Source organism: Mycolicibacterium hodleri, assembly GCF_025822245.1.
GTDB classification, from domain to species: Bacteria; Actinomycetota; Actinomycetes; order Mycobacteriales; family Mycobacteriaceae; genus Mycobacterium; species Mycobacterium hodleri.
On record NZ_JACKTL010000053.1, the window covers coordinates 228852 to 285224 of the forward strand.

Sequence of the window (56373 nt, forward strand, 5' to 3'; positions counted from 1 at the left end):
CGAGACGTGCCGGCCGCAGTACCGGGAGTTGTTGCAGGAGTTCCTCTTCGGTCTCGACCTCGACGAGGACACGCGCCGCCGCGCCGAGATCAACCCGCTGCGGGTACTCGACGACAAGCGTGCGCACGTGCGCGAGATGACCGCCGCGGCGCCGCTGATGCTCGACCACCTCTCCGACGTCGCCAAGCAGCACTTCGACTCGGTGCTGAGCCACCTGGACGCGCTGGGCGTGCCGTATGTGATCAACCCGCGAATGGTGCGCGGGTTGGACTACTACACCAAGACGACCTTCGAGTTCGTTCACGACGGGCTCGGCGCGCAGTCGGGCATCGGCGGCGGTGGCCGCTACGACGGTTTGATGAAACAGCTTGGTGGGCAAGATCTCTCGGGTATCGGCTTCGGGCTTGGCGTCGACCGCACGGTGTTGGCTCTGGCGGCCGAGGGCAAGACGGTGGGGGAGACCGCGCGCGTCGAGGTGTTCTGCGTGCCGCTCGGCGACGCCGCGAAGCTGGTGCTTGCCAAGCTGGCGGGCCAACTGCGCGCGGCAGGCATCCGCGTCGACCTCGCCTACGGGGACCGTGGGCTCAAGGGCGCGATGCGGGCGGCCGACAGGTCCGGTGCGCGGGTCGCGCTGGTGGCGGGTGACCGCGACGTCGACGCAGGCACCGTGGGCGTCAAGGAACTTGGCACGGGGGAGCAGGTCGACGTCGGCGTCGACGCCGTCGTGGCCGAGGTGCTCTCCCGGCTGACCTGACACCGGGGATCGAGCATGCGAGTTCTGGTGCAGCGGGTGACGTCGGCCCGGGTGGTGGTGGACGGTGCCGTGGTCGGTGAGATTCGGCCCGACGGGCAAGGGTTGCTGGCGTTGGTGGGTGTCACTCACGACGACGACGCGGACGTGGCCACCCGGATGGCCGAGAAGTTGTGGCGGCTGCGCATCCTCGACGACGAACGCTCGGCCGCCGACGTCGGGGCGCCCATCCTGGTGGTGAGTCAGTTCACGCTCTACGCCAACACCGTCAAGGGTCGGCGGCCGTCGTGGAACGCGGCCGCACCCCGAGCCGTCGCCGAACCGCTGGTGGCGGCCTTCGGCGAGGCGTTGCGCGGCCTGGGAGCCCATGTCGACACCGGCGTGTTCGGGGCCGACATGGCCGTCGAACTCGTCAACGACGGTCCCGTGACCGTGCTGCTGGAGCTCTGAGGTCGGACCCCGCGGCGTGTAACGCTCCGGTACCGTTCGGCGATGTGAGGATCATGCGAACAGCGACAAGCAAGATCGGGGCAGCCCTGGGAGTGGCGGCTTTGGTGGCCGCCGCAGGACTGGCCTCGCCGGCCACGTCGAACGCCGAACCCGCAGGTCACCAGGTTCGATACACGCTGGTGTCGGCGGGTGACGCGGACTTCGACCTCTTCTACCTGGTGAATCAGCCGGCGGACAAGGCGGCGTACAACGCCGACTCCTACGCCTACCTGAAGAAGGAAGAGGTCACCCTCGCCGCGGGGGTGCCGTGGGTGTTCGAGACGACACTGGCCGATCCGCAGTGGGCCATCCTGACGGTCAGCAGCACCACCCATGGCGGTCGCGCCGCCCCGAACCCACACTGCGACATCGCCGTGGACGGTCAGGTGTCCGTGCAGCAGGATGCACCGTACAACTTGCAGTGCCAGCTCGGTCAGTGGTGACCGGCGCGTAGCTTTTACTTGATTCCGTTGACGGAGTAGGGCTTTCACGTTCCCGGCCGGCGGGGGCGGCCCTTCTCCGGGCATCGGACGGCCCCACGGAACGTGGCCCAGAACGAACTATGGGCTGGCAAGGTTTGCACCTTGCCAGCCCATAGAAGGAAGTTCTTAGATCGCGGTAACTCCGGTGGCCTGGGGGCCCTTCGCACCTTGTCCGACATCGAACTGAACCCGCTGAGCCTCTTCCAGCGAACGGTAGCCGCCGCCTTGGATCTCAGAGTAGTGGACGAAGACATCCGGGGAGCCGTCGTCGGGGGCGATAAAGCCGAAGCCCTTTTCGCTGTTGAACCATTTCACAGTTCCCTGTGCCATACTCTTTTACTTCTTTCATCAGGAGCGGATGTGTCTTACACCCACTGGAAAGTCTACTGCACAAACGCTCTCTCATCTCACTAAAGAACGCGGAATTCGCAGATTGACTTTGCGTCGAACGCATGTTCGAATCGGAGGATGCGGTGGGACGGGCAGGGCGTCGACGTCGACGACGGGTCGTTGCCCGGTCTGCAGCGCATCGGATTCGTCCGGTCGGTGCGAACACCGCAGTTCGAGGGCATGACCTTCCACGAAGTGCTGTGCAAGTCGGCGTTGAACAAGGTGCCCAATAGCAGCGCACTGCCGTTCAGGTTCACGGTCAACGGCTATCGCGGGTGCAGTCATGCCTGTCGGTACTGCTTCGCCAGGCCCACCCACGAATATCTCGACTTCGACAGCGGCGACGACTTCGACACGCAGGTCGTGGTGAAGACCAACGTGGTCGAGGTGCTGCGCCGGGAGTTGGCGCGCACGTCGTGGATGCGCGAGACGGTGGCGCTCGGCACCAACACCGATCCCTACCAGCGGGCCGAGGGCCGGTACGCGTTGATGCCGGGAATCATTGGGGCGCTGGCCGATTCGGGCACGCCGTTCTCGATCCTCACCAAGGGCACGCTGTTGCGGCGAGACCTCCCGTTGATCGTCGACGCCGCCAGGGCCGTCGACGTCAGCGTTGCGGTTTCCTTGGCCGTGGGTGATCCGGACCTGCACGCCGACGTGGAACCCGGCACGCCGTCACCGCGCGCCCGGCTGGACTTGATCCGGGCAATCAGCGAAGCAGGCCTGAACTGTCACGTGATGATTGCGCCCGTACTGCCGATGCTCACCGATTCGGTCGAGCACCTCGACGGATTGCTGGCGCAGGTCGCCGAGGCGGGTGCCGCCAGCGCGACGGTGTTCGGGCTGCATCTGCGCGGGTCGACGCGCGGCTGGTTCATGGGCTGGCTGGCTCGGTCGCGGCCCGAGCTGGTCGGGCGCTACCAAGAGTTGTACGGCAAGGGCGCGTACCTGCCGGCGAGTTATCGCGACGAGTTGCGCGAGCGTGCCGCACCGCTGCTCGCCACACACGGCCTGGCGGGCGACCACCGGTCGTTCCGACTGGCGTCCACGCCGCCGCCAACGCCGCTGCCCGCCGCGGCGGACCTGCAGCCAACGCTGTTCTGACCGCGGCGGTCTCTCGCCAATCTCCACGTAATGTTCAAGCAATAGTGCTGTCGGACGGGCACATTGGTGACATGCCTCCTGCCGACCCCCGCCCCGGCGTTCGCTCGCGAATCGTCTCGGCCGCGCCCACCATCGGCACCGCGGTCGAAATCGTGGGCATCGCAACGTCACCCGTGATCGCGTCATACCTGGCCAACGACTTCGGGCTCGTCGCGGTCGGCGGGTACTTCGTTCTGGCGGGCCTCGTGAGTTTCGTGATCTCGCTGATCACGTGATCCGCTGCGGCCGGGGCCGACCCACCTAGGCGACTCGTCGTGGGTCGCACCCCTCCGAATCGTCGGCCTTGCTGAGGGCGCGGCGCAGCGCATGCCTGCTTCGGTGCATTCTGGTGAGTACCGTGTTGGTCGACACCCCGAGTAGTTCGGCGGCGTCTCTGCACCGCATGTCGCCGACGACGACGTGAAACACGGTGGCGCGCATCTCCTCCGACAGTCCGGTCAGTGCCGCCACCAGTTCCGGATCGATCTGGTCGCGCAGCACTTCCTGTTCGGCGGACGAGGTCGCGTACGGGTCGGCGACCGTCGGACGGTGGTCGACGTCGGTCATGTCGGCCACGAGCGTCTCGGGTCGGCGTTTCGCCGCGCGGCAGCTGCTGAACCACGTGTTCCTCATGATCGTGAACAACCACGCCTTGACGAACGTCTCGGGGCGAAGTTTGTCGTAGCCCTTGAATGCCCTCAGCATCGTGTCTTGGACGAGATCCTCGGCGTCCGGGGAGTTTCGGGTCAGGCCCACGGCGTATCGGTGCAATTCCGCGCGCAACGGCGCCACGTCGTCGTCGAACGATCCGGTGAGGCGGTCGGGCCGGGTGGCTGTCATGGGTTCCATGGTGGCCACCGGGGCACGCCCCCACGTGAAGATTTCGTGGAGATTTCCTAAAGCTCGGCGGGCTGGGCGTACAGCCGTCTGACAGCATCATGCGCCCCGGGTTGGGCTCCCATGCAACGAAATTGGGGAGCGGACCGAAGTGTCGTGCCCCGGTTACTCCCCGATGCTCGCGGTCAACGATCCCAGCAGACTCAGGGCGTCGGCACTTGGCGAGCCGGGTTCGGCGTTATAGACGACGAGCTCCTGGCCCGGAGCGGACCGAATGTCGAAGGCCTGCATCGTCAGCGTGATCCGGCCGATGTCTGCGTGCTGGAAGCGCTTCTGGCGCAGACTCTTTCCCCGCACGTCCTGGCCGCGCCACAGATCGGCGAACTCGGCGGACTCGGCCGACATCTGCGCCAACACCTCGCGCACCCGTGGATCGGTCGGGTGTCTGCCGTGGTTGAACCGGAAACCGGCCACGGCGTCGGCGGCGACGTCCGCCCAGTCCACGTAGAACGACCGAGCGCGCGGGTCGCCGAACACCACCTCGAGCAGATTGTGCGAGTGCGGCCACCCGCCGAAGAGCGCGTCGGCCATCGGGTTCGTCGCCAGCACGTCGTAGGCGAGGTCGTAGATCAGTGCCGGGTTGTGCGGCCACGCCGCCATCAGGGTGACGAGGGCGGGGTCGACCGCGTTGGAGGCAGGGGTCGCCGCCGTGACCGCAGCACCGGCGAGCCGGAACAGGTGGTCGCGGGCGTCGTCGGTCAACTGCAACGCCGTGGCGAGGCAGGAGACGACCTCGGCGGAGGGGTGGCGTTCGCGGCCCTGCTCCAGCCGGGTGTAGTAGTCCGGGCTGACGCCGGCGAGCAAGGCGACTTCCTCGCGTCGTAACCCCGGTACCCGGCGGCGCCGCCGCGAGTGGGGACCCAGGCCGACGTCGTCGGGGGTGACCTGCGCGCGGCGCGCACGCAGGAAGGCGCCGAGATCGGCTCCCTGGCGAGAATCCGGCATGGGTTCACGGTACGGAAGGTGCGACCGCTCAGCCTGGGTGCGTCGCACCCAGGCAACGCGCGGCCTTCCGCACGTGCCCCGTCGTCGGCAAGGTGGTGGCCATTCAGAGAAACGACGAGGAGGAACCACCCATGGCCACCACCCACCAGAAGATCGCCTTCGTCACCGGTGCCAGCAGCGGTATCGGGCGTGCGATCACCGAACGTCTCGCCGCCGACGGCCACCACGTGATCGCCGCCGCCCGACGCACCGACCTCCTCGACGAACTCGCCGCGGGGACCGACGGCATCGAGGCGTGTGCGCTCGACGTCACCGACGTCGAGGCGGTGCGCGCCGCCGTGAACGCCACCGTGGCGCGGCACGGCAGACTCGACGTGTTCGTCGCCAACGCGGGCGTGATGCCGCTCTCGCGCCTGGACGCCGGATTGGTGGACCAGTGGAATCACATGATCGACGTGAACGTCCGCGGGCTGCTGCACGGGATTGCCGCGGTGTCGGGCCCGTTCGACGAGCAGGGGAGCGGCCACTTCATCACGATCGCGTCCATCGGAGCCCACGAGGTGAGTCCGACGGCGGCGGTTTACTGCGGCACCAAGTACGCGGCGTGGGCGATCACCGAGGGTCTTCGGCTGGAGTCGCCCCCGGGCATTCGCGTCACCACGGTGTCGCCGGGCGTCGTCGAATCGGAACTCGCACACACCATCACCGATCCCACTGCGCAGCAGGCCATGTCGGAGTACCGGCGACATGCCATCCCGGCGACGGCGATCGCCGATGCCGTCGCCTTCGCGGTGTCGCAGCCGCCCGAGGTCGACGTCAACGAGATCGTGGTGCGTCCGGCGAACCAGCGTTGAGCGTTGGGAGGCGGGACTAGTCTTCGGACATGGTGATGCAACGATGACGGTGGTGTTGGTCCACGGCGTGCCCGAGACCGCTGCGGTGTGGGATCTGTTGGTCGACGAGCTGACCGCGCTGGGTGAGTCGGACGTTCGCAGGTTGTCGCCGCCGGGATTCGGGGCGCCGGTTCCCGACGGGTTCGCGGCCACGATGGATGGCTACCGCGACTGGCTCGTCGCGGAGCTCGAGTCCGTCGACGGGCCGGTCGACCTCCTCGGACACGACTGGGGTGGCGGGCACGCCCTGAACGTCGTCATGGCCAGGCCGGAGTTGGTGCGCACCTGGGTGTCCGACGTGCCCGGGGTACTCGACGCCGAGTACGTCTGGCACGACCTGGCGGAGGCGTGGCAGACGCCCGAGGTGGGTGAGGCGGCGGTGTCCGACTTCACGGCGATGGCCGACGCCGACCGGGTCGAGTTCCTCGTCGGCTCGGGCATGTCGGCCGACATCGCGAGCCGGGTCTCGCCTGGCATCGACGAGGCGATGGGCCGGTCGATTCTGACGCTGTACCGCTCGGCGGCCCAACCGGCCGCGGCGACGGCGGGGCGGAACCTCGAGGCCGCCGCCGCCCGCCCCGGGCTCGCGTTGCTGCCGTCCGAGGACCACTTCGTCGGCACCGATGAGCAGCGGCGACGCGCCGCGGCCCGTGCGGGCGCCCGGGTCGAGGTTCTCCAGGGGCTGGGCCACTGGTGGATGACGCAGGACCCCGCCGTCGCCGCGCGGCTGCTCGTCGACTTCTGGTCGACCCACCGCTAGATCTTCAGATACCCCTTGTCGGCCGGGATTTGGGCGGCCGTCACCAGTGACGACGCGTCGCTGGCGAGCCACACGACGACGTCGGAGATCAGGTTGGGTGCGGCCAACGAGTCGGTGGGCAGGGCCCCTGGCGAATAGCTGTGAATGAAGTTGGGATGGGCGGCAAACATCTCGTACATCGAGACGTCGTTGCCCATCGGCGTGTCGGTGCCGTAGGGGTGCACGGAGTTGACCCGGATTCCGAACTCGCCCAGCTCGACGGCAAGGGAATTGGTGAGACCGACGACGCCGAACTTCGACGCGCAATAGTGCCCGCAACCGGGGACGGCCTTGATGCCGGCGGCCGAGCTGACGGTGACGATGGACCCGCCGTTGCCTGCCGCGATCATCGCGGGCACGGTGGCCCTGATGGTGTTCCACACCCCGGTGAGGTTGGTGTCGATGGTCTCCTGCCACTGCTGTGGCGAAATCTCCCACAGCCGGCCCCAATTCAGTACGCCGGCGTTGGCCACCACGACGTCGAGCCGGCCGAATCGTTCGACTCCCTCGGCGACGACGCGTTGCTGGCCCTCGGCGTCGCGGACGTCGACCTCCGTGGCCAGGATCTTGCGGCCCTCGCCCTCGACCAGGCTGACGGTCTCCGCAAGGTCCTGCGGCGTCGACGGTTCGTAGCCGTTGCTCGCGGCGACGGGACCACAGGCGTCGATCGCGATGACGTCGGCTCCGGCGCGCGCCAACCGCACGCAGTGTGAACGTCCCTGCCCGCGGGCGGCGCCGGTGACGTAGGCGACCTTGCCGGCCAGCGGTTGATCGCTGCTCGTCATGCCAGTTGCTCCTTCGGTCGAACGATCGCGGGGGACGCTACGCGGCTGCTCGTGTCGTAGTCGGTCAGCGGCGAGCGCCGCGCGAATCGCCGTGAGCCGGTGATGGTCTGGGGACGGTGGTAGACCGTGTCGCGTTGGGAGTTGACGAAGTACGTGTTGAGGGTGGGGTTGCAGTCGGTGAAGTACAGCCGCGCGGTCTTGCCGCGGCGTTCCATCAGGACGTTCCACCGGTTGAACGCATCCTGGCTGACCGCGGCGACCTGCTCGCCCCGCCGGCGCGTCTCGTCGATGATCCGCACGGCGTGCAGGGCCGTCGTCTCGACGAAGTCGGGCCACGCGAATCCGACGAAGCCGAGCGGTCCGACGATCTCCCACCGGTTGGGCAACCGGGGGTGCACCGTGCCGGCGTAGGCCCGCAGGCCGTGGCTCCGGTAGTACTCGGCGAGGTCGAATCCGTTGGCACCCAGTACCGTTCCCGTCCGATACGTCTCGGGATCGGTCCACAGCTCGTAGCCGGTGGCCGCGACGATCAGGTCGACGGGATGGTCGACGCCGTCGGTCGTGCGGATGCCGTCGGCCGTGATGCGGTCGATGGGCGTGGTGATCAGATGCGTCGACGGATCGTTGAGCGCGGTGAGGAATGCACTGGAGATGACGGGCCGCTTGGCCATGATGCCGTAGCGCGGCACCAGGGCTCGCCGAGTCCGGGGGTCCTTCACGACCGCGCGCAGCAGCAACCGGTACAGGGCCCGGCAGTACGCGTCGTAGAACGGCACGAGGCGGACCAGCAGGCGGTCGGGGAGGCGGGCGAACACGTGCACGATGGGTGCGATCATGGCGAGGTCCATCAGGGCGCGGCCGGCGGCGTTGACGGCCGGGACGACGCCGGGTACGCGCAGTGCGCGCCGCATCAGCGGCGGGATGTCGAAGTCGACCTTCGGCAGCACCCACGCCGGAGTGCGTTGGTAGACGTCGAGATTCGCCACCTGGGCGGAGAGTGCGGCGGCGATCTGCACACCGCTGGAGCCGGTGCCGATGACGGCGACGCGCTTGCCGCGGGTGTCGTAGGAGTCGTCCCAGGAGTTGGGCCGCAAGACGGTCCCGGTGAAGTCCTCGATCCCGTCGACGTCGACGGCCTGCTTCGCGTTGACGTAGCCGCCCACCGAACTGACGAGGAAGCGGGCGGTGAGCTCCGGTTGGTCACGGATGGTCAGTCGCCACAGGCCCGCGGTGTCGTCCCACTGCTGGCGCAGCACCTCGGCGCCGGTGCGCAGTCGCGGGTAGAGGTTCAGCCGGGTCGCGGTGTCGCGCAGGTAGGCCTGGATCTCGGGGCCGGGTGCGAAGAAGCGCGTCCAGTCCGGGTTCGGGGCGAAGGAGAGCTGATACCACAGCGTGGGGATGTCCACGGCGAGGCCGGGGTAGTGGTTGTCCCGCCAGGTGCCGCCGACGTCGTCACCGCGTTCGAGGATGACGAAGTCGTCGATTCCCTTGAGCTGCAATTGATGCGCGACGGCGATGCCGCCCGGTCCCGCGCCGATGACGGCGACCTCGACGTCGGGTCGAATCATGGGGTGCCTCCGGTGAGGCCGGCCACGGCGTGGTCTACCACGAAACGTCGGACGGCTCTTGGGTTGTCGAGGTTGACGCCCATTGGCGGCAGCAGTTCGAAGCTGAACAGGATGCGCACGATCCACTCACCGGCCCGCGCGGGATCGGTCGACTGGGCCACCTCGTGGTTGCCCTTCGCGGCCTTCACCAGGGGTTTCCACAGGTCGACGGCCCGGCGCATCAGGTCGTCGCCGGTGTTGCGAAGTAGCAGCAGCAGGATGCTCTCGTTGACCCCGCGGGGCGTGACGGAGTCCGAGCTCTGACGGTGGGCGCAGATCAGCACGGCGGCGGCCGCGACCTGCTCGGCGAGGGTGTCGTAACGGTCCACTTCGGCGGCCATGGCGTCGACGAAGGTCGACGAGAGGTGGTCGAGCGCGATTCTGATGGCGTCGTCACGGCTGCCGAAGGCGTTGTGCACCGTGCCGCGGGACACTCCGGCTGCCTCGGCGACCGCGGTGAGGCTGAATTGCCGTGGGCCCAAGCGGCGTAACGTGTCGCTGTTGGCCGTCGCCAACGCCGAGGACACCATTCGAGGAGATGCCGCTCCGTCGCCCATTTGAACACATTAGCGATATGTGTTCAACGCGGTCAATGGCGTCAGGAACGCGGGGTGACGTCCCAGGTGTGGTGGACGACGTCGTGCAGGTGGTAGAGCGCGAGGGTGGCGACGGTGAATTCGCTTCCGTTGCTGCGCAGTCCGCGCCGGGACCAGGCGTCGTCCGGTACGGCGTCATAGGCGTCGGCGACCTCGGCCGCCGCCTGCGCCAACTCGCCGGCCACGACCGCGGGCTGCTGCGAGGCGTAGTCGTCGGCCAGCGCGGTCTCGTCCTGGTCCCAATTCGGAAAGCGGGGGTCGTCCTCGGTGAGCATCAGGTGGACCCGTCGGCCGAAGATCCGGTGCACGTCGCGAATGTGGCAGCCGTACTCGAGCACCGACCAGACCGTGGGTTCCGGACGCTCCGTCACCGACGCACCGGCCAGCCTCGCCACCCAGCCCTCGGCGTCGCGTCGAACGTGGTCGCCGACCTCATCCGGTCGCATCGCCGACGCGTCGTACCCGCAGTCCGGACACGGCTCGGTGAGAACCCAGGTCCAGTCCTTGGTGTCGGGCGTGATCGGCTCGCCGGACGGGGTCACTCGTGCAGGTCCGTGGCCGAGAACGTGTCGCACTGCTTCGGGTCGCCGGTGCGGTAGCCCTCGGTGAACCAGTACTGCCGCGCCGCCGAGGACCCGTGCGTCCACGACTCCGGATTGACCTGCCCCGTGGAGGACTGCTGGATGCGGTCGTCGCCCACCGACGAGGCGGCCGACAGGGCGTCCTGAATGTCCTTGTCCGTCAACGGTTGCAGAAAGGTGACGTCGGTGCCCTCCTGCTTGGTGATCGCCGCGTAGTGCGCCCACACCCCGCCGTAGCAGTCGGCCTGCAGTTCGGTGCGCACCGAGTTGCCCTCGGCTCCACCAGGCCCCTGCTGCGCGCGTCCCAGCGTGCCCTGCAGGTCCTGGACGTGGTGGCCGAACTCGTGGGCGACGACGTACTCCTGCGCCAGCGGTCCACTGCTGGAACCGAACCGGTCGACCAGCTCCTTGAAGAAGGCGGTGTCGAAGTAGGCGGTCTGGTCACCCGGGCAGTAGAACGGTCCGACGTCGGTGGTGGCCGGTCCGCACGCCGTGCTGACGTTATCGCTGAACAGCCGGATCTTGGGCCGGGTATAGCCGGGCATCAACTGCGCCCACACGCCGTCGACCGAGTTGCCCGTCGCGATGATGCGGCACCCGAGGATGTCGTTGGCGTCCTTGCCCGTCTTGCACTGGCTGGTGTCGAAGCCGGGCGACTCCGCACCCTGGGAGCCGTACTGCCCAGCCCCCTCCTGTGGCAGCACCGTCCCCGGGTCGACGCCGAGGAACAACGCGATGACCACGATGACCAGACCGCCGATGCCGCCGCCGACCGCCAGGCCGCGACCGCCCCCGCCCCCGCCGCCGCTGGAGGACGTGGTGCTCGTGTCGATCCGCATGCCCTCGTTGAAGGTCAACGCCCACCCCTCTCGCCGGCACCGCCGATGCCTCCGTCTCAGCCGGGTTCAGCTTCCCACACTACGATTCGTGCGGTGGCCGCCCAGCGCGAAACCGTGGAAGATCCGACCGTCGCGTACACCGTCCACGGGACGGTGCGCGGCACCACCGAGGGCGGCGTCAACGTCTGGCGGGGCGTGGACTACGCCGAGCAGCCCGTCGGGGAGCGCCGCTTCCTGGCGCCGACGCCCCCGCTGCCGTGGAGCGGGGTCCGCGAGGCCGTCGACCACGGGCCGCTGCCGCCGCAGGGGCGAAGCTTCGTCGGCGGTGGGCGCGACGATCCGAAGGTTCGCGACGAGGCATGTCTGACGGTCACGGTGTGGTCGCCCGACCCTGGGGCGAGCTTGCCGGTGATGGTGTGGATACCCGGCGGCGCCTTCGTCTACGGGGCCGGGCAACTGCAGCTGTACAACGGAAGTCGGTTGGCCGCCAACGGAAACGTCGTCGTGGTGAACGTGACATATCGTCTCGGTGTCTTCGGGGGCTTCGAACTCGAAGACCTCGGCCCCGGCTTCGACGACAACCTCGCCCTGCGCGACCAGGTGGCCGCCCTGCGGTGGGTCCGCGACAACATCGCCTCGTTCGGCGGCGATCCCGACGACGTCACCGTGTTCGGCGAGTCCGCGGGGGCGACGTCGGTGTTGGCGTTGTTGGCAAGTCCCCTCGCCGACGGGCTGTTCTCCCGGGCGATCGCGCAGAGTCCGGCACTGCCGCTGATCGCCGATCGGGAGACGCGCGCCCGCCAGGCCCGGACGTTCCTCGAGCGGCTCGGCGTTCCCGTCGACGAGGTGAAGTCGCTGCCCCAGCGCCGGCTCCGGCGCGCGGCGGGGCAGCTGCAGGGCGAAAGCGCCGCACACACCCCGACGCTCGCCTACGGGCTGACCCACGGCATCGACTCGTTGCCAAGGCATCCGATCGACGCCGCGCGCCTGGGACGGGTGTCGCCCGTCCCGTTGATCGTCGGCACCAACAGCCACGAGGCGTCGATGTTCGCCTGGGGCAAGCCGCCGATGCTGCCGACCACCCAATCGATGGTCGAGGCGTACTTCGCCAGGACGGCGCCGGACGCCAGGGATCGGTTGCTAGCCGCGTATCCGGACTATCCGCGCCGCCGCGCCCTGATCGCCTTCGGCTCCGACACCATGTTCGGCGCTCCCACATGGGCGTTCGCCGACGCCTATTCGGCCCACGCGCCGACCTACGTCTACCGCTTCGACCATGCGGCGTGGAGTCTGCGCCTGCTGGGTCTCGGCGCCACCCACGGCAGCGAGATCGTGCACGTCCAGCACAGCTACGGCTCGTACCTCGGCCGCAAGATGCACCCGTTGGGCAGGCGCGTGCAACCGTCGGTGGGGCGCCGCATGCAGAGGACGTGGCTCGACTTCGCGACGGCCGAACTCGACGAGGACTGGCCGCGCTACGACGCAACCTCTCGCCGCACGCGAGTGATCCGGTCGAACCGAGACGACACCGTCGCCGACCCCGACGCCGTCAGGCGTGCGGCGTGGGAGGGCTTGTACTGAACCGCTTTTGGGCGTAGCGAACGAGGTTGTGCAGGAACCGTTGGAACAGCCACGACATCACCGGCCTGCCGATCTCCATGCCGAGTCGTGCCGCGATGCCGTTGGGCTTCATCGCCATCACCCAGGTGAGGTGGCACCCCCGTGGGGTGCGCACCACCCGATAATCCTCGGCAAACGCCGAGATCGCTCCGGAGGTGCTTTCGTTGAACCGAAAGGCCATGTGGGAGTTGGGTTCCCAGGCAAGAAACTCCTCGGCGCCGGTGATGCCGCCGCGCATGGCGACCGTCCGCGTCGTACCGACGCCCCGCGGCTCGGGGCTGGTCCACGTGACCTTGGTGATGACGGTCGCCCAGTGCGGCCACGACTCGGCGTCGCCGAACACCTCGAAGACCTGTTCCGGTGTGATCGCGAGGTCGACGGTGCTGACGAACCGGAACGGAGCCGTGTCGAGGAATGTCGCGTCGACGCGTTCACACGGGTAGGTCTTGGCCATGGGTGGACACTCTATGGGCAGGTGTCTACCCGGCCGGTCAGCCGGGTCCGTCGCTCGCCGCCGCGAGCAGCGGCACCACCAGGTCGCTGATGGGCGTGGCGACGCCGTGTGCCGCGCCCTTGCGTGCGACGACGCCGTTGCGGACGTCCCACTCCAGCGGCCGGCCCAGCTCGCGGTCGGTGAGGATCGAGGTCGTCAGATCCTCGGGCACGTCGGTGAACAGCCTGGTGGTGTCGTCGATCACGTCGTCACCGAGGTTGGCACCCTCCGCCCGCGCGACGGCGAGGCATTCGGCGAGATAGGCGCGACCCAGCCCGGCGACGTCGTCGCGGCGGAACATGCCCGCCCGTCGACCCGTCAGGACCATGAGGCCGGCCACGGCGTTGGTCAGCAGCTTGCGCCACGCGTCGTCGAGGAAGGTGGCGCTGCATTCGACGGTCAGCGACGGCCCGCTCAACACCTCGGCGAGCGTGCGTGCCGCCGCGTCGTCGGGAAGCACCAACCGCACCGCGGTGCGAAGCCGAACCCACCCCTCGGGCTGCGATTGCGCCGAGAACCAGACCGCGCTGGGGACGACGGTGCCCGCCGGGCAGTAGCGGCCGACGCGTTCGACCTGCTCGACGCCGTTCTGCAGCACGCAGACGATCGTGTCCGCGCCGCACAGCCGCTCGAGCCAGGCGGCGGCGGCCTCGTTCTGGGTGTCCTTGACCGCGAGGATCACCACGTCGACCGGCCCGTCGACCGACCCGGGGTCGGTGCACACCGGTCCGGGGACGACGACGGGTTCGCCGTCGAGGATGCCGGGGTCGGGTCGAACCTCGACGGACTCCCGCGGGGTACGGCCGCAGACGAGCACGGGATGCCCGGCGGCGTGCAGCAACGCCGCGATCGTCGAACCGATGGCACCGGGGCCGATGACCGCTGTCGAAGGGCTCACCGACGCCAAGCTACCGCCCACGACCCCACCACTACACTGTGGCAGTCCTCTCGTCAGGCACTTCCCAGGGAGTTTTCGTGTTGCGCAGTCATGCCGCCGGTTCGTTGCGGTCCTCCGATACCGGCCAGACGGTCACCTTGGCCGGATGGGTCGACCGTCGGCGTGATCACGGCGGAGTCATCTTCATCGACCTGCGCGACGCGTCCGGGATCGCCCAGGTGGTCTTCCGCGACGCCGAGGTCCTCGAGCAGGCTCACCGGTTGCGCGCCGAGTTCTGCGTGCTGGTGCAGGGCGTCGTCGAGACCAGGCCCGAGGGCAACGCCAACGCCGACATCGCCACCGGCGACGTCGAGGTCAACGCCACGTCGCTGACCGTGCTGAGCGAGAGCGCGCCGCTTCCGTTCCAGCTCGACGAGACTCCGGGTGAGGAAGCTCGGCTCAAGTACCGCTACCTCGACCTGCGCCGCGCGGGACCCGGTCACGCAATCCGCTTGCGCTCCAAGGTGAACGCCGCCGCCCGTGCGGTGCTCGCCGGCCACGACTTCGTCGAGATCGAGACGCCGACGTTGACCCGGTCGACGCCGGAGGGGGCGCGCGACTTCCTGGTGCCGGCGCGCCTGCAGCCCGGCTCGTTCTACGCGTTGCCGCAGAGCCCGCAGCTGTTCAAGCAGCTGCTGATGGTGGCGGGGATGGAGCGCTATTACCAAATCGCCCGTTGCTACCGCGACGAGGACTTCCGCGCCGACCGCCAGCCCGAGTTCACCCAGCTGGACATGGAGATGAGCTTCGTCGACCCCGACGACGTGATGGCCGTGTCCGAAGAGGTGCTCAAGGCGCTGTGGGCCCTCGTCGGATACGACCTGCCGACGCCCATTCCGCGCATCACCTACGCCGACGCGATGCGCCGGTTCGGCTCCGACAAGCCGGACCTCAGGTTCGGCCTCGAGCTCGTCGACTGCACGGAGTACTTCTCCGACACCACCTTTCGGGTCTTCCAGGCGCCGCACGTCGGCGCCGTCGTCATGCCGGGCGGCGCGTCGCAGCCGCGTCGCACCCTCGACGGGTGGCAGGAGTTCGCGAAGCAGCGCGGTCACAAGGGTCTTGCCTACGTGCTGCTCGCCGAGGACGGCACGCTCGGCGGTCCTGTCGCCAAGAACCTGACCGACGCCGAGCGCGACGGCCTGGCCGCCCACGTCAGCGCCAAGCCGGGGGACTGCATCTTCTTCGCCGCGGGCCCGGTGAAGGCGGCCCGGGCGCTGCTGGGTGCGACGCGCATCGAGATCGCGAAGCGGCTGGACATGATCGACCCCGACGCGTGGGCGTTCACCTGGGTCGTCGACTGGCCGCTGTTCGAGGCCGCCGACGACGCGACCGCGTCCGGTGACGTGGCGGTCGGTTCGGGTGCGTGGACGGCGGTGCACCACGCGTTCACCTCGCCCAAGCCCGAGTCCGAGGCCACCTTCGACACCGACCCGGGCAACGCGCTGGCCAACGCCTACGACATCGTCTGCAACGGCAACGAGATCGGCGGCGGCTCCATCCGCATCCACCGCCGCGACGTCCAGGAACGCGTCTTCGCGATGATGGGCATCGACCACGACGAAGCGCAGGACAAGTTCGGATTCCTGTTGGACGCCTTCACCTTTGGTGCGCCACCGCACGGCGGCATCGCCTTCGGTTGGGACCGCATCACCGCGTTGCTCGCGGGCACCGACTCGATCCGCGAGGTCATCGCGTTCCCCAAGTCCGGCGGCGGCGTCGACCCGTTGACCGATGCTCCCGCACCGATCACCCCGCAGCAGCGCAAGGAATCGGGAATAGACGCCACGCCAAAGGCGCCGAACTCGGATCAGTAGCACGTGACACCGACATTTTCGAGTGCGGTTCCTGGGCTGTGCACAGTCGGTAGTTCATCCACAGCCCCGAGGTGCGCGGCCTAGTTTTCATCGGCTTCGTCCGTCGCCACGAGTAACTTCGTACGTATGTTCGATTCGTTGGCGGCCACCGCGTCCTACACCTCGGGTGCCGGTGCGGTGGAGGCGTGGTCGCGGGCGGAGTCCGCCGCCTGTGCACGCAGGGTCGCGGCGATGGCCGCCATGTTCGACGAGGCTTCCGCCGCCGACGGGGCTGCGGAGCGGGACCTGTGGTGCACCGACACCTGGGACTTCGTGGCCGCCCACATCGGTGCGGTCCTGCGGATCACCCCCGGGGCCGCGTCCAACCAGCTGTTGGTCGCGGTGGCATTGCATGAACGCTTCCCTCAGGTTGCCGCGGTGTTCGCCGAGGGGCTGATCACCTATCAGCTGGTGCGGACGGTGGTGCAGCGCGGTGCGCTGGTCGTCGACCCCGACGCCCTCCACGCGCTGGATGCGTTGTTGGCCGAGGCGTTGAGCTCCCGGGAACCGATGTCGGTGGCGACGCTGGAGAAGACGATCGACGGGTTCGTCGCCCAGGTCGACCCGCAGGCAGTCATCCGGACCGAGACTAGGGCCCGGGGCCGGTCGGTCGAGGTGGGTGAGGAGGACGGCAGCGGGATGGCGACGGTCTTTGCAACCCTGTTCGCTCACGACGCCAAGGCCTTCGACGCCCGGATCGACGCGTTGGCCCGCACGGTCTGCCCGGCTGATCCTCGCACCCTGGATCAGCGCCGCTCCGATGCGATGGGGGCGATGTCGCACGGCGCGGACCGCCTGGCGTGCCTGTGCGAGTCCGAGGATTGCCCCGCCGGTGAGAATCCTCCCTCGACGGGGGTGGTGGTCTACGTGATCGCCAGCCAGGAAACGCTCACCCTCGACGAGCGGCCGGCGCCAGCGCCACCGGCACCGCCGCCGCCGCCGCCCGATGTTCCAGCGCCGGACCACACCGACGCCACCGAAGCTGCCGCGCAGGACGAGTCGGCCGACACCCCGGCCACCCCGGCCCTCGCCGACGAGCGGACCGCCCTCGACGGCGAACCACCGGCGATGTTCGCCAAGCCGCTGCGTGAGCTGACCCTGACCGAAGCCCTCACCCCCACCCCAGGACGGCTGGCGAGCCTGCGGCCGGCGGCGGTGATGGGTGGGCAGTTCGTGCCCGGTGCCATCGCGTGCCGGGCCGCAGTCGGGGCGACGATCACCCCGGTCGTGCACCCCGGGCAAGCCCCACCGGAACCGCGCTACCGACCGTCGAAGAAGTTGGCCGACTTCGTCCGCTGCCGCGACCTGACGTGCCGCTTCCCGGGCTGCCGCGTGCCGGCGACGAATTGTGACGTCGACCATACGATTCCGTGGCCCTGCGGGCCGACGGCGGCGTCCAACCTGAAATGCCTGTGCCGTCGACATCACTTGCTGAAGACGTTCTGGGGCGGTGAGAGCGGTTGGCGCGACGAACAACTCGATGACGGCACCATTGTGTGGACAGCACCCGACGGCCGCACCCACACCACCACCCCGGGCAGCCGGCTACTGTTCCCCGAACTGTCCGAACCCACCAGAACCGTTGAGGCGATCGGCGTTCCAACACGGCATGCGTCGGGTCTGACCATGCCGCGGCGCAGGACCACCCGCGCCCAAGACCGCGCGAGACGCATCGACCGGGAACGCAATCTGAACGAGAAGTCGAACTCGGCCACGATCAGCGCTTGCGCGGACTCGGCGTCCCCGCGATGACGAATGTCGCCGCGCAGTCGGCGAATTCGTCGACGAGGGCGTTGGGCTCGTCGGCGCGACGAGCCAGCGCCACCTCGCTGGGTTCGACCCCGAGCAACGGGACGGTCGTCAGCTCCGGATTCAGATCGGGGATCCGGCTGTCGGCGGGCACGATCAGCACCGCGTCGTTCTCGGCGATGAAGTCGAACATCTCCGCGGCGTCGTCGAGCACCGGGCCGTCGGGTGCGTCCCAGCCGTCGGGCCGGGGGCCGGTGCGCCAGTAGCTGTCCCACACGGGATCGCTCACGCGCGGCATGATCTCGCCCTCGATGTCCTCGAGCTCGACGGCGTCCTTGGCGGCGAGCCGATGCCGTCGTGGCACCAGCAGTGCCCTGGGTTCGCGATACAGCAGCGTGGTCTCTACGCCGTCGAGGGGGATGGGCAGGCGCGTCACCGCGACATCGACGAGGTGGTCCGTCAGCGCCGGGTGGGCGCCATTCCACGGCAGGTGGCGGACGGTGACCACCACGTCGGGGTGGCGTCGGCGCAGGTCGCGCACGGCCGTGGCGACGACGAGGTTGGTGGTGTACCCGACGGTGATGCGACGCGGGCTGGCGGCGGCGCGAGCGTGCGCTGAGGCGCGCACCGCCGCGGCGAGCATCGGCGCGGCGTGGGTCAGGAACGCCCGGCCCGCGTCGGTGAGCGTGCTCCCCTGTGGGGTGCGCAGCAGGAGGGTGGCACCGACCTGCTTCTCGAGTCCGCGGATCTGCCGACTCAACGACGGCTGGGTGATGTGCAGCGCCGCCGCGGCGCGGCCGAAGTGCCCGTGGTCGGCGACGGCGACGAAGTAGCGCACCACGCGAAGGTCGAGGTCGACCGGTGGTGCAGCACCGTCGGCGTCGGTGTCGGACACCGGTTCAGCCTAGACCTCGACGTGCACTCATGCCCGGGAGGCATTGGACGTTGCGACATGGGCGTTGGACGCGCGGTCCGGTCGGCGGCACCGTGGGTGCCATGACCACAGGAGTGTTGCTCACCCCCGACCGTTCCGCTGAGCACGTCGTCGACGACGCCGTCGAGCAGGCGTCGCTGGCCCGTGACATCGGTGTCCGGCACGTCTGGCTGGGGCAGCAACTCGACCTCGACGCGGTGGCCGTCGCCGGCATGATCGGAGCCATGGTTCCCGGGTTGGCGGTCGGGACGTCGGTGGTGCCCATCAACCCTCGTCATCCGCTGATCCTGGCGGCCGCCGCGCAGACCGCGCAGTCGGCCAGCCGCGGACACTTCAGCCTCGGCGTCGGGCTGGGCGTCGCGATGCTCGAGGAGTGGGCGTTCGCGATCCCGACCGACCACGCCGCCGCACGACTCCGGGAGTACCTGACCGTGTTGCCGGCGGTGCGCGACACCGGAACCGTGGAGTTCCGCGGGCGTCACGTCACCGCCGTAGATCCTCGGGTGATGCCGGTGGCGTTGCCGTCGGCCGCGCCGTACCCGATCTACGTCGCCGCCATGGGGCCACGAACGCTGCAGGTCACCGGTGAATTCGCCGACGGCACTCTGCCGTACGCCGGTCCCCGCGCGCTCGAGGAGTTCATCGTGCCCACCATCGGCAAGGCCGCCGCCGACGCCGGTCGACCGGCGCCCCGGGTGTTCGGTCTGGTCAGCGTGGCGGTCACCGGCTCGAGCGCCCGCGACGTCGAGCGGGCGCGAGCCGTGGCGACCGAGACGATGGCCATGTACGACCAGGTGCCGTCGTACCAACGCATCAACGCCCGTGAGGGGGTGGACAGCGTGGTCGACCTCGCGTTGATCGGATCCGAGGAGCACGTCGCGCGTGGACTGGCGCGCTACGTCGACGCGGGGGCGACCGACCTGCTGCTGATGCCGGTGCAGACGGGGCGCGACGAGCTACGGCGCGTGTGCGAGCTCGCCGCCGGAATACCGTCGGCTGGGGCAGACTTATGACCACCATGGCAGAAATCGACAAGGACAAGCTGGTATCCGACACGGCTGCACTCGACGACTTCAACCGCGGCGTCGTCGAGGAGTTCCGCGCCAACGGCGGCAAGGTGGGTGGCCCGTTCGAGGGAGGCAACCTCCTGCTGTTGCACACCACCGGCGCGAAGTCGGGTCAGCCTCGACTGTCCCCGCTGGCGTACCTGACCGTGGACGGCCGGATGCTCATCGTGGGGTCATACGCAGGCGCTCAGAAGGATCCGGCGTGGGTGCACAACCTGCGGGCCCATCCGCGGGCCCACGTCGAGGTGGGCACGGAGGCCTACGACGTCGACGTGCGCGAACTCCCGGCCGACGAGCGCGATGCGACCTACCCGAAGGTCACCGAGATCGCACCAGTCTTCGCGGAGTACCAGGCCAAGACGCCGCGGGCGATCCCGCTGTTCGAGTTGACCCGCGCCTAAGGCGACGGCGCCAGACCCGTTGCGGGCGTGACTAATTGCGCCCCGGGCTGCCTGGGTTTCCCTGCGGGCCGGCGTTGTCTCCTGGCATCGAGTTGCCGGTCGGCGGCGAGGGGGTGCGGACGGTGGTCTGCGTCGCCGAGTTGCCGCCGCTGACCGTCTGGCTTGGACCCCCGCTCTCGGCGCCCGTCGTAGGTGCCACACTGGCCGGCGCCCCGCCGGCCCCGGTGCCGCCGGCACCGCCGGTGGTCGTCGTCGGTGCCGGTGAGGCAGGTGCACTCGAATCCAACGACGGGGGAGAGGTGCTGGCCGGCGTGCTGCTGGCGGGAGTGGTGGCCGGGACGCTGGTCTCGTTGGCCTTGTCGTCGCTGCCGCAGCCCGACAGCAGGGCGATCGAGGCGGCGGAGAAGAGAAGCAGGCCGACGCGGCCCACGCGTTGAGAGTTGTTCACAGCGGCGGGATTTCCCGACGACCGACGACCCGAAACGCCGTTCGGCGCCACGTCACCAATGCGTTACCGCTTCCAGGTAACGGCAGTACCTCCCGGAGTCGCTCGGTCGCGCCTACCGTGGCGACATGGCCGCCTTGGACGTTCCCAGCGAGATCCGCGAGTTCCTCAGCTCGCGGCGTGCCCGCCTCAGCCCCGAACAGGCGGGGCTGCCCGCCTACGGCGGCAATCGTCGCGTCAAGGGGTTGCGCCGCGAGGAAGTGGCCATGCTGGCGGGCGTCTCGGTGGACTACTACGTCCGCATGGAGCGAGGCAGCCTCTCGGGAGCATCGGAAACCGTGCTCGACGCGCTCGCCTCGGCACTGCAACTCGACGAGGCCGAGCGAGAGCACCTGTTCAGCCTCGCGCGGGAGTCCGGCGCGCCGTCGAGTCGGCGCAAACGACGGGTACCCGGGACCCTCCGGCCGGCACTGCGGCAAATCCTCGACGCCATCACCGACGCACCGGCCTGGATTCGCAACGGCCGTCACGACGTGCTGGCGATGAATCAGCTTGCCCGGGCGTTGTACGCACCCGTCCTGGCCGATCCGCGTCGACCGGCGAACACCACCCGCTTCGTCTACCTGCATCCCGAGGACGCCGAGCGGTTCTTCGTCGACTACGACCAGGTCACCCGCGACGCCGCCGCGATGCTCCGGCTGGAGGCGGGCCACAATCCACGCGACGAGCAGCTGATCGCCTTGGTCGGCGAGTTGTCAACGTGCAGCGACCTCTTCCGGCAGCGGTGGGCCTCCCAGGACGTGCGGTTTCACCGCTCCGGGCGTAAACGTCTCAACCACCCGGTGGTCGGCCTGCTGGATCTCGACTTCGAGGCGATGCCCCTTCCGTCGGAGCCCGGCCTTCAGCTCAACGTCTACACCGCCGCCGCGAACACCCCCACCGCCGACGCGCTCACGTTGCTCGCTTCGTGGGCCGCCAGCCAGGAGAACCTGCCCACCGAGGGCCTTAGCTCAGCCGCTCGATGATCGTGGCGTTGGCCATACCGCCGCCCTCGCACATGGTCTGCAGTGCGTACCGTCCGCCACGCTGTTCGAGCGCGTTGACCATGGTGGTCATGATGCGGGCACCACTGGCGCCGAGCGGGTGGCCGATGGCGATCGCGCCGCCGTTGACGTTGGTCTTGGCGAGGTCCGCTCCAGTGTCCTTGGCCCAGGCCAGCACGACCGGGGCGAAGGCCTCGTTGACTTCGAAGAGGTCGATGTCGGCCAACGTCAACCCGGCGCGGGCCAGCACCTTCTCGGTCGCGGGGATGACGCCGGTCAGCATGTACAGCGGGTCGGAGCCGACCACCGTCGTCGTGTGAATGCGCGCGAGCGGTCGCAACCCGAGTGCACGGGCCGCGGCACCGCTGGTGATCATCACCGCGGCGCTGCCGTCGGACAGTGGCGAGGAGTTGCCCGGGGTGATCTCCCAGTTGATTTGCGGGAAGCGTTGGGAGTAGCCCTCGTTGAAGAAGGCGGGTCGCAGTCCGGCCAGGGTGTCGACCGTGGTGCCGGGTCGGATGATCTCGTCGGTGGACAGACCGGCGATCGGCGCGAGCTCGTTGTCGAACAGCCCGTCCTTGGTGGCGCGGGCGGCCTTTTCGTGGCTGCTCGCGGAGAATTCGTCGAGCTCGGTGCGCGACAGTCCCCACTTGGCGGCAATCAGTTCGGCGCTGATGCCCTGGGGCACCAGGCCGTCGGGGTACCGCTCGGCCATGCCGTGGCCGAAGGGGTCACTGCCCGGCAGCACCGAGCTGCCCATGACCACCCGCGACATCGATTCCACGCCCGAGGCGATCACGAGGTCGTAGGCCCCGGCCAGGACGCCCTGCGCGGCGAAACTGATTGCCTGCTGGCTACTTCCGCACTGCCGGTCGACCGTGGTTCCCGGCACGCTCTCGGGGAAGCCGGCCCCGAGCAGCGCGTTGCGGGCGATGTTCATCGACTGGTCCCCGACCTGGGTGACCGCGCCCGCGATGACGTCGTCGACCTTGGCGGGGTCGACCCCGGTGCGGGCGACGAGCTCGCGCAGGCTGTGGGCAAGCAGGTCGACGGGCAGCACGTCGTGCAGGGCGCCGTTGGCCTTGCCCTTGCCGACGGGGGTGCGCACGGCGCCGACGATGACGGCGTCGCGGTCCGAATAAGCAGCAGACATGGTGTTCTCCTCGATGACTCGTCGCTGAGTACTACTATCTATACTTAGATCTAACATCTAGGTATAGCTCAAACAACCCAGCTAGGGAGTGACGTCCATGACAGTCCTGCAAGGCCGGCTCGCCGACCGCGATTCGTGGTCGCCGGTAGGGCGCTGCCCGGTCGAGAAGACGATGGGCCTGGTGGGCACCAAGTCGGCGATGCTGATCATGCGCGAGGCCTTCTACGGCACCACGCGCTTCGACGACTTCGCGCGCCGCGTCGGCATCACCAAGGCCGCCACCAGCGCCCGGCTGTCCGAACTGGTCGACGCCGGACTTCTAGCCAAGCGGCCGTACCAGGAACCCGGCCAGCGCAGCCGTGACGAATACGTCCTCACCGCGCAGGGCACGGCGTTCATGCCCGTGGTCTGGGCGATGTTCGAATGGGGCCGAAACTATTTCGGGGACACCCCGCTACGACTGTCCCACCAGGGCTGCGGCGCCGAGGCGACCGTCGAAATCCGTTGTGTCGACGGTCACCCCGTGCCACCGGAGGAGTTGGAGGTGCGGTTGGCGGGTGCTAGACGAGCTGCTCCCGGAACTTCTTCGCCTCGCCCATGAGCTCTTCGACCCGCGTGCGGTCGGCCCGGTTCTCGAAGACGCCGTCCTTCTTGAAGTAGGTGCCCACGATCGCCCCGTCGGCGACGGCGAGCTGGTTGCCGACGTTCTCCGCCCGTACGCCCGTGTTGACGAACACCGGCACTGCGCCGGCGGCCGCCTTCACCACCCGCAGCGCCTCGGCGTCGGTCGGCGCTCCGGCGGTCGCACCGGACACGCAGATCGCATCGGGCAGCGTCGCGAACACGGTCGTGCGCGTGATGGAGGCGAGATCACGCTCGGCGAGGTAGGTCGCCGACTCGGGAACGATGTTGAAGAACAGCTTCACGTCGGCGCCGCCCACCCGCGCGCGGTGGCGCGCCACCTCGCCGACGTTGGTGTCCCAGAGGCCGAAGTCGCTGGCGTAGACGCCGGTGAAGATCTCCCGGACGAACTTCGCGCCGGTCGCGACGGCGAGGTCGATCGAGGCCCGGCCGTCCCACAGCACGTTCACGCCGTAGGGAACCTCGAACGCGGGCAGCAGTTCGCCGATGATCCTGGCCATCGTGATCGCGGTGATGGGTTCGGTCTTCGTGAGGTACGGCAGGCTGAATTCGTTGGACACCATCACGCCGTCGATGCCACCGGCCTGCAGCTCGTCGAGTTCCTCGCGGGCCCGTCGGACGACGGCGGCGATGCCGCCCGTGCTGTCGTACGCGGGGTCGCCGGGCAGGGCGGCGAGATGAAGCATGGCGATGACGGGCTTCTTCGTGCTGAAGACGTCGTCGAGCCAGGTGGTTGTCACTGCTGTACCTCTTTCAATCGTGTTGTCGTTCGGGGGTGTAGCGGCTAATCCATGTAGGCGCCGCCGTTGACGGCGAGCGCCTCACCGGTGATGAAGCGGGCGTCGGGGGACAGCAGGAAGGCGACCGACTTGGCGACGTCCTCGGGCTGCTCGAGTCGCCGCAGCGGGGTGTCTGCGAGCATCATGGCGCGGACGCCCTCGGTCGTGGTGCCGCGCAGTTGAGCTTCCCATTCCAATTCCCTTGACTGCATTGGTGTTTCGACGTAGCCGGGGCAGACGCAGTTGACGGTGATCCCGTGTTCTCCGAGTTCGTATGCCATCGCCTGGGTGAGCCCCACCACCCCGAACTTGGATGCGACGTAATCGGAGAGGAACGGCACCCGGCCCTGCTTGCCTGCCATCGACGCGGTGTTGACGATCGCTCCCGCCGTGCCGCTGCGGACCATCGCCCGCGCGGCAGCCTGACCGCAGACGAACACGCCCTTGAGGTTGACGTCCATCGTCTGGTCGTACCTGGCGATGGGTGCCTCGAGAAAGCTGTGCATGAACGAGATCCCGGCGTTGCTGACCCAGGCGTCGAGTCCGAGGCGGTCGGTGACGTCGAACGCGACCGCGGCCGCGTCGGCCGGCGAGCTGACGTTCAGCACCGCCGATTCGTGCTTGACGCCGTCGGCCGAGGGGAGTGCGGCGGCGACGTCTCGGGCCGAGTCGCCGTCGACGTCGGTCACCACGACTTGCCATGATCGTTCGGCGAGGGTGACCGCAATGGCCCGCCCGATTCCGCTGCCTGCGCCGGTGACTACGACTGTCTTGGTCATCAGTGACGTTTCTCTCCGTTGGTGTGGTCGCCGACGATGCGTCGGCCGGTCTGTGCGTCGAAGACGTGGACGGTCCCCGGTCGGGCCGACAGGGCAACCGAGGCGCCCTCGGTGATTCCCGACATTCGTGAGGTCTCGACGACGCTGGTCAGCTCCGTCCCCCTGGCGTCGATCGTCACGATCGCCCGGGGCCCGAGGAGTTCGATCAACGTCACGGTGGCGTCGCCGTCGTCGGCGGCCGTCGGGATGAGGTCGTCGGGCCGCACCCCGAGAGTGACGGTGCCGCGGGTGACGGTTTGCGTGACCGAGAAGGTGAATCCAGTTGGCAACGTGAAGCTCTCGCCGGTGAGCTCGCCGTCGACGAGGTTCATCTTCGGGCTTCCGACGAAGGAGGCGACGAAGGTGTCGACGGGGGAGTCGTACACCTCGAGCGGGGTGCCGACCTGGGCGGCGCGCCCGTCCCGCATCACCACCATGCGGTCCGAAAGAGTCATCGCCTCCTCCTGGTCGTGGGTGACGTAGAGGGAGGTGATGCCCAGCCTGCGCTGGATCTGCAGAAGCTCGGTGCGGGTCTCGACGCGCAGCTTGGCGTCGAGGTTGCTCAGCGGTTCGTCGAACAGGAAGACCGACGGTTCGCGGATGATCGCGCGGCCGATGGCCACCCGCTGCTGCTGCCCGCCGCTGAGGTCCTTTGGCTTGCGGCTCAACAGGTTCGACAGACCCAGCGAGTTGCCGACTTCGTCGGCGCGCCGAAGCGCGTCGCCCCGGTCGGCCTTCGCGGCCCGCAGCGGGAAGGCGATGTTCTCCCGGACGCTGAGGTGCGGGTACAGCGCGTAGTTCTGAAACACCATGGCGATGTCGCGGTCGCGCGGCTGCAGGTGCGTGACGTCGCGATCACCGATCGTGATGGTGCCCGAGGTGACGGACTCCAGACCGGCGAGCATGCGCAGTGACGTCGACTTGCCGCAGCCGGACGGGCCGACCAGGACCGTGAACGACCCGTCGGGTAGCTCCAGGTTCAAATCGCTGACCACGGAGATCGCCCCGTAGGACTTGGTGAGGTGTTCGAATCGGACGATTGCCATCGGAAGTGAGTGACCTACCTTCTAGAACTTCACCGCGCCACCGCTGATGCCCTGCACCAGCTTGCGCTGGATGAAGAAGCTCGCGATGACGACGGGGACGACGGCGATCAGGATGGCGGCACTCATCGAGCCGATCTGAACGCCACGGAACGTGTTGAAGCCGGCGATGGCAACCGGCAGGATGGCGGCCTTGCCGGGCGCCAGGATCAGGCCGTAGAACAGGTCGTTCCACGACAGGGTGAACCCGAAGATCGCCGCTGCCCCCATGCCGGGGAACACCTGGGGTAGGACGACCAACCGGAAGGCCGCGAAGCGGCTGAACCCGTCGACCTGAGCTTGCTCCTCCAGCGACCGGGGGACCGCCTCGAAGAAACCGATCAGGAACCAGGTGACCACGGGCAGAACGAAACTCAGGTGAGCGAAGATCACCGGGATCAGGGTGTCGTTGAGCCGCAGCGCATAGGCCATCGTCAGGAACGGAAACACCAACACCGCCGGCGGAAGTACCTGGGCGGCAAGCATTCCGAACCTGGTAGGGGTGCCGCCCGCCCGGAACCGCGCGATGGCGTATGCCCCCATGCTGCCGACCACGATGCTGATGCCGACCGTCGTGAGCGCGACGACGGCGCTCCGCCCGGCCGCGGAGAGGATCCCCGAGGACAGCACGTTGCGCCACGCGTCCAACGTCGGTGTGAACGCCAGCAGGAACGGATCGTTGAGTTGTTCCGGGTCCTTCAGGCTGGCCAGGGCGATCCACAGCACCGGAAACAGCACCGAGATGGCCGCCGCCCAGAGCAGGGCGACCCGGCAGACGACGAGAACGCGTGATTCCTTCACGAGCGCTTCGCCTTCTCCATGCGCCGGAACGCGATGAGGATGACGGTCAGCACGACCAGGAGCACGACGAAGGCCATCGACGCCGCGGATCCGAGCCGGAAGAACTGAATGCCGGTCTGGTAGACGAAATACTGCAGTGTCTGCGTCTCGGTGCCGGGTCCGCCGCGGGTGGTGGCGAAGACGTATTCGAAGACCTTCATGGCGTCGAGGCACCGCAGCAGGATCGCCACCACGAGCACCGGCGCCAGCAGGGGCAGCGTCACCCTGCGCAGCACGTACCAGCCGCCCGCGCCGTCGACCCTGGCTGCCTCCAGCGGTTCCTTCGGAATCGACTCGAGACCGGCGAGCAGCAGCAGCACCATGAACGGCGTCCACTGCCAGACGTCGACGAAGGCAAGGGTGAACAGCGCGCGACCGGGCCCGAAGAAGTCGTAGTCGAGCCCGACGGCGTGCAACAGGTGGGGGATCGCACCGATCTGGTCGTTGAGCAGGAAGCGGAAGATCAGGCCCACTGCGATCGGGGTGATGAACATCGGGGCCAGCAGCATCGACCGGGTGAGATCGCTTGCCCAGCGTTGCTTTTGCAGCGCGAGCGCGATGGCCAGTCCGATCAGCAGCTCCATGCTCACCGCTACCGCGACGAAGGTGGCCGTGGTGCCGAAGGATTGCCAGAACTCGGCGTTCTGCAGGGTCGCGACGTAGTTGTCCGCACCGACGATCTTCGGCGTGCCGTGGCTGGTCAGCTTGTAGTCGGTGACGCTGAGGTAGAACGCGTAACCGAGGGGGAAGCCGACCACCCCGACGAACAGGGCGACGAGAGGTGTCACCATGCCGTGCTTGAAGGTCACCATCGGCGCTCCTCCTTTCGTGAGGTGGTCGGCTTCATCGGGGTGGTGTCAGCCCTGGATCTTTTCGGCGGCTGCCTGCGCCGCCGCCAATGCGTCGTCGACGCTCTTGGTGCCTGCGACCGCCTCGTTGAGTTCGGTGCCGACGGCTTGGATCATCTCCTCACCGCTGGGACCCTGGCTCAAGGGCGCGGCGTTGCCGAGCATCTTCTCGACGGTCTTGTAGTAGTCCGCGCCCAGTGGGCCGTTGAGCACGGCCGGATCCTGCAGGGTGCTCTGCCGGATCGCGGCGCCACCCTTCTCGACGCGCTGCACGTCATGGGCCTTCGACGTCAGCCAGGACGCGAACGCCCACGCGGCATCCGGTGCGCCGGAGTTGGCGGGGATTGACCAGCTCCACGAGCCGAGAACCTGCTTGCCGCCGGGGATCTCGGCCAGCTTGTACTTCCCCGCCGAGGGGCCCGAGCCGGGCTGGTTGAGCGCAGGCAGATTCCAGTTGTAGCTGATCATCGACGCGGCCTGATCGCTGGACACCGACCGGAATGCTTCGTCGAAGGCCCAGTTCAGGCTGTTCGGCGGCGCGGCGGTCTTGTAGGTGTCGATGTAGGCGTTCAGGGCGTTCTTGGCCTCGGGCGTGTCGAGCGACGGCTTGCCGTTGGCGTCGTAGATCGAGCCACCCGCGGCGAAGAGCCAGTTGCCCCACTCCTCGAAGATCTTGTAGCCCCGCTGCGGCTGCATCGCGATGCCCGCACGCTCGCCGGCCTTCATCGCCTTGGAGGTGCTGACCAACTGGTCGAGCGTGGTGGGCACCGGCAGATTGGCCTGCGCCAGGTCGTCGGTGTTGTAGAGGTAGCCGAGGGCGTAGTTGTAGAACGGCACGCCGTACTTCACGCCGTCGACGGTGGCGATGTCGGTCAGCGGCTTGAAGAAGTCGGCGTCGTCGTAGTCGGGGGTACTGGAGATGCGAGAGTCCAGCGGCTGCAGGAAGTTCGCCTTGGCGAAGTCCACCATCCAGGGGTTGTCGACGATGATGAGGTCGTAGGTCGGCGACGACGACTGGAACGACGACACGAGCTTGTCGCGCATCTGGTCATAGGTCAGGGTCTCGATGTCGACCTTGACGTTGGGATATTCCTTGTTGAACTCGGGCACCATCGACTTGACGACGTCGGTGTCGGGCACGTTCTCCATCAGGATGCGGACGTTGCCCGAGACGTCCTTTCCGACGGCGCCGGTGCCGGTGGCGGTGGTCTGCGCGGGACCGCCGCTGCCCGCGCACGCACTGATCAACATCGTCACGACGGCCAGTAGTACGAGGACGGGGGAGGGTCGGAACGATCGCCTCCGCCTGCGTTCGACGTGAACGTCTCGATTGAGAGTCATTGCGGCACTGTTCCCTTCACTAGTCGAATCCTCATCTGTTACTCCTCGCCATCGCGTGGGAGATCGGGGCCACCGCGACGCCGAGGTCGCGCCAGTTCTGGTAGGCGTCGTCGTAGATCGCGGTGCGACTCCGATCGGGGACGACCGGTGGGTCGAGGGTGACGAAGCGGGCGACGTCGGACCAGTCGTCGAGCGCACCCACGCCGATGGCCGCGATCGCCGCCGCCCCGAGGGAGGCGCCGGGATGGCCTCGGACGGGCCGCATCTCGATGCCGAGTACGTCGGCGTGGATCTGCTTCCACAGCGTGGACTTCGAGCCGCCGTTGGTGATCATCACCCGGCTCGGCGCGATGCCGATGTCGGCGAAGACGTCGACGTGGTGTCGGAACCCGAACGCGATGGCCTCGAGCACCGACCGGTACAGGTCGGCGCGACCGTGTCCGAGGTGCATGCCGGCGAAGACACCGCGAAGGTCGGGGTCGTGGATGGGGCTCTTCTCGCCGAGGAAGTACGGCAGGCACAGCACCTGGGCCGGTGCGGAGGTGAGCGCTTCGGCGTCGAGATCGGTCAGTTCCACCCCACCGACGAGGGTCTGGAACCACCGGATCAGGCTGCCACTGGTGGCCATGCACCCGTTCGGCAGCCAGTGCCCGGGGACGGGATGAGCGTCGAGGTAGAGCCTCTCGTCCACCACGCGGGTGTCGCTGGCCACCAGGATGTCACCGGCGCCACCGAGTTTGACCAGCGCGTCACCGGGGGCGTTGACGCCTGCGGCGAACGCCGACAGGACGTGGTCGGCTCCTCCGACGATCAACGCGGTGCCTGCCGCCAGTCCGGTGGAATCAGCCGCGGCTCTGCTCAATTGGCCCACGTTGGTACCTGGCCGACGGACCGGGGCGAGTGTGCGCCGGTCCAGCCCGGCGGCCTCGACCACCGGAGCCGCCACGTCTCCGTCGACGGTGAACAGTCCTGATTCCAGCGCCCAGTTCTGTTCGACGTGGACGTCCGCCCCGAGGGCGGTCAGCACCCAGTCGTAGGAGCCGACGTAGTGGGCGGTGCGGTCGTAGACATCGGGTTCGTGGGTGCGCAGCCATGCCGTCGTCGGTGCGACGGACTGCTGCGTCAGCGCCGATCCCGTCATCGAGACCAGGTCGACGTCCGTCAGCTCCCGAGCGAGTTCCGAGACCTCCCGGTGCGCCCTGGCGTCGTTCTGGAGGATTGCGCGCCGCAACGGTCGACGCCGTTCGTCGAGGGGGACCACAGCCGGGACCATGCCCGAGACGGCGAGCGCGGCCACCCGATCACCGCGAATGTCACTGGTGTGCAAAACTTCTCGGATGGACTCGACCACGTTCTGATGCCACTGCTCGGTGTCGGCCTCGGCGAACCCCGGGCCCGGCGAGTGCAGGGTCGTCGGACGGGATGCCTGGGCGACGATGCCGGAGTCGGTGTCCAACAGCACGGTCTTCGTGCCGGTGGTTCCGACGTCGACGCCAATCGTGTACTGGCTCATCGTGATTCCGCCCGACTCGCGGACCCTTCGAGGCCGGCGACGCAGATGACGTCGACCCCTGCCTCTCGCGCCGCGACCAGCGTGGGGTGCTCGGGGTCGCCGTCGGTGATGATCACCTCGATGTCCGCGAGGCCGGCGATGCTGGTGAAGGTGACCCGGCCCAGCTTGCTCTGGTCGGCGGCCACGATGACCCGGTCGGCGCGCTTGCAGGCCGCGCGCTTCACCCTGCTGTCGGCCTGGTGGTAGTCCGAGATGCCGCGAAGTCCGTCGATTCCGGCCACTCCCATCACGAAGGTGTCGCAGTTGTAGTTGGACAGGGTGTCCTCGGCTGCGGGGCCGATCAGGCTGAGCTCACCGGGGCGCAGTTCACCGCCGGTGAGTACGACGGTGGTGTTGGCTTCGTCGACCAACTCCAGCGCGACGAGGATGCTCGGAGTCAGCACCGTCAGACCGAGGTCCCGCCCGCGGAGTGACTGCGCCACCGCCAGTGCGGTGCTGCCGGAGTCGAGGATGAGGGTTTCGCCGGGCCCGATGAGATCGGCCACGGCGTCGGCGATGTGGCGCTTCTCCTCGGCGGCGTCGGCCACCCGGGTCTCGAATGAGGGTTCGTTGTCCTTGCCCTTCAGCGCGATCGCGCCTCCGACGACGCGGCGGACGACACCGAGGGTCTCCAGTGCCTCCATGTCGCGGCGGATGGTCATCTCCGATACGTCGAACTCGGTGGCGAGATCGGCGTAACCGACCTCACGCTCGACCCGCACGCGTTCTTCGATGCGATCTCGACGGGTCTTGGCGTCCATGCTCACACCCACTCGGCGTGTGGAAAATTCACAGTGCTGAGCTCCATCTTCGTGATCTAGGGGGCTGCTCGGCCGAGCGCTCTGTGAATTTACAACACGATCGTGTGGAACCGCCACATTTGGCGCCAAATTGGTCGAATCGTCGACCGCGATAGCAGGCCTCGCCGCGTCGTGAGGTGGCACCCTTCGGCGATGCACCCCCCAGCCGGGTGTGGTGGGATCAACGCCTATGGGAATCAAGGTGGGGCTGGAGCATCGCACCAGCTACACGTTCGACCGACTGGTAGAAGTTCATCCACACGTCGTCCGTCTGCGTCCGGCGCCACACTCGCGCACCCCGATCGAGGCGTATTCGCTACAGGTCGAACCCGCCGATCACTTCGTCAACTGGCAACAGGACGCGTTCGGCAACTTCCTGGCCCGGTTGGTGTTCCCCAACCGCACCCGCGAACTGACCATCACGGTCGGCCTGATCGCCGACCTGAAGGTGATCAACCCCTTCGACTTCTTCATCGAGGACTTCGCCGAGACGTGGCCGTTCGAGTATCCGAAGGCATTGCTGGAGGATCTGAAGCCGTATCTGCGCCCGGTCGACGAGGACGGCGAGGGCTCCGGCCCCGGCGAACTCGCCAAGGACTGGGTCAGGAACTTCCACGTGCGGCCCGGCACCCGCACCATCGACTTCCTCGTCGCCCTCAACGGGGCGATCAACGCCGACGTGGGCTACAGCGTGCGCATGGAGGCCGGTGTGCAGACTCCGGACCACACCCTGCAGACCGCCATCGGGTCGTGCCGCGACTCGGCGTGGTTGATGGTGTCGGTGCTGCGCCAGATGGGCCTGGCCGCCCGCTTCGTCTCGGGCTACCTGGTGCAGTTGACCTCCGACGTCAAGGCGCTGGACGGGCCGTCGGGGCCCGCCGCGGACTTCACCGACCTGCACGCCTGGACCGAGGTCTACATCCCGGGGGCCGGTTGGATCGGTCTCGACCCCACCTCGGCGCTGTTCGCCGGCGAGGGCCACATCCCGCTGTCGGCGACGCCGCATCCCGCGTCGGCCGCGCCGATCACCGGGGCCACCGAGCCGTGCGGGGTGACGCTCGACTTCTCCAACGTCGTGACGAGGGTGCACGAAGACCCCCGCGTCACGCTGCCCTACACCCCGGCCGCGTGGGACTCCATCGTCGACCTGGGCGCCGCAGTCGACGCGCGGATGGCCGCGGCCGACGTGCGACTGACCATGGGCGGTGAGCCGACGTTCGTCTCGATCGACAACCAGGTCGACCCGGAGTGGACCACCGACGCCGACGGGCCCCACAAGCGCGAACGCGCGTCGGCACTGGCCGCGCGGCTCAAGGAGATCTGGGCCCCGCAGGGGGTCGTGCAACGCTCGCAGGGCAAGTGGTATCCCGGCGAACCGCTGCCGCGCTGGCAGATCATGCTGCACTGGCGTGCCGACGGAAAGCCGCTCTGGACCAACGCGGCGCTGCTGGCCGACCCGTGGGCCGAATCGCCCGCCGCCCCCGTACCTCCGGATTCGGGTCGTCGCGTCCTCGGCGCCCTGGCCGCCGGGCTCGGCCTGCCCGATTCGCAGGTTCGGCCCGCCTACGAGGACGCCCTCGGCCGGTTGGCCACGGCGGTCCGCCAGCCCGCGGGCGATCCGGTGGCCGGTGGCGACGACCTGGTGTCCGACACGCCCGACGCCAGGATGAACTTGCTGACGCGGCTGGACGAGTCGGTCACCGAGCCGAGCGCGTACGTGCTGCCCCTGCACCGCCGTGAGGACGACACCGGGTGGGCCAGCGGTGACTGGCAATTCCGTCGGGGCCGCATCGTGTTGCTCGCCGGTGATTCGCCGGCCGGGTTGCGCCTGCCGCTCGACGCCATCAGTTGGAAGCCGCCCCGCGCGTCGCTCGAGGCCGACCCGCTCGCCCCGCGCGGCGAACTCCCCGACGACCACGAGGCCGACGAGGCCGCGATCGAGGAGGCCGACGGCGCGCCCATCACCGCGATGGTCGCCGAGGTCCGCGACGGCGTGCTGTACGTCTTTCTTCCGCCGACCGAGGAACTCGAGCACTTCGTCGACGTCGTGACGCGCCTGGAGGCGGCGGCCACCGAGGCCGGCTGCCCGCTGGTGCTGGAGGGATACGGCCCGCCGGCCGACGAGCGGCTGACGTCGATGTCGGTGACGCCGGATCCTGGTGTCATCGAGGTCAACGTCGCCCCGACCGCCAGCTTCGCCGAACAGCGTGAGCAACTCGAAACCCTCTACGAACAAGCGCGACTCGCACGCCTGTCGACGGAGTCGTTCGACGTCGACGGCACCCACGGCGGTACCGGCGGCGGCAACCACATCACCCTCGGCGGAATCACCCCCGCCGAGTCGCCGATGCTGCGCAGGCCCGACGTGCTGGTGTCGATGCTCACGTACTGGCAGCGCCACCCGGCCCTGTCCTACCTGTTCTCCGGACGGTTCATCGGGACCACCTCCCAAGCGCCGCGAGTCGACGAGGGACGCACCGAGTCGCTGTACGAGCTGGAGATCGCCTTCGCCGAGATCGACCGGCTGACACGGGAAGCCACCTCGTCCGAGGAGCCGGCGGACTCATTGCCGTGGATCACCGACCGGGCACTGCGCCACCTCCTGACCGACATCACCGGCAACACCCACCGCGCCGAGTTCTGCATCGACAAGCTCTACAGCCCCGACAGCGCACGCGGGCGATTGGGAATCCTCGAGCTCCGCGGTTTCGAGATGCCACCGCACTTCCAGATGGCGATGGTCCAGTCGCTGCTGGTGCGCTCCCTGGTGTCCTGGTTCTGGGACCAGCCCCTGCGTGCTCCGCTGATCCGCCACGGCGCCAATCTCCATGGTCGATACCTGTTGCCGCACTTCATCATTCAGGACATCAGCGAGGTCGCCGTCGACCTCCGGGCGAACGGCATCGCGTTCGACACCAGCTGGCTGGACCCCTTCACGGAGTTCCGCTTCCCGCGCGTCGGCACCGCGGTGTTCGACGGCGTCGAGATCGAACTGCGCGGAGCCATCGAACCGTGGAACGTCCTCGGGGAGGAGTCCACCGCCGGTGGCACGGCCCGCTACGTCGACTCCTCGGTCGAACGTCTCCAGGTGCGCCTCATCGGGGCGGACCGACACCGGTACGTCGTCACCGCCAACGGTTACCCGATCCCGCTCCTGGCGACCAGCAGCAGCGACGTCCAGGTGGGCGGGGTCCGCTACCGGGCGTGGCAGCCGCCGAGCGCGCTGCACCCCACCATCACCGTCGACGACCCGCTGCGCTTCGAGCTCGTCGACCTGGCCACCGGAACGTCGCGGGGTGGCTGCACGTACCACGTCAGCCATCCCGGCGGCCGGTCCTACGACAACCCTCCCGTCAACGCCGTCGAAGCGGAATCGCGTCGAGGCAGGCGGTTCGAAGCCACCGGATTCACTCCAGGCCACGTCGACGTCTCCGACATTCGCGAGAAGCAGGCCCGTCAGTCCACCGACGCGGGCGCGCCGGGCATCCTGGATCTGCGTCGGGTGCGTACCGTGCTGCGGTGATGGTCCTACGCACCAGCGGCCCACCGGAGCCCACATCCGCCGTCACCGGCCTCGGCTTCCCCGATGAGGCCGGTGCCGCCGAGCTGTTCGCGAAATACCGCGCCGCACGCGCGCAGGAGTCGCTGTTCGACGAGCGCGCCGCGGCAGGCAACGGCTACGACGAGTTCGTCGACCCCACCGGCGCCGTCCGACCGGCCTGGCAGGAGCTGGCCGACTGCGTCGCCGAACGCGGCCCGTACGGCCTCGAACGGCTGCGCTCGGTGGTCAGCAGCCTCGTCGACAACGACGGCATCACCTTCGTCCAGGTGGACCATCCCGGCGACGCCGTCACCCACGGGGACGGCACCCAGGTGCCCGGCCCCTGGCACCTTGACCCCCTGCCGGTGATCGTGTCCTCCGCGGACTGGGAGACCCTCGAAGCGGGTCTGGTGCAACGGTCGCGGTTGATGGATGCGGTGCTGACCGATCTCTACGGAGCCCGCCGGTCCATCACCAGCGGCGTACTGCCACCACAGTTGCTGTTCGCCCACCCCGGATACGTGCGGGCCGCGCGCGGCATCGCGGTGCCCGGCCGCCACCAGTTGTTCATGCACGGGGTCGACGTCAGCCGCGACGACTCCGGGGAGTTTCGCGTCAACGCCGACTGGACGCAGGCGCCGTCCGGGGCGGGGTACGCCCTCGCCGACCGTCGCGTGGTCGCGCACGCGTTCCCCGAGCTCTACGAACGCATCGCCCCACGACCGGCGTCGCCGTGGGCGCAAGCACTGCGACTGGCGCTCATCGACGCCGCGCCGGAGGCCGCCGACGAGCCCGTCGTCGTCGTCCTGAGCCCGGGCACCCACTCCGAGACGGCCTTCGACCAGGCCTACCTGGCCAGCGTGCTCGGCTTCCCCCTCGTCGAGAGCGCCGACCTGGTGGTCCGGGACGGCAAGTTGTGGATGCGGTCCCTCGGCACGCTCAAGCGCGTCGACGTCGTGCTGCGCCGGGTCGACGCCGCCTACGCCGACCCGCTCGACTTGAGGTCCGACTCGCGCCTCGGCGTCGTCGGCCTCGTCGAGGTGCTTCGCCGTGGTGCCGTCACCGTCGTCAACACCCTCGGCAGCGGAATCCTGGAAAGCCCCGGGCTGCAACGCTTCCTGCCCGAGCTGGCCGAACTTCTCGTCGGGGAGGTGCCGCAGCTGTCCACGGCGCCCATGTACTGGGGCGGCGTCGACGTCGAACGCTCGCACCTGCTGAGCCACCTGTCGACGCTGCTGATCCGACCGGTGACCGGTGGCGAGCCGATCGTCGGGCCCATGCTGACCGCCGAGGAGCGCGACGACCTGGCGGCGCGGATCGGCGCCACGCCTTGGCAGTGGGTCGGCCAGGAACTCCCTCGGTTCTCCTCGGCGCCGACCGCGCACTCGCCCAACGGCCTGTCTCCCGGCAGCACGGGCATGCGGTTGTTCACCGTCGCCCAGCGTGGGGGATACGCCCCGATGGAAGGCGGCCTGGGCTACCTGTTGGAGCCGGGCACCGCCGCCTACCGGATGAACACCCTTGCCGCCAAGGACGTCTGGGTGCGATCTCCCACCCGGGTGACGGCGGAGCGCACGCCGGCCCCCTCGGTGGACCTGCCCGCGATCACGCCGAGTCCGACCCGCGCGGTCAGCTCGCCCCGCGTGTTGTCGGACCTGTTCTGGCTTGGCCGGTACGGCGAACGGGCCGAGGGCATGGCGCGACTGCTGGGCGTCACCCGCGAGCGGTACCACGAATTCCGCTACCGGCAGGACGTCCCGGGCAGTGAATGCGTCCCGGTACTGCTGACCGCACTCGGCCGCATCACGGGCACCGACACCGGCGCCTCCGGCGACGACGCCGAGATGATCGCCATCGCCCCGACGACGCTGTGGTCACTGACCGCGGACCGGCGTCGTGCCGGGTCGCTGGCGCAGTCGGTGGAGCGGCTGGGGTCCTCCGCCCGCGCCGTCCGCGACCAGATGTCCAACGACACCTGGATGGTGCTCGCCGCCATCGACCGTGCGGTGCTTCGTCATTCGTCGACTCCGCCGGACTCCCACACCGAAGGCGACGGATATCTGGCCACGGCGCACAGCCAGACGTTGGCGGGCATGCTGGCATTGTCCGGCGTGGCGGCGGAGTCGATGGTGCGCGACGTCGGCTGGACCATGATGGACATCGGCAAGCGCATCGAACGCGGCATCTGGCTGACCGCACTCATGCGGGCGACGCTGACGACGGTGCGCAGCCGTGGCGCCGAACAGACGATCACCGAGTCCACGTTGGTGGCCTGCGAGTCGTCGGTCATCTACCGCAGGCGCACCCTGGGCAAGGTGAGCGTGGCGGCGGTGGCCGATCTGCTGCTGTTCGACGGCGAGAACCCACGTTCGCTGGCGTACCAATTCGAACGGCTGCGGGTGAATCTCAAGGCGCTGCCCTCGTCCTCCGGATCCACCGGTCCCGAACGGCTCGTCGACGAGGTCGCGGCGCGGCTGCGTCGGCTCGACCCCGACGACCTCGAGGACGTGACCGACGGCGTGCGACCCGAGCTCGACGGTCTCCTCGGCGGCATCCACGCCGACCTTCGTGAGCTGTCCCGCCGGATCACCGCGACGCACCTGTCGCTTCCCGGTGGGATGCAACCGATCTGGGGCCCCGACGAGCGACGGGTCATGCCGTGACCGCGACGGTGGGCACCAGGGCCTACGAGATCACCCATCGCACGATGTACGACTACTCCGACGACGTGACGAGCTCCTACGGGCGGGGCTTCCTCACGCCGCGCGACTCGAGCAGGCAGCGGTGCCTGTCGCACGAATTGGTGATCGAGCCCGAGGCGGCCGACAGCTCCACGAGCCGGGACGCCTACGGCAACATCAGCTCGTACTTCCATGTCACCGAACGTCATCGGGCGCTCACCATCACCAGTCACTCGGTGGTCGAGGTCGACCCACCCCCCGCCGAGCTGTACGCGGGCGGCTCGGCGCTGGCGCCGTGGGAGATCTCCCGGCCGGTCGGCACCGACGGTGCCCTGGCCGTCGAGTTCACCCTGGACCTGCAGAAGCCCGAGATCACCGACGCCGTCCGCGACTACGCCGCGCCCAGTTTCCAGCCGGGGCGGCCGCTGATCGAGGTGCTCCGCGACCTGAACGCCCGCATCAACCACGACTTCACGTACCGTTCGGGTTCGACGACGATCTCCACCAAGGTCGCCGAAGTTTTGGCGGCCCGCGAAGGGGTATGTCAGGACTTCGCCAGGCTCGCGATCGCTTGTCTGCGCGCCAACGGTCTCGCCGCCAGCTACGTCTCCGGCTATCTTGCGACGGACCCACCTCCGGGAAGGGAACGCATGGTCGGGATCGACGCGACGCACGCCTGGGCGTCGGTGTGGACACCACAGAACCAGTGGTTTGGATTCGACCCCACGAACGACGCGCTCGTCGACGAGCGGTACGTGGTCGCAGGTTTCGGTCGGGACTACGCCGACGTGCCACCTCTGCGCGGCATCATCTACACCGATTCGGAGAGCAGCAAGATCGACGTGTCGGTCGACGTGGCCCCGCTGACCGGCGGAGTGGCTCGTGCGTGACTTCATCTGTCCCAACTGCGGACAGCATCTGGCCTTCGAGAACTCGGTGTGCCTGTCCTGCCGCAGCCGACTGGGCTTCTCCCTCGACGACATGGCCTTCCTGGTCATCGCGAGCGGTGAGGACAGCGAGCACGGTGGCGCAGTCGACGCCAGCGAGTACCGGTTGTGCGCCAATCTCCATGCCGCGGAGTGCAACTGGCTGGTCAAGGTGGCGCCGGTTCCTCAGCTCTGCACCTCCTGCGCGCTGACCCGGATGCGCCCCAACGACGCCGACACGACGGCGATGGCCGCGTTCGCGGTGGCCGAGATGGCCAAGCGTCGGTTGATCGTCGAGCTGGTGGACCTGAAGCTCCCCATCGTCGGTCGCGACGTCGACCCCGACTACGGCCTGGCGTTCGACCTGCTGTCCAGCGCGGCAGAGAAGGTGTTCACCGGACACGAGAACGGCGTCATCACCCTGGACCTCGCGGAGGGCGACGACGTCCACCGCGAGCAGTTGCGAATCGCGATGGACGAGCCGTATCGCACGCTGCTCGGGCACTTTCGCCACGAGATCGGGCACTACTATTACTACCGCCTGGTCGGAGTGGCACCCGAGTACCAGGAACGGGCCCGAGAACTGTTCGGCGACGCCGAGGCCGACTACCAGGCCGCACTCGACCGCCACTACAGCGAGGGCGCGCCACCCGGGTGGGAGCGCGACTACGTGTCGTCCTACGCCACCATGCATCCCGCCGAGGACTGGGCGGAGACCTTCGCCCACTACCTGCACATCCGCGACACCCTGGACACCGCGGCGGCCTTCGGCTTCGCGCCGGCGGGGGCGACGTTCGAGCGAAGGAACCTGGGCCCCAGCGGTTTCGACTCCATCATCGACCTGTGGCTACCGCTGTCGTGGGCGCTGAACATGGTCAACAGATCCATGGGCCACGACGACCTGTACCCGTTCGTGCTGCCGGCGAAGGTGCTGGAGAAGATGCGCTTCATCCACACCGTCATCGACGAGGTGACCTCCGACCCGGCCAAGCTGGCCGCGGCCAGGGGCACCGACTAGCGTCCGACCAACCCGCCGTCGAGCAGGCTGCGGGCGGTGTCGACCAACGTGTCGGCCACCGGACGAGGTTGCCAGCCAAGCACGTCGGTGGCCTTGGTGGCCGAGATTCGCTTGGGCTCGCCGAGCAATCCGGCGAGTTCGCGCAACGCGGGCACGAACCGTGCGCCCGCGCGCACCAGCCAGTCGGGGGCCGTCCGCCGGGGCACGCGACGCGCCGCGGCACCCAGCTGGGACCGCAGCGTCGCGGCGGTTTCGGGAAACGACACGGGCTGACCGGCCGCGGCCAGGAATCGTTCCCCGATCGCGCGCGGATCCTCCAGTGCCATGACGTGCAGGTCGGCGAGGTCACGGACGTCGACCACCGCGAAGGACGCGTGGGGCAGCAAGGGGGGTCGGCCGTTGAGCAGCTCCTTGACGATCTGCACCGACGTCGCGAGGTCCGATCCGAGGACGGGCCCGAAGATGCCGACCGGGTTGACCACCGTGAGCTCGACGCGTTGGCGGCGGCGAACTCCCATGCGTCTCGCTCGGCGAGCGTCTTGGACTTCACGTAGGGGGAGTTGGGTGCGGCGGCGTCGGTCCAGTCACTTTCGTCGTACGGTTCGCCCGTCGGTTTGGGGCTGTACCCGACGGCTGCGAACGACGAGGTCAGCACGATCCTTCGGACGCCGGCAGCGGAGGCGGCGCGCAGCACCCGCAGCGTTCCCTCGCGGGCCGGCACGATCACGTCGTCCTCGTTCTCCGGTTGGCGCGCCGGGAACGGGGACGCCACGTGCAGAACGGCGTCGCAGCCGTCGACGGCGGCCGCCCAGCCGTCGTCGGAGGTGAGGTCGGCCACGACGAACTCGAGCGCGGCGTCGTCTGACGGCCGATGCAGCGCGGCACGCACACTGGCTTCGCGTCCGGGTGAGCGAACCGTCGTGCGCACGCGGTAGCCGCCGCTCAGCAGTCGCAGGATGACGTGCCCGGCCAGGAATCCCGAACCGCCGGTGACCAAGACCAGTCGCTCAGCCATGGGTCGTCGCCACCTCGTCCTCGAGCAGGCGGGCACCGAGGTCGAGGACCGTCTCGACGATCTCGCGCTCGGCCGCCGCGTCACCGGCCTCCCGGGCGGCCCACATCTCGGCCTTGGCCGTGACGTAGCGCTCCCGCAGCCGAAGCCGGGCGATCTCGTCACGCAGTCTCGTGGCATGGGCCTCGAACAGCTCGCGTTGGTCGCTGGTCGCCTCGGCCCCGCGTCGGGTGTTGGCCACGTATCTCCTGATGTCCGCGACCGACATACCGCTTCCGCGTAGGCAACTCAGCGACTCGACGGCACCGACCAGGGCGGCCGGGTAGCGGCGGTGCCCGCTGCTGGGATCCCTGGGCACCGCGTCGATGAGACCGATGCGCTCGTAGTACCGCAAGGTCGACTCGGCCAGCCCCGTGCGGCGCGAGACCTGCTGGATGGTCAGGTCGCGATCGGCCGTCGCGATCGTGTCAATGCTCATGACGTCAGTCTGCCGAACCTGAAGCGCTTCAAGTCAAGCCTCGGTCACCGATCGATCACGGCGTCGGCGCGGCGGGAGACCGACCCCGCCGCGCGTTTCTAGGCTCGGCGACGTGAACGATCGATACGGCTCCGACATCCTGGCCCGAGACCCGCACGCGGCACGGCGAGTGCGCTCCACCGAGATGGCGGCCGACGTCGGCCTGGTCGTCGAGGACGTCGAGACCGGTTACGTCGGCGCCATCGTGCGCGTGGAGTACGGCCGGATGGTGCTGGAGGACTTCGACGGGCACCGGCGTCCCTTCACGGTGGGCCCGGGCTATCTGGTCGACGGCAAGCCGGTGATCCTGACGCCACCGAAGAGCGCGGCGCCCGCCGCGCCGACCCGGACGGCATCCGGTTCGGTCGCCGTCGCACACGCCCGGGCGCGCACGGCGCTGGCCAGCCGGATCTACGTCGAGGGGCGCCACGACGCCGAACTCGTCGAACAGGTCTGGGGCGCCGACCTCCGCGTCGAAGGCGTCGTCGTCGAATACCTGGGCGGCGTCGACGATCTCGCCGCCATCGTGGCCGACTTCGATCCCGGTCCCGGCCGCCGCCTCGGCGTCCTCGTCGACCATCTGGTCACCGGATCCAAGGAGGCCCGCATCGCCGAGTCGGTGCGGCGGGGTCCCGGCGGAGCGCACACCCTGGTGGTGGGCCACCCCTACGTGGACGTGTGGCAGGCCGTGAAGCCGGGCCGGCTCGGCCTCGAGCGCTGGCCGGTCGTGCCTCGCCACGTCGAGTGGAAGCACGGCATCTGCGACGCGCTGGGCTGGCCGCACGCCACCCAGGCCGACATCGCCGGGGCCTGGCGCCGCATTCGCGGCACGGTCCGCGACTGGAACGACCTCGAGCCCGCGCTGATCGGCCGCGTCGAGGAACTGATCGACTTCGTCACCACCGGGTAGCGGTGGACGCGACACCGGCAATGGGCAAGGTGCCCGAACCCCAGCGGACGCCCACTGCGCGAGTGACGTGGTAAGCCTGTCCCGTGGCCGATGGTCTGTTCGACGTGGCGCCCGAACCGGGCGACGGTGAGGGCATTCCCGGGGGCGGACCGTCGTCCCCGCTCGCCGTTCGGATGCGCCCCGCCAGTCTCGACGAGGTGGTCGGGCAGGACCACCTGCTGCGCGACGGCTCACCCCTGCGGCGGCTCGTCGACGGTTCCGGGGCCGCGTCGGTCATCCTCTACGGCCCACCCGGCACCGGCAAGACGACGCTGGCGTCGCTGATCTCCCAGGCGACCGGGCGGCGCTTCGAGGCGCTCTCGGCGTTGTCGGCGGGGGTCAAGGACGTCCGGGCGGTGATCGACGTCGCGCGCCGGGCCGCGGTGCACGGCAAGCAGACCGTGCTGTTCATCGACGAGGTCCACCGCTTCTCCAAGACCCAGCAGGACGCGCTGCTCGCCGCCGTCGAGAACCGCATCGTGCTGTTGGTGGCGGCGACGACGGAGAACCCGTCGTTCTCGGTCGTGGCGCCGCTGCTGTCGCGCTCGTTGATCCTGCAGCTGCAACCGCTGGGTGCCGACGCGGTGCGGGCGGTCGTCGAACGCGCCGTGGCGGATTCGCGCGGGCTCGGCGGATCGGTGTCGGTCGACGCCGACGCGGTCGAACTCCTGGTGCAACTCGCCGCCGGGGACGCCCGCCGCGCGCTGACCGCGCTGGAGGTGGCGGCCGAGGCCGGCGACCGGGTGACCGTCGAGGTGATCGAACAGTCCCTCGACAAGGCCGCCGTCCGCTACGACCGCGACGGCGACCAGCACTACGACGTCGTCAGCGCATTCATCAAGTCGGTTCGCGGATCGGACGTCGACGCCGCGCTGCACTACCTGGCGCGGATGCTGACCGCGGGGGAGGACCCCCGCTTCATCGCCCGGCGGCTGACGATTCTGGCCAGTGAGGACGTCGGACTGGCCGATCCGACGGCGTTGCCCATCGCGGTCGCCGCCGCCCAAACCGTGCAGCTGATTGGCATGCCCGAGGCGCAACTGACGCTGGCCCACGCCACGGTGCACCTGGCGACCGCCCCTAAGTCCAACGCCGTCACGACGGCGCTCGCGGCGGCGATGGGGGACATCAAGGCCGGCAAGGCGGGTTTGGTCCCCCCGCATCTACGGGACGGGCACTACTCGGGGGCGGCTGCCCTCGGCAACGCCCAGGGTTACGCGTATCCCCACGACGACCCGGATGGCATTGTGCCGCAACAGTATGCGCCCGACGACCTGGTCGGCGTGGACTACTACCGGCCCACGACGCACGGCGCCGAGCGCGACATCGCCGGGCGCCTCGACAAGCTCCGGGCGATTCTTCGCCGACGGCGCTAGCCGAAAAAGCACTCAGGGCTGCGATTCTCGCGAATCGCAGCCCTGAGTGTTCTGCCAGGGGTCTAGCGGCGCAGGGCGCCCGTGCGGCGTCGGCCCATCAGGCCGGCCACCAGGGCCACGCCGACGGCGGCGACGATGACCTGGACGAGCAGTTCCATCCAGTCGATGCCCTTGGTGTTGGTCGGGATGTGAAGGGCATTCGCCAGCCAGGTGCCGATGAGAGCGGACACGATGCCGACGAGGATCGTGACGATCAGCCCGATGGGCTGCTTGCCCGGCAGGACGAGCCTGCCGAGGAGGCCGATGATGGCGCCGATGACGATTGCGGTGATGATGCCTGTGGGAGTCATTGGGGGTCACTTTCGTCGGGGGGTGCGAGGTGCGTTGAGCTGGAACGGGAGTACCCCGGCGGGGCATCAATAAACGTCGCCGTGAATTACGTCGAGACGTAATCTCGGGGCGTGAACACAGAGCTGATCGACGTCGACACCTCCCGCCGCCGGACCGTGGACCTGACCGATGCCGTCCGCCGGTTCTGCCGGTCGCGCGGAGACGGTTTGTGCAACGTCTTCGTCCCGCACGCGACGGCCGGCATCGCCATCCTCGAGACCGGCGCCGGCTCCGACGACGACCTGGTCGACACTCTGGAGCGGCTGCTGCCGCGCGACGACCGCTATCGCCACTCCCACGGCTCGCCGGGGCACGGTGCCGACCACGTGCTGCCGGGCATCGTCGCGCCGTCGGTGACGATTCCGGTCCAGGCAGGGCAACCGCTGCTCGGCACGTGGCAGAGCGTGGTGCTGGTCGACTTGAATCGTGACAACCCGCGGCGCAACGTCCGCATCAGCTTCGTGGGCGGGTGAGCCGCGCCCTTGCCGGGTTGATCGTGATGGGCCGGTAGTGTGATGCGGTCGAGAATCGGCACCCGGGAAGACACCAAGTGATTAAGGACAGCAGCACGTGCAGACACACGAGATCAGGAAGCGCTTCCTCGATCACTTCGTGAACGCGGGCCACACCGAGGTGCCGAGCGCATCGGTCATCCTCGACGATCCGAACCTGCTGTTCGTCAACGCAGGCATGGTCCAGTTCGTGCCCTACTTCCTCGGTCAGCAGAAGCCGCCGTGGGACCGGGCGACCAGCGTGCAGAAGTGCATCCGGACCCCGGACATCGACGAAGTCGGCATCACCACCCGGCACAACACGTTCTTCCAGATGGCTGGCAACTTCTCCTTCGGCGACTACTTCAAGAAGGGCGCCATCGAGTTCGCCTGGACCCTGCTGACCAATCCGCAGGATCAGGGCGGCTACGGGTTCGACCCCGAAACGCTCTGGGCGACGGTATATCTCGACGACGACGAGGCCATCACCCTGTGGCAGGAGGTGGCCGGTCTTCCCCTGGAGCGCATCCAGCGCCGCGGCATGGCCGACAACTACTGGTCCATGGGCATCCCCGGCCCGTGCGGCCCGTCGTCGGAGATCTACGTCGACCGCGGACCCGAGTACGGCGTCGACGGCGGCCCGGAGGCCAACGAGGACCGCTACATCGAAATCTGGAACCTCGTCTTCATGCAGAACGAGCGGGGTGAGGGCACCGGCAAGTCCGACTTCGAGATCCTCGGCCCGCTGCCGCGCCAGAACATCGACACCGGCATGGGCGTCGAACGCGTCGCCTGCCTGCTGCAGGGCGTCGACAACGTCTACGAGACCGACCTGATGCGTCCGACCATCGACTTCGTCGCCGGCATCGCCCCGCGCGGCTACGGCGCGGGCAGTCACTCCGATGACGTCCGCTACCGGATCATCGCCGACCACAGCCGCACTGCGGCCATCATCATCGGCGACGGCGTGACCCCCGGCAACGACGGCCGCGGCTACGTGCTGCGCCGGCTGCTCCGCCGGGTCATCCGGTCGGCCAAGCTGCTCGGCATCGACACCCCGATCATGGGCGAGCTGATGACGTGCGTCCGCGACGCGATGGGTCCGTCCTATCCCGACCTCGTCACCGACTTCGACCGGATCAACCGGATCGCGATCGCCGAGGAAACGGCGTTCAACCGCACGCTGGCCTCCGGTTCGCGACTGTTCGAGGATGCGGCCACGTCCACCAAGGCATCTGGGGCGTCGGTGCTGTCCGGCGCCGACGCCTTCGCGCTGCACGACACCTATGGCTTTCCGATCGAACTCACCCTGGAGATGGCGGCCGAAACCGGCCTGACCGTCGACGAGGAGGGCTTCCGCGGGCTGATGGCCGAGCAGCGTCAGCGTGCCAAGGCCGACGCCGCCGCCCGCAAGCACGCCCACGCCGACCTGTCGGCGTACCGCGAGCTCGTCGACGCCGGCGCGACGGAGTTCACCGGTTTCGACGAATTGACTTCCGAGGCAAGGATTCTCGGTATCTTCGTCGACGGCAAGCGAGTGCCGGTCGTCGCCCACGACGGAGCGTCCGCCGAACGCGTCGAGTTGGTCCTGGACCGGACCCCGCTCTACGCCGAGTCCGGTGGGCAGATCGCCGACATCGGGTCCATCTCGGGGACCGGGTCCAGCGCAGCTGCCAGAGCCGCTGTCACCGACGTGCAGAAGATCGCCAAGACGCTGTTCGTACACCGCGTCAACGTCGAGTCCGGCGAATTCGTCGAGGGCGACACCATCGTCGCGAGCGTCGACCCGACCTGGCGCCACGGCGCCACCCAGGGCCACACCGGCACGCACATGGTGCACGCCGCCCTGCGACAGGTGTTGGGCCCCAACGCGGTTCAGGCCGGCTCGCTGAACCGGCCCGGTTACCTGCGATTCGACTTCAACTGGCAGGGCGCGCTCACCGACGACCAGCGAGAGCAGATCGAGGTCGTCACCAACGAGGCCGTCCAAGCCGACTACGCGGTCAACACCATGTACACCAAACTGGAGAAGGCCAAGGCCATGGGCGCGATGGCGCTCTTCGGCGAGGCCTACCCCGAGGACGTCCGGCTGGTCGAGATCGGCGGGCCCTTCTCGCTGGAGCTGTGCGGCGGTACCCACGTGCACAACTCGGCCCAGATCGGACCGGTGACGATCCTGGGCGAATCCTCCGTCGGCTCCGGCGTCCGCCGCGTCGAGGCCTACGTCGGACTCGACTCGTTCAAGTACCTGGCCAAGGAACGCGCACTGCTCGCCGGCTTGGCGTCGTCGCTGAAGGTGCCGTCGGAGGAAGTGCCCGCGCGCGTCGCCTCCCTCGTCGAACGGCTCAAGGTTGCCGAGAAGGAACTCGATCGGTCCCGGTTGGCCAACGCCCGCGCGGCCGCGGCCGACGCCGCCGCGAGCGCCGAGCTCGTCGGTAGGGTGCGTGTCGTGGCACAGCGCATGGCCGGCGGCATCTCGGCCGCGGATCTGCGCAGCCTGGTCGGCGACGTCAAGGGCAAGCTCGGATCCGAGCCGGGCGTCGTCGCACTGGTCGCCGAGGGCGAGAACGACTCGGTGCCCTTCGTGGTCGCCGTCAACCCGGCCGCGCAGGATCTCGGACTCAACGCAGGAGACCTCGTCAAGGTGCTGGGCGGGCCGCTCAACGGACGCGGCGGCGGAAAGGCCGACTTGGCGCAAGGCTCGGGCAGCGGGGCGTCCCACGTCGACGCGGCCCTGTCGGCACTGCTGGCAGAGATCGCCCGGAGCTGACCTCCTTGACCCACACCGACGACCGTCAGCCCGACCGGCCAGGTGGTGACGACCCCGGACGAGGACGACGGATCGGAGTCGACGTGGGAACCGTGCGGATCGGGGTGGCCACCAGCGACCCCGACGGCATCCTGGCGACGCCGGTGGAAACGGTGGCGCGGGACCGACGCGACGTCAAGGGCAAGCACATCCGCCGATTGGCGCAGCTGGTCGCCGAACTCGCCGCCGTGGAGGTCGTCGTCGGCCTGCCACGCACGCTCGCCGACCGCACCGGGCCCTCGGCACTGGACGCGATCGCCGTCGCCGATGCACTCGCCGCCAGAATCGCCCCGGTCCCCGTGCGGCTCTCCGACGAACGACTCACCACCGTCACCGCCCAGAGGTCGCTCCGGGAAGCCGGCGTCCGCGCGAAGGGACAAAAATCGATGATCGACCAGGCAGCCGCCGTCGGCATCCTGCAGACCTGGCTGGACCAGCGACGAGACGTCCTGGCCAAGAGCGGCGGAGCGGCCGATGCCTGACGAGTGGATTCGCGAACGGCCGGCCCCGGAAGCGGTCGGGCGGCCGCGCCGGACGATGAGTCGCACCGAGCGGGCGCGGGCCAACCGCAACCGTCGGCGTCGCCGCAACCTCACCGTGCTCTCGGTCGTGGTGCTGGTCGCCGTCGTGGTGGGCGCCGTCTTCCTCGGCTCGCGGGTGTGGCACGGAATGTTCGGCACGCCGACCGACTACGAGGGCGACGGGGTGAAGGACGTCGTGGTGCAGGTCCACAACGGCGACACCACCACCGCGATCGGCAAGACCCTTCAGGACGGCGGCGTGGTCGCGACGTCCCAGGCCTTCGTCGACGCCGCGGCGGGCAACAAGACCATCTCGGCCATTCAGCCGGGGTTCTACAAGATGCGCACCGAGATTCCGGCCGCGAACGCCGTCACCCGGCTCGCCGACCCCCAGAACCGGGTCGGACTGCTGACGATCCCCGAGGGTCGCCAACTCGACGACATTGCCGACGTGAAGACCGGCGCGGTGACCAAGGGCGTCTTCTCGCTCGTCGCCGACGCCACCTGCGTGGACCTCGACGGCGACAAGAAGTGCGGCGTCACCGCCGACGACCTGAAGAACGCGGCGGGCGCCTCCGATCTCGCGGCGCTGGCGATCCCCACGTGGGCCGTCGACCCCGTCAGGGCGATGGGGAACGACCACCGCCGCATCGAGGGTCTGATCGCCCCCGGCACCTGGAACATCGACCCGTCGCAACCCGCCGCGGGCATCCTGTCGACGCTGATCGGCGCCAGCACCGCGCAGTACGAGCAGAACGGTCTGCCCGCCGCGGGCAACACCGAGAACCTCTCGCCGTACCAGATCCTGGTGGTGGCGTCGCTGGTGCAGCGCGAGTCGAAGCCGCAGGACTTCGCGAAGGTCGCCAGGGTCATCTACAACCGGCTGATCGCCCCCGATCACCGCCGCTTGGAGTTCGACTCGACGGTCAACTACTCGCTGGACCGGCAGGAGATCGCCACCACCGATGCCGACCGTGGCAGGGCCACACCCTGGAACACCTATGTGCGCGACGGCCTTCCGGCCACTCCGATCTGTGCGCCTGGTCAGCCAGCCCTCGCCGCGGCGGAGAGTCCCGAGCCGGGTGACTGGTTGTACTTCGTCACCGTCGACATGCAGGGCACCACGCTGTTCACCCGCGACTACCAGCAGCACCTGGCCAACATCGAAGTGGCGCGACGCAACGGTGTGCTCGACAGCGCACGATGAGCCGGCTCGATGAGCCGTAGAGCGGCCGTCCTGGGTTCACCGATCGCGCACTCCCGGTCACCCCAACTGCACCTCGCGGCCTACCGCGCGCTCGGCCTGACGGACTGGACCTACGAGCGCATCGAGTGCACCGCCGACGACCTGCCCGCGCTGGTGGGTGGCTTCGGACCGGAATGGGTCGGCCTGTCGGTGACGATGCCGGGGAAGTTCGCCGCACTCCGGTTCGCCGACGAGCGGACCGCTCGCGCGGAACTGGTCGGCTCCGCCAACACCCTGGTGCGCACCGGCTCGGGCTGGCAGGCCGACAACACCGACGTCGACGGGGTGGCCGGTGCCCTGGGTCGGTCGACGACGGTCGACGCGGCGGCGGTCCTCGGCGCGGGCGGAACGGCGCCCGCCGCCGTCGTCGCCCTTGCCGAGCTTGGGGCGCAGAAGGTCTCGATCGTCGCCCGCAACCGGGCCAAGGCCGCTCCGCTGGTCGACCTGGGCGAGCGGCTCGGCGTCGATGCGCACTGGGTGGAACTGGGCTCGACCATCTCCGGTCTCGACGTCGTCGTCAGTACCCTGCCGGCCGACGTCGCCGGTCGATACGCCGAGACGGTCGTCACCGCGCCGGTCCTGCTCGACGCGATCTACGATCCGTGGCCGACACCGCTGGCCACGGCGTTCGCCGCCGCGGGCGGGCGGGTGGTCGGCGGCCTGCAGATGCTGCTGAACCAGGCCTTCGCGCAAGTCGAGCGGTTCACCGGCCGGCCCGCCCCCAAAGAGGCGATGATCACGGCGCTCGGTCGAACTTAGGCTCGTCCCGTGGGGGACGTCGCGGTGGCAGCCGCGCTGGCGTGGCTGACCGCGCTGACCGTCTACGACATCCGGGAGCGTCGGTTGCCGAACGCGTTGACTCTGCCCGGCGCGGTGCTGGTGCCGGCCGCCGCGGTGCTGGCCGGGCGGGGGACCGCCGCGCTGCTCGGCGGGCTGCTGCTGGCGGCCCTGTACCTCGTCGTCCACCTGGTCGCCCCGGCCGCCATGGGCGCCGGTGACGTGAAGCTCGCGGTCGGCGTCGGCGCACTGGCGGGTGCGTTCGGGCCCGACGCCTGGGTCCTCGCGGCCGTGGGAGCGCCGCTGCTGACAGCGGTGTGGGGCCTGCTGGTCCTCCCGCGGCGCGGGGCGCGGGCCACGGTGCCGCACGGACCGTCGATGTGCGTGGCCACGATCGCCGCGGTGGCGCTGGTGATCACCTGAACCCGCACCCGATCCCAGGCCCTACCGTGAAGCGATGCCGACCCGCGCCGCGACACCCGACGACCTGGTCGCCGTCGCCGAGATCTACGCCCACTACGTCCGGACCAGCGTCGCGACCTTCGAACTCGAGCCCCCCGACGACGCCGAGTGGCGGCGCCGCTTCGACGCGATCGTCGACGCGGGGCTCCCGTTCCTGGTCACCGAACGCGACGGAATGGTCGCCGGGTACGCCTACTGCGCGCCGTGGAAGACCAGACCCGCCTACGCCGGCACCGTCGAGGATTCCGTCTACGTCTCACCGTCGTCGGTGGGGCAGGGCTGCGGCACCGAGTTGCTCCGCGACCTCCTCGACGTCTGTCGCGCCGCGGGGCTCCGCGAGGTGATCGCGGTAATCGCCGACACCGGCGATCCCGCCTCGGTGGAACTGCATCGGCGGTTCGGCTTCACCGACGCCGGACGCCTCGTGCGCGTCGGCGTCAAGCACGGTCGACGGGTCGACACGGTGTTGCTGCAGCGCAGCCTCGCGTGACGGATTACGTCAGGTCGAGGGCGCCATGGGAAGATGGGACGCGTGTTGCGATGGACCACAGCTGGTGAATCACACGGCCGAGCCCTGGTTGCGATGGTCGAGGGCATGGTGGCCGGCCTCGAGGTCACGACGGCGGACATTGCCGCGGAACTGAAACGGCGCCGGCTCGGCTACGGACGAGGCGCCCGGATGAAGTTCGAGGCCGATGCCGTCACGGTGCTGACTGGCGTGCGGCACGGCGTGACGCTCGGCGGTCCGATCGCCGTGGAGATCGGCAACACCGAATGGCCCAAGTGGGAAACGGTGATGGCGCCGGACCCGGTCGACCAGGCCGAGCTCGACGGTGCCCGCAACGCCCCGCTGACCCGGCCGCGCCCCGGGCACGCCGACTACGCCGGCATGCTCAAGTACGGCTTCGACGACGCCCGCCCGGTCCTGGAGCGCGCCAGCGCCCGTGAGACCGCCGCCCGCGTCGCCGCCGGCACCATCGCCAGGGCGTTCCTGCGCCAGGCGCTCGGAGTCGAGGTGCTCTCCCACGTCATCTCGATCGGTGCCTCCAAGCCGTACGACGGCCCGCCGCCGCGGCCCGCGGACCTGGCCCGCATCGACGACAGCCCCGTGCGGGCATTCGACGAGACGGCCGAGAAGGCGATGATCGACGAGATCGAGGCGGCCAAGAAGGACGGCGACACCCTCGGCGGGATCGTCGAGGTCGTCGTCGAGGGCCTGCCCATCGGGCTGGGCTCGTTCACCAGCGGCGACAACCGACTCGACAGCCAGCTGGCGGCCGCCGTGATGGGCATTCAGGCCATCAAGGGCGTCGAGATCGGCGACGGCTTCGAAACCGCGCGCCGCCGCGGCAGCGTCGCGCACGACGAGATGTACCCCGGCCCCGACGGCGTGATGCGGTCGACGAACCGCGCGGGCGGGCTCGAGGGCGGGATGACCAACGGTCAGGCCGTGCGCGTGCGCGCGGCGATGAAGCCGATCTCGACGGTGCCAAGGGCGTTGGCCACCGTCGACATGACCACCGGGGAAGAGGCCGTCGCGATCCACCAGCGGTCCGACGTGTGCGCGGTGCCCGCGGCAGGAGTCGTCGTCGAGACGATGGTGGCACTCGTCCTGGCGCGAGCCGCCCTGGAGAAGTTCGGCGGCGACTCGCTCGCAGAGACCAAGGCCAACGTCGACGCCTACCTGGCCTCCATCTCCGCGCGAGATCCCGCTCGGGCGTCGGGCTGATGGCGCCCCTGGCCGTGCTGGTGGGCATGCCTGGATCGGGCAAGTCCACCATCGGGCGACGCCTGGCCAGGGCACTCGACGTTCCACTGCTCGACACCGACGCCAAGATCGTCGAGACCACCGGCCGCACCATCGCCGACATCTTCGTCGAGGGCGAAGCGGAGTTCCGCCGCATCGAGGCCGACGTAGTGTGCGCCGCCCTGGCCGAACACGACGGCATCGTGTCCCTCGGCGGTGGCGCGATCACCACGCCGCGAGTACGCGAAGCCCTGGCGGGACACACCGTCGTCTACTTGGAAATAGGTGCGGCCGAAGGGGTTCGGCGCACCTCCGGCGGTACCGCCCGACCGCTGTTGGCCGGTGCCGACGCCGGTGAGCGCTTCCGCGAGCTGATGACTCAGCGCGTGCCCCTGTACCGGCAGGCTGCCACCCTGCGCATCAACACCAACCGCCGCAACCCCGGTGCGGTGGTCCGCCAGATCGTGCAGCGGATGGAGTCCGCGAACGGCGACCGTCAGCAGCCGCGGCGCCGCAGACGGTCGGCATGGCGCAGGCTGCCCACCGTCCTCAACCCCGCACCCACCACCGAGGCGCCGCCCAGTCCTGCGGCGCTGGCCCGTCGAGCAGAGGCGCGTAATGACTGAACCCGTGACCGTCGACGTCCTCGTCGACCGCCCCTACCCCGTGATCATCGGGACGGGGCTGCTCGACGACCTCGGTCGAGTCCTCGACGGACGTCACCGGGTCGCGATCCTGCACCAGCCGGTGCTCAACGCGACCGCGGAGTCGATCCGCAGCCACCTGGCCGAGAAGGGGATCGACGCCCATCGCGTGGAGATCCCGGACGCCGAGGCCGGCAAGGAGTTGCCCGTCGTCGGCTTCATCTGGGACGTGTTGGGCCGCATCGGCATTGGCCGCCAGGACGCGATCGTCAGCCTCGGCGGCGGCGCGGCCACCGACGTCAGTGGCTTCGCGGCGGCCACGTGGCTGCGCGGCGTCGACGTGGTGCACGTGCCGACGACGTTGCTCGGCATGGTCGACGCCGCAGTCGGCGGCAAGACCGGCATCAACACCGACGCGGGCAAGAACCTGGTCGGCGCGTTCCATCAGCCGCTCGCGGTCCTGGTCGACCTTGCGACGCTGGAGTCCTTGCCGCGCAACGAGATCGTGGCCGGCATGGCCGAGATCGTGAAGGCCGGATTCATCGCCGACCCGAAGATCCTCGACCTGATCGAAGCCGATCCCGCCGCAGCCCTCGATCCGACGGGATCGGTTCTGCCCGAACTGATCCGCCGCGCCGTGGTGGTCAAGGCTGAGGTGGTCGCAGCCGACGAGAAGGAGTCGCAGCTGCGCGAGATCCTGAACTACGGCCACACGCTCGCGCACGCGATCGAGCGGCGGGAGCGGTACCGCTGGCGTCACGGCGCCGCCGTGTCGGTGGGGCTGGTGTTCGCCGCCGAATTGGGCCGTCTCGCAGGACGACTCGACGACGAGACCGCCGACCGCCACCGCTCGATCCTGACGGCTCTGGGACTTCCGGTGACCTACGACGCCGACGCGCTGCCGCAACTGCTCGAATACATGGCCGGGGACAAGAAGACGCGCTCCGGCGTGCTGCGCTTCGTGGTGCTCGAAGGCCTGGCCAAGCCGGGCCGGCTGGAGGGCCCCGATCCGGCGTTGCTGGTGGCCGCCTACTCGGAGATCGGCACGCGATGAACGTCAACGTGTTCAACGGTCCCAACCTGGGCCGGCTGGGCAAGCGCCAGCCCGAGGTCTACGGCAGCACCACCCACGACGACCTGGTGGCGCTCGTCGAGCGGGAGGCCGCCGAGCTGGGTCTGACCGTCGTGGTCCGCCAGACCGACAGCGAGGCCGAACTGCTGGGCTGGGTGCACGACGCCGCCGACGCGAAGGAACCCGTCGTGCTCAACGCCGGCGCGCTGACCCACACCTCGGTGGCGCTACGGGATGCGTGCGCCGAACTGACGGCCCCGCTGATCGAGGTGCACATCTCTAACGTGCACAAGCGCGAAGCGTTTCGGCATCACTCGTACCTGAGTGAGGTCGCGACGGGGGTGATCGTCGGTCTCGGCGTGCAGGGTTACACGTTGGCGCTGCGGTACCTGGCCGGCCTCGACTAGGACTGCTCGCGGCCCTTGTCGGTCGTCGGCTCCGAGCCGGTGGATTCGGCCTCCCGGGGTTCGGTGGCCGTCGAGGTGAGGGTTTCGGTCCGCGCCGCCGACGTGCCCTCGGCCGACGCCGACCGGTCGTCGTCGGGGTAGTCCCGCGCGCTGACCGCCGCGAAGACGTCGGTGTCGGCGCGGTCGCGCTCACTGTCGGCCGCGCTGTAGCGCTGCACCGGCGGGGCCTTGCGGTCGACGAGCCCACGTCCCAGCGCGACGCCGGCGAGCGCGAAGACGAACATCAGCAGTGCGGTGAACGCGGCGAAGGTGGTGACCTCGTTGAGCAGACCCTGGGCGTACAGGTTCTCGTAGAACAGCGAGATGAACCAGGCGACGAAGCCGCTGACGATGCCGGCGAAGAGACCGCCCAGCAGCCAGGCCATCGCCAAGTCACCCCGGCGGTCGGGGTCCGGGTTGGCGCGTGCGTCGGCCCGGCCGTCGGCCAGACCCCACACGAATGCGGCGATGGCGAACACCGCGACCAGCAGAATGCTGATCCACAACGCCTGACTTTCCATCAGGTTGATCAGGGCTCCCTGGAGCAAGCGGACGATGACCATCAGGGCGGCGAACACCAGTCCGCGCAGCAACCACTTACTCATGGGGGCACAGCGTAGCGAGTACCGTCATGCGCTGTGACGATTTCCCAGCGCAGGGCGCGCCTGCGTCGCCGACTGACCGCCGCAAATTTGGACGCGATGTTGGTAACGGACCTGGTGAACGTCCGATACCTGTCGGGATTCACCGGTTCGAATGCGGCGTTGCTCATTCGCGTCGACGACGAAATTCCAATCCTGGCAACCGACGGCCGGTACGTCACGCAGGCCGCGCAGCAGTCGCCCGACGCCGAGGTCGTCATCGAACGCGCGTGCGCGCCGCACCTGGCCGCTGCTGCGGCCGGCCTGGGCGTGCGGCGGCTTGGATTCGAGAGCCACGTCGTGACGGTCGACAACCACGCGCTGATGACCAAGGCCGCGGTCGACGTCGAACTGGTGCGCGCGGCCGGCGCGGTGGAGGCGCTGCGCGAGGTCAAGGACGCGGGGGAGATCGCGCTGCTGCGGCTGGCGTGCGAGGCGGCCGACGCGGCGTTGGCCGACCTGGTCGCCGCGGGCGGCCTACGGGCGGGACGCACCGAGAAGGAGGTCCGTCGCGACCTGGAGTCCCGGATGCTCGACCACGGCGCCGACGGGGTGTCCTTCGAGACCATCGTGGCGACGGGCGCCAACTCGGCGATTCCGCACCACCGCCCGACCGACGCCGAACTCGCCGCGGGCGACTTCGTCAAGATCGACTTCGGGGCGCTGGTGGCCGGCTATCACTCCGACATGACGCGGACGTTCGTCCTGGCGCCGGTCGCCCAGTGGCAGCGCGACGTGTACGAGCTGGTGGCGACGGCCCAACGCCGGGGTCGGGAGGCGCTGGCGCCGGGCGTGTCGCTGTCGGGGGTGGACGGGGTGTCGCGCCAGGTCATCGCCGAGGCGGGCTTCGCGGACAACTTCGGGCACGGTCTCGGGCATGGGGTCGGGTTGCAGATCCACGAAGCGCCGGGAATCAGCGCGTCGTCCGCCGGTACACTGCTTGCTGGCTCTGCGGTGACCGTGGAGCCCGGTGTCTATCTGCCCGGCCGTGGCGGTGTCCGCATCGAGGACACGCTGGTCGTGGGCAGTGATGATGCACCCACACCCGAGTTGCTGACCCGGTTCCCCAAGGAACTGGCGATTGTCTAGAACGCTAGGAGTAGTACCCCCGTGGCATCGACCGCCGACTTCAAGAATGGGCTCGTCCTCCAGATCGACGGCCAGCTGTGGCAGATCACCGAGTTCCAGCACGTCAAGCCGGGCAAGGGTCCCGCGTTCGTGCGCACCAAGCTCAAGAACGTGCTGTCCGGCAAGGTCGTCGACAAGACCTACAACGCGGGTGTGAAGGTGGAGACCGCCACCGTCGACCGCCGCGACGCCACCTATCTGTACCGCGACGGCAGCGACTTCGTCTTCATGGACTCCGAGGACTACGAGCAGCACCCCCTGCCCGAGACGCTGGTGGGCACCAACGCCGACTACCTGCTCGAGAGCATGCCGGTGCAGATCGCATTCCATGATGGCGCGCCGCTCTACGTCGAGCTGCCGGTCACCGTCGAGCTTCTCGTGC

At 69.0% G+C, this 56373-nt stretch carries 58 protein-coding genes and 1 pseudogene (2 of these 59 running past the window's edge); 34 read left to right on the forward strand and 25 right to left on the reverse strand.

Annotation, left to right across the window (positions count from 1 at the left end; all coding sequences use genetic code 11):
* The 3 genes in view from hisS to H7J06_RS23525 are tightly spaced (at most 53 nt apart) and all read left to right on the forward strand, a layout consistent with a single transcriptional unit that may run on beyond the window.
* Positions 1–754: the 3' portion of a histidine--tRNA ligase gene (hisS, locus tag H7J06_RS23515; protein ID WP_264041680.1), read on the forward strand. 506 nt of this gene lie to the left of the window's left edge; the window shows 754 of its 1260 coding nt (coding positions 507–1260); its start codon lies off the left edge, out of view; its stop codon occupies positions 752–754.
* 15 nt (positions 755–769) lie between these two features.
* The gene (gene dtd, locus H7J06_RS23520; RefSeq protein WP_264041681.1) at positions 770–1201 is read left to right on the forward strand and encodes a D-aminoacyl-tRNA deacylase; all 432 of its coding nucleotides are present in this window, start codon (positions 770–772) and stop codon (positions 1199–1201) included.
* Between the two features lie 53 nt (positions 1202–1254).
* A complete protein-coding gene (locus H7J06_RS23525) occupies positions 1255–1683 on the forward strand; it encodes an Rv2576c family protein (RefSeq protein WP_264041682.1) in 429 nt (142 codons plus the stop codon).
* A 165-nt stretch (positions 1684–1848) separates the two neighbouring features.
* Here H7J06_RS23525 and H7J06_RS23530 read toward each other — a convergent pair whose 3' ends face one another.
* Entirely contained in the window at positions 1849–2052 is a 204-nt protein-coding gene (locus H7J06_RS23530) for a cold-shock protein (RefSeq protein WP_056548397.1), read from the reverse strand.
* A 138-nt stretch (positions 2053–2190) separates the two neighbouring features.
* Between H7J06_RS23530 and H7J06_RS23535 the strand changes: the two genes are divergently transcribed.
* Both H7J06_RS23535 and H7J06_RS23540 read left to right on the forward strand, forming a co-directional pair.
* A complete protein-coding gene (locus tag H7J06_RS23535) occupies positions 2191–3216 on the forward strand; it encodes an Rv2578c family radical SAM protein (RefSeq protein WP_264041683.1) in 1026 nt (341 codons plus the stop codon).
* A 71-nt stretch (positions 3217–3287) separates the two neighbouring features.
* Positions 3288–3491, forward strand: a complete 204-nt coding sequence (locus H7J06_RS23540; RefSeq protein WP_264041684.1) for a hypothetical protein — start codon at positions 3288–3290, stop codon at positions 3489–3491.
* Positions 3492–3516: 25 nt separating this feature from the next.
* Here the strand turns inward: H7J06_RS23540 and H7J06_RS23545 are convergent, their stop codons facing one another.
* Together H7J06_RS23545 and H7J06_RS23550 are read right to left on the reverse strand one after the other, a co-directional pair.
* Positions 3517–4095 (reverse strand): RNA polymerase sigma factor, encoded by a 579-nt coding sequence (locus H7J06_RS23545; protein ID WP_264041685.1) that lies wholly within the window; start codon positions 4093–4095, stop codon positions 3517–3519.
* A gap of 162 nt (positions 4096–4257) precedes the next feature.
* On the reverse strand, positions 4258–5097 hold the full coding sequence (locus tag H7J06_RS23550) for a helix-turn-helix transcriptional regulator (RefSeq protein WP_264041686.1): 840 nt from the start codon (positions 5095–5097) through the stop codon (positions 4258–4260).
* 131 nt (positions 5098–5228) lie between these two features.
* Between H7J06_RS23550 and H7J06_RS23555 the strand changes: the two genes are divergently transcribed.
* Complete coding sequence (locus tag H7J06_RS23555; protein ID WP_264041687.1) at positions 5229–5951, forward strand: SDR family oxidoreductase; 723 nt, start codon at positions 5229–5231, stop codon at positions 5949–5951.
* Positions 5952–5994: 43 nt separating this feature from the next.
* The gene (locus tag H7J06_RS23560) at positions 5995–6750 is read left to right on the forward strand and encodes an alpha/beta fold hydrolase (RefSeq protein ID WP_264041688.1); all 756 of its coding nucleotides are present in this window, start codon (positions 5995–5997) and stop codon (positions 6748–6750) included.
* Here the strand turns inward: H7J06_RS23560 and H7J06_RS23565 are convergent.
* From H7J06_RS23565 to ypfJ, 5 genes are read right to left on the reverse strand one after another with little or no spacing between them, the layout of a single operon-like run.
* Positions 6747–7574 (reverse strand): mycofactocin-coupled SDR family oxidoreductase, encoded by an 828-nt coding sequence (locus tag H7J06_RS23565; protein ID WP_264041689.1) that lies wholly within the window; start codon positions 7572–7574, stop codon positions 6747–6749. The genes H7J06_RS23560 and H7J06_RS23565 overlap by 4 nt on opposite strands.
* Positions 7571–9142 (reverse strand): flavin-containing monooxygenase, encoded by a 1572-nt coding sequence (locus H7J06_RS23570; protein ID WP_264041690.1) that lies wholly within the window; start codon positions 9140–9142, stop codon positions 7571–7573. Before H7J06_RS23570 ends, H7J06_RS23565 begins: the two co-directional genes overlap by 4 nt.
* Positions 9139–9738: a TetR/AcrR family transcriptional regulator gene (locus H7J06_RS23575; RefSeq protein WP_264041692.1), complete on the reverse strand. Its 600-nt coding sequence runs from the start codon at positions 9736–9738 to the stop codon at positions 9139–9141. The genes H7J06_RS23570 and H7J06_RS23575 overlap by 4 nt, the downstream gene beginning before the upstream one ends.
* Positions 9739–9779: 41 nt before the next feature.
* The gene (locus H7J06_RS23580; protein ID WP_264041693.1) at positions 9780–10319 is read right to left on the reverse strand and encodes a DinB family protein; all 540 of its coding nucleotides are present in this window, start codon (positions 10317–10319) and stop codon (positions 9780–9782) included.
* Positions 10316–11215, reverse strand: coding sequence for a KPN_02809 family neutral zinc metallopeptidase (gene ypfJ / locus H7J06_RS23585; RefSeq protein WP_264041694.1), 900 nt, complete (start codon positions 11213–11215; stop codon positions 10316–10318). The genes H7J06_RS23580 and ypfJ overlap by 4 nt, the downstream gene beginning before the upstream one ends.
* 27 nt (positions 11216–11242) lie before the next feature.
* Between ypfJ and H7J06_RS23590 the strand changes: the two genes are divergently transcribed.
* Positions 11243–12778, forward strand: coding sequence for a carboxylesterase/lipase family protein (locus H7J06_RS23590; RefSeq protein ID WP_264041695.1), 1536 nt, complete (start codon positions 11243–11245; stop codon positions 12776–12778).
* Here H7J06_RS23590 and H7J06_RS23595 read toward each other — a convergent pair.
* Together H7J06_RS23595 and H7J06_RS23600 are read right to left on the reverse strand one after the other, a co-directional pair.
* Positions 12747–13271: an SRPBCC family protein gene (locus tag H7J06_RS23595; protein ID WP_264041696.1), complete on the reverse strand. Its 525-nt coding sequence runs from the start codon at positions 13269–13271 to the stop codon at positions 12747–12749. The two genes, H7J06_RS23590 and H7J06_RS23595, sit on opposite strands and share 32 nt — an antisense overlap.
* A gap of 37 nt (positions 13272–13308) precedes the next feature.
* On the reverse strand, positions 13309–14208 hold the full coding sequence (locus H7J06_RS23600; protein ID WP_264041697.1) for an oxidoreductase: 900 nt from the start codon (positions 14206–14208) through the stop codon (positions 13309–13311).
* 77 nt (positions 14209–14285) lie between these two features.
* On the opposite strand from H7J06_RS23600, the gene aspS reads away from it, so the two are divergent.
* A complete protein-coding gene (aspS, locus tag H7J06_RS23605) occupies positions 14286–16064 on the forward strand; it encodes an aspartate--tRNA ligase (RefSeq protein ID WP_264041699.1) in 1779 nt (592 codons plus the stop codon).
* Positions 16065–16190: 126 nt separating this feature from the next.
* On the forward strand, positions 16191–17855 hold the full coding sequence (locus H7J06_RS23610; RefSeq protein WP_264041700.1) for an HNH endonuclease signature motif containing protein: 1665 nt from the start codon (positions 16191–16193) through the stop codon (positions 17853–17855).
* On the opposite strand, the gene H7J06_RS23615 is transcribed toward H7J06_RS23610, so the two are convergent.
* The gene (locus H7J06_RS23615; RefSeq protein ID WP_264041701.1) at positions 17821–18747 is read right to left on the reverse strand and encodes a LysR family transcriptional regulator; all 927 of its coding nucleotides are present in this window, start codon (positions 18745–18747) and stop codon (positions 17821–17823) included. The genes H7J06_RS23610 and H7J06_RS23615 overlap by 35 nt on opposite strands.
* Positions 18748–18848: 101 nt before the next feature.
* Between H7J06_RS23615 and H7J06_RS23620 the strand changes: the two genes are divergently transcribed.
* From H7J06_RS23620 to H7J06_RS23635, 4 genes are all read left to right on the forward strand, one after another.
* Positions 18849–19799 carry a TIGR03564 family F420-dependent LLM class oxidoreductase gene (locus H7J06_RS23620; RefSeq protein WP_264041702.1) on the forward strand — a complete coding sequence of 317 codons (951 nt, stop codon included), beginning with the start codon at positions 18849–18851 and terminating at the stop codon, positions 19797–19799.
* Positions 19800–19804: 5 nt separating this feature from the next.
* Positions 19805–20254 (forward strand): nitroreductase family deazaflavin-dependent oxidoreductase, encoded by a 450-nt coding sequence (locus H7J06_RS23625; RefSeq protein WP_264041703.1) that lies wholly within the window; start codon positions 19805–19807, stop codon positions 20252–20254.
* Between the two features lie 74 nt (positions 20255–20328).
* The gene (locus tag H7J06_RS23630; protein WP_264041704.1) at positions 20329–20691 is read left to right on the forward strand and encodes a hypothetical protein; all 363 of its coding nucleotides are present in this window, start codon (positions 20329–20331) and stop codon (positions 20689–20691) included.
* 136 nt (positions 20692–20827) lie between these two features.
* The gene (locus H7J06_RS23635; RefSeq protein WP_264041705.1) at positions 20828–21724 is read left to right on the forward strand and encodes a helix-turn-helix transcriptional regulator; all 897 of its coding nucleotides are present in this window, start codon (positions 20828–20830) and stop codon (positions 21722–21724) included.
* Here H7J06_RS23635 and H7J06_RS23640 read toward each other — a convergent pair.
* Positions 21705–22895: a thiolase family protein gene (locus H7J06_RS23640; protein ID WP_264041707.1), complete on the reverse strand. Its 1191-nt coding sequence runs from the start codon at positions 22893–22895 to the stop codon at positions 21705–21707. The two genes, H7J06_RS23635 and H7J06_RS23640, sit on opposite strands and share 20 nt — an antisense overlap.
* 97 nt (positions 22896–22992) lie before the next feature.
* On the opposite strand from H7J06_RS23640, the gene H7J06_RS23645 reads away from it, so the two are divergent.
* Entirely contained in the window at positions 22993–23496 is a 504-nt protein-coding gene (locus H7J06_RS23645) for a winged helix-turn-helix transcriptional regulator (RefSeq protein ID WP_264041708.1), read from the forward strand.
* On the opposite strand, the gene H7J06_RS23650 is transcribed toward H7J06_RS23645, so the two are convergent.
* The 8 genes from H7J06_RS23650 to H7J06_RS23685 are packed head-to-tail and all read right to left on the reverse strand — an operon-like array spanning position 23456 to position 31558.
* Entirely contained in the window at positions 23456–24277 is an 822-nt protein-coding gene (locus H7J06_RS23650; protein WP_308205823.1) for a BtpA/SgcQ family protein, read from the reverse strand. The two genes, H7J06_RS23645 and H7J06_RS23650, sit on opposite strands and share 41 nt — an antisense overlap.
* Positions 24278–24321: 44 nt before the next feature.
* Positions 24322–25095 carry an SDR family NAD(P)-dependent oxidoreductase gene (locus H7J06_RS23655; protein WP_264041709.1) on the reverse strand — a complete coding sequence of 258 codons (774 nt, stop codon included), beginning with the start codon at positions 25093–25095 and terminating at the stop codon, positions 24322–24324.
* Complete coding sequence (locus H7J06_RS23660) at positions 25095–26180, reverse strand: ABC transporter ATP-binding protein (RefSeq protein ID WP_264041710.1); 1086 nt, start codon at positions 26178–26180, stop codon at positions 25095–25097. Before H7J06_RS23660 ends, H7J06_RS23655 begins: the two co-directional genes overlap by 1 nt.
* Before the next feature lie 21 nt (positions 26181–26201).
* Positions 26202–27017 (reverse strand): carbohydrate ABC transporter permease, encoded by an 816-nt coding sequence (locus H7J06_RS23665; RefSeq protein WP_264041711.1) that lies wholly within the window; start codon positions 27015–27017, stop codon positions 26202–26204.
* Positions 27014–27865, reverse strand: coding sequence for a carbohydrate ABC transporter permease (locus H7J06_RS23670; protein WP_264041758.1), 852 nt, complete (start codon positions 27863–27865; stop codon positions 27014–27016). Before H7J06_RS23670 ends, H7J06_RS23665 begins: the two co-directional genes overlap by 4 nt.
* Positions 27866–27913: 48 nt before the next feature.
* A complete protein-coding gene (locus H7J06_RS23675; RefSeq protein WP_264041712.1) occupies positions 27914–29245 on the reverse strand; it encodes an ABC transporter substrate-binding protein in 1332 nt (443 codons plus the stop codon).
* 31 nt (positions 29246–29276) lie between these two features.
* Complete coding sequence (locus tag H7J06_RS23680) at positions 29277–30758, reverse strand: FGGY-family carbohydrate kinase (RefSeq protein WP_264041713.1); 1482 nt, start codon at positions 30756–30758, stop codon at positions 29277–29279.
* Entirely contained in the window at positions 30755–31558 is an 804-nt protein-coding gene (locus H7J06_RS23685) for a DeoR/GlpR family DNA-binding transcription regulator (protein WP_264041714.1), read from the reverse strand. Before H7J06_RS23685 ends, H7J06_RS23680 begins: the two co-directional genes overlap by 4 nt.
* 229 nt (positions 31559–31787) lie before the next feature.
* Between H7J06_RS23685 and H7J06_RS23690 the strand changes: the two genes are divergently transcribed.
* From H7J06_RS23690 to H7J06_RS23705, 4 genes are read left to right on the forward strand one after another with little or no spacing between them, the layout of a single operon-like run.
* On the forward strand, positions 31788–35120 hold the full coding sequence (locus H7J06_RS23690) for a transglutaminase family protein (protein ID WP_264041716.1): 3333 nt from the start codon (positions 31788–31790) through the stop codon (positions 35118–35120).
* On the forward strand, positions 35120–37801 hold the full coding sequence (locus H7J06_RS23695) for a circularly permuted type 2 ATP-grasp protein (RefSeq protein ID WP_264041759.1): 2682 nt from the start codon (positions 35120–35122) through the stop codon (positions 37799–37801). Before H7J06_RS23690 ends, H7J06_RS23695 begins: the two co-directional genes overlap by 1 nt.
* A complete protein-coding gene (locus tag H7J06_RS23700; RefSeq protein ID WP_264041717.1) occupies positions 37798–38709 on the forward strand; it encodes a transglutaminase family protein in 912 nt (303 codons plus the stop codon). The genes H7J06_RS23695 and H7J06_RS23700 overlap by 4 nt, the downstream gene beginning before the upstream one ends.
* A complete protein-coding gene (locus H7J06_RS23705; protein ID WP_264041718.1) occupies positions 38702–39763 on the forward strand; it encodes a zinc-binding metallopeptidase family protein in 1062 nt (353 codons plus the stop codon). The genes H7J06_RS23700 and H7J06_RS23705 overlap by 8 nt, the downstream gene beginning before the upstream one ends.
* Here H7J06_RS23705 and H7J06_RS23710 read toward each other — a convergent pair.
* From H7J06_RS23710 to H7J06_RS23720, 3 genes and pseudogenes are all read right to left on the reverse strand, one after another.
* On the reverse strand, positions 39760–40281 hold the full coding sequence (locus tag H7J06_RS23710) for a Rossmann-fold NAD(P)-binding domain-containing protein (protein ID WP_264041762.1): 522 nt from the start codon (positions 40279–40281) through the stop codon (positions 39760–39762). The two genes, H7J06_RS23705 and H7J06_RS23710, sit on opposite strands and share 4 nt — an antisense overlap.
* A gap of 29 nt (positions 40282–40310) precedes the next feature.
* A pseudogene (locus H7J06_RS23715) lies at positions 40311–40778 on the reverse strand (NAD-dependent epimerase/dehydratase family protein); the annotation flags it as partial.
* Positions 40771–41253: a MerR family transcriptional regulator gene (locus H7J06_RS23720; RefSeq protein ID WP_264041719.1), complete on the reverse strand. Its 483-nt coding sequence runs from the start codon at positions 41251–41253 to the stop codon at positions 40771–40773. The gene H7J06_RS23720 and the pseudogene H7J06_RS23715, both read right to left, overlap by 8 nt.
* Positions 41254–41365: 112 nt before the next feature.
* Between H7J06_RS23720 and H7J06_RS23725 the strand changes: the two genes are divergently transcribed.
* Both H7J06_RS23725 and H7J06_RS23730 read left to right on the forward strand, forming a co-directional pair.
* On the forward strand, positions 41366–42202 hold the full coding sequence (locus tag H7J06_RS23725) for a DUF3097 domain-containing protein (RefSeq protein ID WP_264041720.1): 837 nt from the start codon (positions 41366–41368) through the stop codon (positions 42200–42202).
* A gap of 83 nt (positions 42203–42285) precedes the next feature.
* Positions 42286–43617 (forward strand): replication-associated recombination protein A, encoded by a 1332-nt coding sequence (locus tag H7J06_RS23730; RefSeq protein WP_308205824.1) that lies wholly within the window; start codon positions 42286–42288, stop codon positions 43615–43617.
* Positions 43618–43679: 62 nt separating this feature from the next.
* Here the strand turns inward: H7J06_RS23730 and H7J06_RS23735 are convergent, their stop codons facing one another.
* On the reverse strand, positions 43680–43967 hold the full coding sequence (locus H7J06_RS23735) for a GlsB/YeaQ/YmgE family stress response membrane protein (protein WP_264041721.1): 288 nt from the start codon (positions 43965–43967) through the stop codon (positions 43680–43682).
* A 123-nt stretch (positions 43968–44090) separates the two neighbouring features.
* Between H7J06_RS23735 and H7J06_RS23740 the strand changes: the two genes are divergently transcribed.
* The 11 genes from H7J06_RS23740 (at position 44091) to aroQ (ending at position 54183) form a co-directional block, all read left to right on the forward strand.
* Positions 44091–44480, forward strand: coding sequence for a secondary thiamine-phosphate synthase enzyme YjbQ (locus tag H7J06_RS23740; protein ID WP_264041761.1), 390 nt, complete (start codon positions 44091–44093; stop codon positions 44478–44480).
* Positions 44481–44577: 97 nt separating this feature from the next.
* Positions 44578–47268, forward strand: coding sequence for an alanine--tRNA ligase (gene alaS, locus H7J06_RS23745; protein ID WP_264041723.1), 2691 nt, complete (start codon positions 44578–44580; stop codon positions 47266–47268).
* Positions 47269–47273: 5 nt separating this feature from the next.
* Positions 47274–47789: a Holliday junction resolvase RuvX gene (ruvX, locus tag H7J06_RS23750; protein WP_264041724.1), complete on the forward strand. Its 516-nt coding sequence runs from the start codon at positions 47274–47276 to the stop codon at positions 47787–47789.
* On the forward strand, positions 47782–49035 hold the full coding sequence (gene mltG, locus H7J06_RS23755) for an endolytic transglycosylase MltG (RefSeq protein WP_264041725.1): 1254 nt from the start codon (positions 47782–47784) through the stop codon (positions 49033–49035). The genes ruvX and mltG overlap by 8 nt, the downstream gene beginning before the upstream one ends.
* A 9-nt stretch (positions 49036–49044) precedes the next feature.
* Positions 49045–49833 (forward strand): shikimate dehydrogenase, encoded by a 789-nt coding sequence (locus tag H7J06_RS23760; protein WP_264041726.1) that lies wholly within the window; start codon positions 49045–49047, stop codon positions 49831–49833.
* A 9-nt stretch (positions 49834–49842) separates the two neighbouring features.
* Positions 49843–50274, forward strand: a complete 432-nt coding sequence (locus H7J06_RS23765) for a prepilin peptidase (RefSeq protein ID WP_264041727.1) — start codon at positions 49843–49845, stop codon at positions 50272–50274.
* 34 nt (positions 50275–50308) lie between these two features.
* The gene (locus H7J06_RS23770; protein WP_264041728.1) at positions 50309–50803 is read left to right on the forward strand and encodes a GNAT family N-acetyltransferase; all 495 of its coding nucleotides are present in this window, start codon (positions 50309–50311) and stop codon (positions 50801–50803) included.
* A gap of 42 nt (positions 50804–50845) precedes the next feature.
* Positions 50846–52042, forward strand: coding sequence for a chorismate synthase (gene aroC, locus H7J06_RS23775; protein WP_264041730.1), 1197 nt, complete (start codon positions 50846–50848; stop codon positions 52040–52042).
* The gene (locus H7J06_RS23780; protein ID WP_264041731.1) at positions 52042–52686 is read left to right on the forward strand and encodes a shikimate kinase; all 645 of its coding nucleotides are present in this window, start codon (positions 52042–52044) and stop codon (positions 52684–52686) included. The genes aroC and H7J06_RS23780 overlap by 1 nt, the downstream gene beginning before the upstream one ends.
* Entirely contained in the window at positions 52679–53758 is a 1080-nt protein-coding gene (gene aroB / locus H7J06_RS23785; RefSeq protein ID WP_264041732.1) for a 3-dehydroquinate synthase, read from the forward strand. The genes H7J06_RS23780 and aroB overlap by 8 nt, the downstream gene beginning before the upstream one ends.
* Entirely contained in the window at positions 53755–54183 is a 429-nt protein-coding gene (aroQ, locus tag H7J06_RS23790) for a type II 3-dehydroquinate dehydratase (protein WP_264041733.1), read from the forward strand. Before aroB ends, aroQ begins: the two co-directional genes overlap by 4 nt.
* On the opposite strand, the gene H7J06_RS23795 is transcribed toward aroQ, so the two are convergent.
* A complete protein-coding gene (locus tag H7J06_RS23795) occupies positions 54180–54827 on the reverse strand; it encodes a B-4DMT family transporter (protein WP_264041734.1) in 648 nt (215 codons plus the stop codon). The two genes, aroQ and H7J06_RS23795, sit on opposite strands and share 4 nt — an antisense overlap.
* A 33-nt stretch (positions 54828–54860) precedes the next feature.
* Between H7J06_RS23795 and H7J06_RS23800 the strand changes: the two genes are divergently transcribed.
* Together H7J06_RS23800 and efp are read left to right on the forward strand one after the other, a co-directional pair.
* A complete protein-coding gene (locus H7J06_RS23800; RefSeq protein WP_264041735.1) occupies positions 54861–55952 on the forward strand; it encodes an aminopeptidase P family protein in 1092 nt (363 codons plus the stop codon).
* Positions 55953–55973: 21 nt separating this feature from the next.
* Positions 55974–56373, forward strand: the 5' portion of a protein-coding gene (gene efp / locus H7J06_RS23805; RefSeq protein ID WP_264041737.1) for an elongation factor P. The gene runs 164 nt beyond the window's last position; 400 of the gene's 564 nt are visible here — the first part of the coding sequence; it begins with the start codon at positions 55974–55976; its stop codon lies off the right edge, out of view.

Coding starts and splice junctions, on each gene's coding strand:
- dtd (WP_264041681.1), top strand. CDS start 770: ATGCGAGTTCTGGTGCAGCGGGTGACGTCGGCCCGGGTGGTGGTGGAC.
- H7J06_RS23525 (WP_264041682.1), top strand. CDS start 1,255: ATGCGAACAGCGACAAGCAAGATCGGGGCAGCCCTGGGAGTGGCGGCT.
- H7J06_RS23530 (WP_056548397.1), bottom strand. CDS start 2,052: ATGGCACAGGGAACTGTGAAATGGTTCAACAGCGAAAAGGGCTTCGGC.
- H7J06_RS23535 (WP_264041683.1), top strand. CDS start 2,191: ATGCGGTGGGACGGGCAGGGCGTCGACGTCGACGACGGGTCGTTGCCC.
- H7J06_RS23540 (WP_264041684.1), top strand. CDS start 3,288: ATGCCTCCTGCCGACCCCCGCCCCGGCGTTCGCTCGCGAATCGTCTCG.
- H7J06_RS23545 (WP_264041685.1), bottom strand. CDS start 4,095: ATGACAGCCACCCGGCCCGACCGCCTCACCGGATCGTTCGACGACGAC.
- H7J06_RS23550 (WP_264041686.1), bottom strand. CDS start 5,097: ATGCCGGATTCTCGCCAGGGAGCCGATCTCGGCGCCTTCCTGCGTGCG.
- H7J06_RS23555 (WP_264041687.1), top strand. CDS start 5,229: ATGGCCACCACCCACCAGAAGATCGCCTTCGTCACCGGTGCCAGCAGC.
- H7J06_RS23560 (WP_264041688.1), top strand. CDS start 5,995: ATGACGGTGGTGTTGGTCCACGGCGTGCCCGAGACCGCTGCGGTGTGG.
- H7J06_RS23565 (WP_264041689.1), bottom strand. CDS start 7,574: ATGACGAGCAGCGATCAACCGCTGGCCGGCAAGGTCGCCTACGTCACC.
- H7J06_RS23570 (WP_264041690.1), bottom strand. CDS start 9,142: ATGATTCGACCCGACGTCGAGGTCGCCGTCATCGGCGCGGGACCGGGC.
- H7J06_RS23575 (WP_264041692.1), bottom strand. CDS start 9,738: ATGGGCGACGGAGCGGCATCTCCTCGAATGGTGTCCTCGGCGTTGGCG.
- H7J06_RS23590 (WP_264041695.1), top strand. CDS start 11,243: ATGCCTCCGTCTCAGCCGGGTTCAGCTTCCCACACTACGATTCGTGCG.
- H7J06_RS23595 (WP_264041696.1), bottom strand. CDS start 13,271: ATGGCCAAGACCTACCCGTGTGAACGCGTCGACGCGACATTCCTCGAC.
- H7J06_RS23610 (WP_264041700.1), top strand. CDS start 16,191: ATGTTCGATTCGTTGGCGGCCACCGCGTCCTACACCTCGGGTGCCGGT.
- H7J06_RS23620 (WP_264041702.1), top strand. CDS start 18,849: ATGACCACAGGAGTGTTGCTCACCCCCGACCGTTCCGCTGAGCACGTC.
- H7J06_RS23625 (WP_264041703.1), top strand. CDS start 19,805: ATGGCAGAAATCGACAAGGACAAGCTGGTATCCGACACGGCTGCACTC.
- H7J06_RS23635 (WP_264041705.1), top strand. CDS start 20,828: ATGGCCGCCTTGGACGTTCCCAGCGAGATCCGCGAGTTCCTCAGCTCG.
- H7J06_RS23640 (WP_264041707.1), bottom strand. CDS start 22,895: ATGTCTGCTGCTTATTCGGACCGCGACGCCGTCATCGTCGGCGCCGTG.
- H7J06_RS23645 (WP_264041708.1), top strand. CDS start 22,993: ATGACAGTCCTGCAAGGCCGGCTCGCCGACCGCGATTCGTGGTCGCCG.
- H7J06_RS23655 (WP_264041709.1), bottom strand. CDS start 25,095: ATGACCAAGACAGTCGTAGTCACCGGCGCAGGCAGCGGAATCGGGCGG.
- H7J06_RS23660 (WP_264041710.1), bottom strand. CDS start 26,180: ATGGCAATCGTCCGATTCGAACACCTCACCAAGTCCTACGGGGCGATC.
- H7J06_RS23675 (WP_264041712.1), bottom strand. CDS start 29,245: ATGACTCTCAATCGAGACGTTCACGTCGAACGCAGGCGGAGGCGATCG.
- H7J06_RS23680 (WP_264041713.1), bottom strand. CDS start 30,758: ATGAGCCAGTACACGATTGGCGTCGACGTCGGAACCACCGGCACGAAG.
- H7J06_RS23685 (WP_264041714.1), bottom strand. CDS start 31,558: ATGGACGCCAAGACCCGTCGAGATCGCATCGAAGAACGCGTGCGGGTC.
- H7J06_RS23690 (WP_264041716.1), top strand. CDS start 31,788: ATGGGAATCAAGGTGGGGCTGGAGCATCGCACCAGCTACACGTTCGAC.
- H7J06_RS23695 (WP_264041759.1), top strand. CDS start 35,120: ATGGTCCTACGCACCAGCGGCCCACCGGAGCCCACATCCGCCGTCACC.
- H7J06_RS23710 (WP_264041762.1), bottom strand. CDS start 40,281: ATGGGAGTTCGCCGCCGCCAACGCGTCGAGCTCACGGTGGTCAACCCG.
- H7J06_RS23720 (WP_264041719.1), bottom strand. CDS start 41,253: ATGAGCATTGACACGATCGCGACGGCCGATCGCGACCTGACCATCCAG.
- H7J06_RS23735 (WP_264041721.1), bottom strand. CDS start 43,967: ATGACTCCCACAGGCATCATCACCGCAATCGTCATCGGCGCCATCATC.
- mltG (WP_264041725.1), top strand. CDS start 47,782: ATGCCTGACGAGTGGATTCGCGAACGGCCGGCCCCGGAAGCGGTCGGG.
- H7J06_RS23760 (WP_264041726.1), top strand. CDS start 49,045: ATGAGCCGTAGAGCGGCCGTCCTGGGTTCACCGATCGCGCACTCCCGG.
- H7J06_RS23770 (WP_264041728.1), top strand. CDS start 50,309: ATGCCGACCCGCGCCGCGACACCCGACGACCTGGTCGCCGTCGCCGAG.
- H7J06_RS23780 (WP_264041731.1), top strand. CDS start 52,042: ATGGCGCCCCTGGCCGTGCTGGTGGGCATGCCTGGATCGGGCAAGTCC.
- aroB (WP_264041732.1), top strand. CDS start 52,679: ATGACTGAACCCGTGACCGTCGACGTCCTCGTCGACCGCCCCTACCCC.
- aroQ (WP_264041733.1), top strand. CDS start 53,755: ATGAACGTCAACGTGTTCAACGGTCCCAACCTGGGCCGGCTGGGCAAG.
- H7J06_RS23795 (WP_264041734.1), bottom strand. CDS start 54,827: ATGAGTAAGTGGTTGCTGCGCGGACTGGTGTTCGCCGCCCTGATGGTC.